Genomic DNA, 47056 nt, shown 5'->3' with positions numbered 1-47056 from the left:
TCTCTACTTAATTCTAATATTTTTTTGATGGGTCAATTTAGAGTATAATAGTGGGTCAAGTGACTTTATATTTTCCATGAGTCTTTTGTTGAGTTATAATCGGGTGTTCAAAGATCATAATGTTAATTTGAGCGTGGGGATGAACGTGCAGGATTCTAAAAGTGAGTATGAGTCAACAAAATATATAGGATTCCCTTCTTCTGATTTGAATAAACCTCAGTATGCGAATAAATTATCTAGTAATATACCCACTTTTTCTGATAACCACACGAGGTTATTCGGGGTGTTTATGATGGGGAATTATTCGTATAAGAATATTTATTTGGTAGATGTTTCCGTTCGAACGGATGGATCGTCCGAGTTTGGTAGTGACCGGCGTTTTGCAACTTTTTATTCTGCCGGATTGGGAGTTAACATGCATAATTATAGATTTTTAGTGGATAACCGTGTTTTTTCTCAGTTACGAATTCGAGGGACATGGGGAGAGACTGGTAAAGTGAATTATCCTCCTTTTGCTGCTCGTCACACGTATACGGTGCAGGCGGGAGCTTGGCATACGACCGGGATGGGAGCTACATTGACTTATATGGGGAATGAGAATTTGTCGTGGGAGAAAACGTCAACGTTGAATTTAGGGTTGGATTTGACTCTTTTTAAACGTTATACACTTAATTTGTCGTGGTATGATAAGGTTACAAATGATTTGATCACGGATGTTGCTATTGTGCCGTCTTCGGGTTTTACGAGTTATAAAGATAATATGGGTAAAGTGAGAAACCGGGGTGTTGAGGTTAACCTAAACGTGAATGCGATTCAAAAGCAGGATTGGGGATTGAACGTGTTTTTCCGTGCATCTCATAACAAAAATCGAATAATGGAGATTTCTGATGCGTTGAAAGAATATAATCAGAAGGTGGATGATTATTATTCGAAGTATCCTAATTATAATAAACCGTTGTTGAAATACACGGAAGGGGCTTCATTGACGTCAATCTATGCTGTTCGGTCGTTGGGTATATCTCCGGCGAACGGGCAAGAAGTATTTCTTGATGCAAATGGAAATGTTACCTATGATTGGAATACGACGAATCAGGTTGTAGTGGGTAATACGGAGCCTAAGTTGCAAGGATCTTTTGGATTCAATTTCCGTTGGAAGAGGTGGACATTGTTTACGGCAGCTTTGTTCGAGACAGGAGGTGATTTGTATAATTCAACTTTGGTGGATAACGTGGAGTGTGCCGATATATGGGGTAGTAACGTGGACAAAAGAGTGTACACGCAACGCTGGCTGGAGCCGGGGGATGTTGCCCCGTTGAAATCGATCAAGGATCGTTACCAGGTGACCCGTCCAACTTCCCGTTTTGTTCAAAGAAATCGTTTGGTGAATTGTAACTCTCTTTCTTTAGGATACGAGTTCGATCCTCATTTGGTTAGTCGAATTGGTTTTAGCCGGATGAAACTTCAGTTGAATATGAACGAGATTGCTTACACGTCCTCGGTAAAACGAGAAAGAGGGTTGTCTTACCCGTTTGCGAGAACATTTAATTTTACCTTGAATGTAACTTTTTAAAGGAATTTAGTTATGAAAAGAACATGGAATAAAATATGTGCAGGGATCATAGCTTGCGTCACGTGTTGGTCTTGTAATGATTGGTTGGACGTAGATTCCAGTACAACCGTGACACAGGAACAATTATACGGGAGCTATGAGGGGTTTCGGACAGCGATAAACGGGTTGTATTATTTGATTAGTCAGCAGGATTTGTACGGGCGTGATTTGACCTGGGGAGCAGCCAGCGTGTTGGGGCAAAATTATGACAATGATAATGTTAATTCTCGTTACTGGGATCTGGCAAGTTATACCTACGGTACTTCGAATGCGAATAAAATAACGGATCCGATATGGAAACGGGCGTTTAACGTGATTGCAAATTGTAATAATTTGATACAGCAGGTAGAAACGAAGGATACAACGTTTTTCCCTTACGGGAAAGTGGAACGGGATTTAGTGTTGGGGGAAGCTTTGGGGATGCGTGCGTTGATGCATTTTGAGATCATGAGGTTGTATGCTCCGGCACCCGTGCAGGATGACGGCAAGAGGTATATTCCTTACGTGACGAGTTATCCTCTTCATTTTCCAGAGAAAGAGACTGTTGATTACGTGATGGGAAGGATTATCGAGGATTTGGAATCAGCAAAGACGTGTTTGGCATATCATGATACGTTGTATAATGTGACAGCTGTTAAAAGTGTGGAAGCCAGGATTAAAGCGAATATGTCGACGGTAAGAGGCGGGTTGTTTTTTAACGGGCGTGCTACGCGAATGAATTATTTTGCCGCTTCGGCCTTGCTAGCCCGGGCATATTTATGGAAAGGGGATAAGGTGAACGCTTTGCGGTGTGCAAGTGATGTTTATGCTTACGGGCCAGATGGTTTGTCTGGAAAGAATTGGTTCTATTTCACGAAAGTGACTAATATGGGGGAAGCTAGTACTAAAAATGATGTGTATCGTAAGATGTATGAGGATATCTTGTTCACTGCGGTAAATCAAACCGAGTATGAGTTATTCGAGGCAGATCGGGGACCGGGTAGTTTTTATTATTTGAAAAACACGGATTTGTTGTTTGGAGAAGATAAGGATGATTGTAGGTTGAAAGTGTTGATTGGTAGTGATTATACTTCCTTGAGATGGCAAAGTCCGGATGCGTTAACTGATAAGGCTAAAGAGATAATTGCGTATCAAGGGCCTTTGGCTCCGGTGATTCGCTTGAGCGAGGTGTATCATATTATGTGTGAATGTTTGGCTGATACGGATTTGCCTCGTGCGGTATCGATTCTTCAAACTTTAAGAATGGCTCGTGAAGCGAAAATTCCTTTGAACGTGACGAGTAAAGACGAGTTCTTGGAAATCTTGTATAATGATATAATCCGGGAGACATTGTCGGAAGGTGGTAGTTTTTATATGCATAAGCGCCTAGGACGGGATATGTATAATGGGGAGGAAGATCCGATTGATATGACTGGTCATTGGGTTGTTCCCGTACCGGAGAGTGAAACTGATATTTAATGATAGAGTGTAGAGTTATGAATAAGATATATGTTATTTTCCTTGTTTTGGTGTTTTTCTCTTGTAGTGAAGAGAAGATTATGAGGTATAATGCACCGGAGAATTATATTCGCTTTACGAGTACCTACCAAGATTCGGTAAGAGTGTCGTTTGTTAATTACCCGACAGCAAGTTCGTTCGAGGTAAAGTTGCCGGTAGAGATTGCAGGTAACGTGCTCGCTTCGGCTTTGGATTACGAGGTGGTTGTGGATAAAGATATGAGTACCGGTATTGAGGGTACTCACTTTTCATTGGAACGAGTGACTTTCGGGGCTGGTGTTTTTTCTGACACTTTACGGATGAAATTAAATCGTACTGCAGATATGAAAAAGGATGAGTTCCGGATCGTTTTGCGTTTAAAAGATAATGGGAATTTCACGGTTATTCCTTCGGATAATGATTATGCCATCGTGCGAGTTAGTGATAAAATATCTCAACCGGATTGGTGGGATCGGGGTATCATAAATGATTATTTGGGTACGTATAGTGATGATAAATATACGTTATTTATTATCGTTACGAATCAAACGGACTTAAGTGAAACGTCACCAGCCGAGAAACGTGCTTACGCTTTGCAGTTTAAGTATTGGTTGGAAGATCAGGAAAAAGCTGGTGTGACAGAATATAATGGGATTAAATTGGCGGACATAACAGAGGTTCCGGTGAGAGGTTAATGTTTAATTGGAAAAGGTTATGAATAAAATTAGTTATATCAGTCTTGTGGCCGGAGTATTGATGCTGAATGGTTGTTACGAGGATAAAGGGCATTATGATTATACCCCCACGAATGGGATTACTTTTGAAGTGAATCCGCAAAATAAGACGTATTATTTGGGAGAGCGTTATTTTTATTCTCCAAAGGTGATATATGAGCAAGAGGGAGATTCCGTGAATTACAGTTATTGGTGGGAAATAATGAATAAAAAAGAAGGTGTTGCCGCTGTTGACACGGCCTGTGTCGGTTTCGATCTGGATTTTTATCCTAATGCGGAGAAGAGTGTTGGGGTGAGAATGTGTGCTATGGATTTGCGCACGAAGGTTGTGCATTCTTCCGATGAGGTGACGTTGACAGGACAGGCGGCTTTGAGTCAAGGCTGGTTGATTTTGAGTGAGAAAAGTGGAGAGTCAGCCTTGTCGTATATTCGGCCGGAAATGACGGATGATAAAAAGCGTTTCTATACGGAGTACCCGGATTTGTATAAAACACTTTACCCGAATGAGAGTTTGGGGAGTGGACCGAAACGATTGAGACAGATCATACATAATAATAGTACGGTTGTGGTCGTGATTCAAGAGAGTGGGGCATTGTATTTGAATGGGTCTTCTTATATCAAAGAGATGACTGTTGCCCAGGATTTCGTGGGGGATGTACCTGTCGGATTGAATGTGAAGGATTTCTTTTGGGGAAACGGGGTGGATTTTTTGTTGGATGAGAATGGAAATCTGTATTCTAGGGATTATTTTGATGATGGTAGAAAAGTCGATTTATTCACGACTCCTTTCACGGGTGTACGTATGCAGTTGGAAGGAGAGCGTTTGAATATTCGGGATATCATTTTTACCGGAAGACCCACGGCGGCTTTTTTTAATGCTTTTAATGATGCTGAAAATCGTCGGTTGTTGTGGTTTGGGAGCGGGTATAATACTTCTGCTATCAAGAAGTTTTATCCAATTCGTATGCTTGACGTGGACACGTTGATAAATTTGAATGATTACGGGGACTGGGATTTATTGTATATGTGTTCCGGACAAGAAGCATCGTGGAGTGATATACCCACTTTTGCACTTTTCAGGAAAGGAGATGTCGTGAAAGCTTTGAATATGCGAGTGGCTTATTTTGTTCCCACGGTAAACCCGCCTTTTTCTGCAATAGCTATGTCTAGCTGTGACCAATCGAATTTTGACGGGACGAAATATTTGAGTGAAGATTCTAAGTTTTATCGGTTAAGGCAACGTGCGTACTTTTTCTTTTCGAGTGGTAATACGATTTATTGGTATGATTTGTCAACCAAGAAAGCTTACAAGTTTGATGAGGTTGAAGGGGGAGATGTGATTGTGGATATCGAGACCAACTCGTCGGAAACAGAGTTAGGTGTTGTGACGGCTAATGGAATTTTCGCAACGTTTACGATAAAGAATGAACATCTTTTTGACCCCAAGCATTTGATTTATCAAAAAGATGGTTTCGGGCGAATTGTTGATCTTGAATTTAAATGGTCGAATTGGAATAAATATAATATGCCGAAAACCGATGAGTAAAAAGAGTTTGTCGGGGGAAACAAGTTTGATATTATAATCATGTAAATTTAATGTGTAATGTTTGGTAGAATGATTCAGTGATTGTAAAGGGGACTATGCGGTGCGAGTGAAATTTGAAATCACTGAATCTATTAAATCGAGAATTGATAAAGATCTATAAAAGACCTTTAGTGGAATGTATTGTGTAAATCTTATAACAAAAATGTATGGAACAATCTATTGTGAAGGTGGAGCATCTTTTTCACCGCTATTCGGTTCATTGGGCCGTTAAGGATATAAGTTTGGAAATAAATAAACATGGTATTTACGGGTTATTGGGGTCGAATGGTGCGGGAAAGTCGACCACGATGAATATTATGTGTGGGGTTTTGAAACAGACCGAGGGTGATGTGTTTATCCGAGGCATTGATACTCGTAAACATCCGGTGGAGGCTAAACGTCTAATCGGTTTTTTACCGCAAAAGGCCCCATTGCATATAGATCTTACGGTGGAGGAGTATTTGAAACATTGTGCTAATATGCGGGATATTCCGGGTAAACAGGTGGGAGAGGCGATAGATCAGGTCTTGGAACAATGTAATATAACACATTTTCGTAATCGGTTGATTCGTAATCTTTCCGGTGGTTATCAACAACGGGTCGGGATTGCTCAAGCTATTATTCACAACCCTGATTTTGTTGTGTTGGATGAGCCGACAAACGGGTTGGATCCGAATCAAATTGCTGAAGTTCGGAATTTAATTAAAAAGATAGCCGAGGAGCGTACAGTGATTCTTTCAACACATATATTGCCGGAGGTACAGGCTGTGTGTGATCATATTTTTATGATTGAAAACGGACAATTAATTTTCTCGGGAACGGTTCGGGATTTTGATAATTATATTATTCCGAATACGATATTTGTTTCTTTACGAGAAAATCCGGGGGAGGCTGAATTGAAGGAGTTGGAGGGTGTGCTTGACGTGAATTATCTAGGTGGAAGTTATTATCGATTGAAATATAATGATGCTATGGATGTGATAGACCGGGTGGTTGAAGCCAGTGTGCGTAAAGGTTGGCATTTAACAGAGATTCGTCAGGAAAAGAGTTCTTTGGATTCAATATTTGCAGAGTTGTCTAAAAAAAGTAAATAGTAAGTGATATGAAAAAGATATATAAGTTAGCATTGACGGAATTGCAAACGTTGTTTTATTCCCCGGTAGCTTGGTTAATTTTGGTTATTTTCTTGTTTCAAGTTGGAATGACTTATTGTTCTATTCTTGAACCGAAGGTGATGGGGCAGGAGTTAGGGCGTGTGCAAGGGAATTTGACGATGTCTATATTTTCAGGATTGAGAGGGTTATTCGAGTCAATTCAACGAAATTTGTATTTTTACGTTCCTTTGCTAACGATGGGGTTGATGAGTCGGGAATTTGGTAGTGGTTCTATAAAACTTCTGTATTCTTCCCCGATCACGAATACTCAAATTATTTTGGGTAAGTTTCTTGCCATGATGGTGTACGGGGTATGTATGATGGGGGGAGTTTTTATTGTGGTATTATATAGTGCATGTATCGTTCAGAATTTTGATATGCCGGTTGTTCTGGTGGGTATGTTGGGCGTCTATTTGTTATTTTGTACTTATGCGTCTATTGGTTTGTTTATGTCTAGTTTAACTTCCTATCAGGTCGTTGCGGCAATTGGAACGATTGCGATGTTTGCCGTGTTGGGATACGTTGGGAATTCTTGGCAGCATGTTGAATTTGTACGGGATTTGACTTATTGGTTGGCTATTAACGGACGTGCTAATCAATTTGCTAATGGGATGATCTGTTCTGAGGATATCGCGTATTTTGTTTTGGTTTCGGCCCTTTTTATCTCGTTGTCTGTCTTGCGTTTGAATGCTGTTCGGCAGAAAAGTACTTTGGCGATAAATTTGGGAAAATATATTGGGATTTGTGTGTTGGCTGTTATGCTCGGATATTTTACAACGTTGCCCGTGTTGAAATGGTATCATGATGCTACCCGAATGAAAGTAAATACATTAACTCAGAATAGTCAGGAAATCGTGAAAATGGCAGAAGGAGGAATGACAATTACTACGTTTTCGAATTTGATAGCCCCGTCGCGTAATGCGTATGCCTCGCCTGAAAATATAAATCGGGATAAAGAGCGTTTGTCTAAGTTCATTCGTTTTAAGCCTGAGATTAAATTGAAGTATGTTTATTATTATGATACGACCACGAATGTGGTGTTGGATCGTCATTTCCCGAATCATACTTTACGGGAAAAAATGGCAGAGGTGGCTGAAGTTTGGAAGTTGGATACCGCAAAGGTACGCCCTTATGAAGAGGTGGTTGTACAATACCCGGAATTGGCCGGGGAGGCCAAGAATTTTGTACGTTTGATCGAGCGGGAAAGTGGAGAAAAGACTTTTTTAAGGATATACGATGATATGATCGTGCATCCGGATGAAAAAGAGATAGCTGCAGCGATCAAGCGGATCGTGATGAAACTGCCCAAAGTGGGTTTTGTAACGGGACATGGGGAGCGTGATATTCACAAAGGAGGAGATCGTGATTATTTGCGTTTTTCTTACGATAAACCGGCTAGATATGCTTTGATTAATCAAGGTTTTGACGTGTGCGAAGTTCGTTTGGAACAGGATATCCCGGAAGAAATAAGTATTTTAGTTATAGCGGATGTCAAGACTGCTTATTCTCCAGAAGAATATGCCGTGTTAAGTCGATATATAGATCGTGGGGGAAATTTGTTGGTAGCAGGAGAGCCCCGGAGAGTTGAGGAGATGAATCCGATCGTGGAACCATTGGGTGTTCGTTTTCTGCCGGGCGTGTTGGTACGTCCGACAGAGGATTATCCGGCAGATTTGATATTAGGTAAAGCTACTCCGGCAACTGTTACGGATATCGCTTATGCTTTTACTTCTATGGTACGTTATGGAACGGTAGCTACAATGCCCTCTTGTTGTCCGATGGAATATACTGAGGATAAAGGGTTTCGGGTGATACCAATGTTAATGAGCGATTCTATAGGAGTTTGGAATGAGTTGGAAACAACAGATTTTTTGGATGATACAGTGCGATTGAATACTGCTATCGGGGAAATAGAAAAGTCGTGGCCGCTAGCTTTAGCTTTACAACGTCAGGTGGGTGATAAAGTACAAAAAATAGTGGTGTTGGGAGATGCTGACTGTTTGAGTAACGGGGAGGGAGGTCGAAATCGTCGAGAGGTTGTTGCCACGAATTATTTACTTGTGTCCGGTTCCTTTTACTGGTTGTCGGATGGTGAGGTACCTGTTGATACTCGTCGGGATCCGGCTCCAGATAGAAAGATTGAACTAGGAAAGGCGGGGATGCGTGTGACTACTTGGTTATTCTGGTGGGTGTTGCCGGGATTGTTGTTGATAACCGGAGTTATCGTGTGGGTAAGGAGACGAGGACGATAAATTTTTGGCAATTGTCTGATAAACAGATTGTGTTGCTCGGAAAGTTGGACATTTTTAATTCGAAACGAGGCGGTTTTTATCGTTGCGTTTCGAATTAGATTTAAGTATAGGTAAATTATTTTTATGTATTGTACCTCTTTTTTGCTTGTTTGTTGTTTTATATAGAGAGGGAGGATAAGGAATTTGTGTGTCGAATAAATGAAATCAATGTGTAAATGAATGAGTGATGAAATGAATCTATGTGTATTTTTGTTGTGTTTCGGGGCAATGTTGCCAAACAAAGAAGGGAGGAAAGAACCAGTAGATTATGTGAATCCTTTGATGGGGACGCAATCCACGTATGAGTTCTCTACAGGGAATACTTACCCGGCTATTGCTCGTCCGTGGGGTATGAATTTTTGGATGCCTCAGACGGGAAAAATGGGTGATGGGTGGGCTTACGTGTATACGGCAAACAAAATACGGGGATTTAAGCAAACACACCAACCTAGTCCGTGGATTAACGATTACGGGCAGTTTGCTTTGATGCCAGTTGTGGGAGCGCCGGAATTTGATCAAGATAAACGGGCGAGTTGGTTCTCGCACAAGGGAGAAGTTGCCAAGCCTTATTATTACAAAGTTTATTTGACCGAACATGATGTTGTTACTGAATTTACTACAACTGATCGAGCGGCTCTTTTCCGGTTTACTTTCCCAGAGAGCGAGCATTCGTATGTTGTTGTTGATGCGTTTGACCGGGGTTCATTTGTCAAGATTGTGGGTAACAATCGAATCGAGGGATATACGACTCGGAATAGCGGAGGGGTTCCGGGGAATTTCAAAAATTATTTCGTGATAGAGTTTGATAAGCCTTTTGAGTATCAACATACTTTTGCCGACGGGAAGTTGAGTGATGAGTTATACCAACAGGCGAATCATGCGGGAAGTGTGATCGGATTCCGCACGGAAAAAGGAGAAAAGGTACACGCTCGGGTGGCTTCTTCGTTTATCAGCTTGGAACAGGCGGAAAGAAATTTGAAAGAGTTGGAAAATGATGATTTCGATGTGTTAGTGGAAAAAGGTAGGACGGAATGGAATAAAGTGCTAGGGGCAATTCAAGTGGAGGGCGGTTCGCTGGATCAATATCGGGTATTTTATTCTTGTTTGTATCGTTCGGTGCTTTTCCCGCGTAAGTTTTACGAGTTTGATGCAGCGGGAAATATCGTGCATTATAGTCCGTATAATGGCAACGTGTTACCGGGATATATGTATACAGACACGGGGTTTTGGGATACCTTCCGTTGCTTGTTTCCTTTGTTGAATCTAGTTTATCCTTCCCGTAACAAGGAGATTCAGGAGGGGCTGATTAACACGTACAAGGAAAGCGGTTTTTTCCCAGAATGGGCGAGTCCGGGACACCGGGGGTGTATGGTCGGAAATAATTCGGCTTCCGTTTTGGCAGATGCTTACTTGAAGGGGATTCGAGTTGCCGATGTCAAGGCGCTGTATGAGGGGGTAGTACACGGGACTGAACACGTACATCCTAAAGTTTCCTCCACGGGACGTTTGGGACACGAATATTATAACAAATTGGGCTACGTTCCTTATAACGTGGGAATAAAGGAAAGTGCGGCTCGTACGTTGGAGTATGCTTATGATGATTGGTGTATTTATCGGTTGGCGAAAGCTTTGGGACGTCCGGAGGTTGAAGTCAATAAATATGCAAAACGGGCAATGAATTATAAATACTTGTTTGATCCGAAGACGAAGTTAATGCGGGGAAAGAATCAAAATGGGAGTTTTATGACCCCGTTTTCTCCTTTGAAGTGGGGGGATGCTTTTACGGAAGGAAATAGTTGGCACTATACATGGTCGGTGTTTCATGATCCGCAGGGGATAATTGATTTGATGGGGGGAAAGGAGGTTTTTGTTCGAATGTTGGATTCTGTTTTTACTATTCCTCCTTTGTTCGATGCGAGTTATTACGGGGGAGTGATTCATGAAATTAGGGAAATGACTGTGATGAATATGGGAAATTACGCTCACGGGAATCAGCCGATACAGCATATGATTTATTTGTATAATTATGCCGGACAGCCTTGGAAAGCGCAGTATTGGTTGCGGGAGGTGATGAACCGGATGTATACTCCCGGACCGGACGGGTATTGCGGTGACGAGGATAACGGGCAGACATCGGCATGGTACGTGTTCTCTGCAATGGGGTTCTATCCCGTGTGTCCGGGAACGGACCAATACGTGTTGGGGGCACCGCTTTTCCCAAAAGTAACGATTAAATTTGAGAACGGTAAAAAAATACAGATTGTTGCCTCGGGTAATGATGATAGGCACCGTTATATCGCATGGATGAAATGGAATAAGAAAGTATACACGAAGAATTATATTACTCATGCAGATTTGTTGAATGGCGGTCGAATTGAATTCCAAATGAGCGAGCGGCCGAATAAACTTCGGGGTATTGGAGATGAGGATGTGCCTTATTCATTTTCATTGAAAAGAGAGTAGAAGAGTGTCATGTTATATTTAGAGGCTTCGATGGTAAAATGGAAGCCTCTTTTCTTATCTTTGCTCTAAATTAAAAAGGAATATATGGAAAAAGCAAATTTAACTCTTTATACGGTAATCGGGGATTTCAGTCGTGTTGCCGAATCTATGCGTGTGCGTTTTCAGGACGTGACCAAGATGTTTACTCCCGAAGATGATCGCTGGATGATCTTGTTGCAGGATGATACGATGATCCGTTGCTCTATGATGGAGTCGGGAAGTCAAGCTGATCAAGTAGCTGAACACACGGAAGGTATGGCAAATTATTTTGCACGGGTAGACACTCCCTTGACTGCCATTAAAGAGGAGGTGATTCGTCAGATACAGTGTTTTAATTGTATCGTGGGGATCGAGTTCGAACTGGATGATAACCGAGACCGGACGAGTTACATCATTAACACGTTTTATGACGTGGCGGGAGATGTGAATGGCTTTTTGCTTTATCCGAGTATGAGTCTTTTTGATAGCAAAGGAAAGTTGCTTTTTTCCGTCAAGGGTGAGAGTGAATACGAGACATTCCGACCGGTGGCGAATTCCGACTTGTTAGAGGTGGGACGTCCGGAGGCGGGAGACGTGGATCAAGCCCGTCGGGAACGTTCTTTCGTACGTTTGAAAGAGGCGGGAGTGCCTTATATGGAACATTTACCTTGCGAGGTATTGGATTGTGAGGCGATGATAAGAAAGCCGGAAGAAATAGCTCGTCGTGCAGAAGCCTTGTTTGCCGTGGCCTTGTATTCAGAGGTGATGTTATCGGAAAACCCGGATCGGGAAGAGGCTTTAGGGTTTGTGGCCCGGGTTGACGAGGGGTATCATATCATGGATGAATTTACTCCGTTAGAAAGGGCTTATCTGGAAAATCCTTCTCCTGAACAATACGATTGTATCCAGTTTTTGTGGCGTTACGAGTGCTGTGCCGTGTTATTGTGGGCGTTGGGAATTGTCGAGTTGCCTTATCCTTCGGCTATTTGTGATGTTCCATATATCGCTCGCTTATTTTTTGATCACAAGGAGAACGGGACGGTGTTGGGGTTGGGTGAAATTCGGGATCGGCAGGAGATTTTGGACGAGGCAGATCTGACGTTGCGTTATGATTGGGCTTGCGTGGATGCCCGTGTAAAAGGCGAGGAGGCTCCGGCGTCCTTGGATGGTGGTGTTGTGATGGAACGGCATTATGCTTTTAATTGGTTGATTGGGGCAAGTGATGGGGCAGAATGGGATGAGATTCAGCCGACAACATGAATTAATATGTGAAATATATTTGAATTATTATCTATTTAAAAGGAACTTTGGCGATACCTCAAGAGTGTCGCCAAAGTTTTCTAATATCAGAGTTCGGATTATAAATTATAAGGAAATAAGGGAATCCAGTAACTCCGTTGTTCGAGGATCCGTAGGACGACTCATATCTGCTTCAATAATTTTCCCCTCCCGATCCAATAATATAAAGCGAGGGATACTGCGTACGACAAAAGATTCTATAAAAGAATTTCCTCTTCCTCCATATAATTGTATTCCTTGCAGTTGTTCTGTTTTCACGAGTTTTTCCCAAGCTTTTTTGTCTCGGTCTGTCGAGATACTGACGAAGGCAATATCTTTTCCTTCATATCTTTGTATAAGTTGTTCCAGATAGGGTTGTTCGGCACGGCATGGACGACACCAAGTTGCCCAAATGTCGATATAAACGTACTTCCCAGCTAGATCGGTTAAGTTGACCTCTTTTCCTTCAATATCCAGACAGTTAAATGTCGGAGAGGGTTGTCCTTTTACCAATTTTAGCCATTTCTGGCATAAATCGTCGAATTTCAGCTTTTTTCCCGATGCTTTAACATTATCGTGATAAAAATGAACAATCTCTTCCAAATGGTCAGTTCCATTTTTTTCCACATAACGAGTTGTTATTTTATCCATCAAGAAGTCCTTGATTATTTGATTTTTGACCTGTTTGTCTATATATTCCATTTGTTTTTTCAAGAACCTCCATTCATTCTGTTCTCGTAAGCCCTTTAAGCCGAAGGCTTGCACTAAATTTTGAAGAGCAGTTTGGTATTCGGGCATATCTATCAACTCTTCTTCTTCCGGAATCTGTTGGGATATATAGGTGTAAAATGCATCCGAGGCTTCATATTCCTGTTTTTGAAGTTGATATTTCTGATAAGAAGGATAACGAGGTAGATAAGCATATATCAGGTAATGAATTCTTTTCTTCTCTATAGCTGTGAAGGCAGAGTCGAAATGCATACTATCTAACATCTCCGATAATTTTGTTTCCCATGTTTTCAAACTTTGTATGATCCCAGCCTCATCCGTTTTATAATCGGGATAAAATTCACGTAAAGTTTTATTATTCAGGTATTCATTCTTGGGAGCTCCGCTTCCTGCGAATTTGACCTCCATTTCCCAGTTTTCAATTTTTAGAAAAATCTCAAGATTCTTGTTCGGTTCGATGTAAATAGGAACAGAAACCCCGTGATAACGGAAAATGGCATAATCAGCCTTTTGTTTAGGATCCAATGTTAAAGCGGCACCACAAGTTTTATCAAGATAGGCTGTATAAACAGAATCCCGGGTTATAACAGAAACTGCAGAATCATTTTCCATCAATCCTTTCACGTGCATACGTACATCGGTTACAGGTGCTTGATAGCACGCTGTAACCATTGTGAGTAATATGACATAAATATACCACTTGCTCATATCAATACGTATTCTGTTCTAATTCGGGGTTCAATTTCAGTTCTTCTGACGGAATAAGGAAAACAATCCGACGGGAAGAGAGAGGATCAATTTCATTGTACTGATGACCGATATAATCCGGATAAACAGTTGTTACCTCCTCCCGTGACAGCTTTATTCCATTACGCGTGTAGTCATAGAATACTTGCGCTTCAAATGCTAATTCTCGACGTCTTTCCATAAAAATGGAATCTTTCAGTTGTTGCCCCCCAATTCCACTTAATGTGGTTAAGCCCGAGCGTTCTCGAATTTGGTTGAGGTCTATCAAGGCTTTTCCATCTTCTCCTAATTTAGCATAAGCCTCGGCTCGGTTCAAAATGACTTCTCCTGTACGAATGAAAATTGTCGGACATTCAAAGTCCACGAATCCAGGAAATAATTCAAATTCCCCTCCATCATATTTTGTTGTGGTATATCTTCCTTGATGTCGGATAGAAGGGGTAGTAAAGTATTTCCATCGGAGATCTTTCTCTTTATCCATAATTTTCTCGTAATCTTTGGAGATAACTGCCGGACAGGGAAATTCCTCTTTAGAGTCGGTAAATCCTGACCATGAATAATAGGAATGAAGATAACTGGGACTGTCTGAGGGAAAGTTTGCAGGATTGAATGCAAAAAGTACTTCCGGGTTAGTTTTCGGATCTTTCAAGTATAAATCCTTATATTCCTCTCCCTTGAGAATGTCTATTACGTCATTCTGAATTTCAAATACTTTATCTGCGTAAGTAATAGCCAGCTTGTTATACTCTTCATTCGGAGTGTTGGGCAGGCCTCCCATGTAAAGGTATACCCGGGAAAGCATTCCATAAGCGGCAGCTCGGTTTGCAAATGATCGATCTATTTTTTCATCTGGTAAGTATGATGCAGCTTTTTTGAAATCTTGAATAATACGTTCATAACAATCTTTTACACTACTTCTGGGTAACAATCGGCCGCTTCCAGTCGTGTCCAAAGGTATGCCCGGATTTTTTTCAGGCTCGTTCCAATATGGTAGTCCGAAAGCATTGACCGCGTGGAAAAAGAGCAGACCACGAATAAAGTAATTTTCACCTTTTAATTGTTGCAGTTCATCTAGGCGGGACTGTTCGGTCGGTTCGGTTTCTAACAATTTTATGGCTTCGATATTTTTAGATGCTCCTATAACAATCTGGTTCATTTTAATCCACATTGGCCAGGCAAAAGACTGTTCTTTTTGATCACTGTATAAATAAAAATGTGCATCCGGAGCTCCCAAGGCAATATCCGAAGTACCTTCAAACGGTTCTGCGAAGACGACATTGTTTCCTCTAAATTCTCCTAGGGTATGATAAACGACTTCATAAATATAGTCGAAATTAAAGCCTCCGACTTTCCCATAAAATAAGGCATACAAACCGGATGTTGCATTTACTACATTCTCAAATTTTTTCAGATAGGTAGAGGCATCCGACATATTGTGAGGTCGCATTTCATCTAGACGGGCATCACAACCTAAGAAAATCAGAATCCAAATGAAGCTAATATATCTTTTCATAATCAGTTATTTAACCATTAAAAAGTAAAATTCAAACCAAAGGCATAACGACGGGGAGCTGGCCAGTCTCCCAGGTTCTCCGGATCAGCTCCGATAAAATTACGAGAAGTGATCACGCCGACATTATCACAGGTAAAACTTAATGACAAGTGCTGAATCCGTATTTGGCGTAACCATTTCTCCGGAAAATTGTAAGACAAGCGGATCTTAGAAAATCGAACATGTCCGGAATTGATGTATCCAAAAGAAGTTGTGCCATAAAGATTTTGTGTATACGAAGGATCACTATTGACCATAGGGATATCTGCATCATCTCCAGGTTTTTGCCATATTTTTAATCCCGATGGTATTTTGTACATATTGTTATACAGCCAAGCAGTTCCGTCCGTGTAACTTGTTTTGAGAGAACTATATGCTTTATAACCAAAACTATAAGTCATGTGTAGGTAAAGTTCAAAGTTTTTGTATTGGAACGTGTTGGTAAATCCTCCGTAATAGGGAGCCCGTTTTAATCCAATGTTCTGATAACTTAGTTCTCCGTTTCCAGAAGTTGCGCTGGTCAAGGTGTTTACGTACTCGATTGTACCATCCTCGTTTACCCGTTCGTAAATTGGTTTCCCGGTTTCTTTATCCACGCCGTTCACCTTCACTTTTTTCAACATATCGATATTGTCGCCTTCATAAAAAGTACGGCCTTCTCCGTCTACAAAATATCCATCATATAATTTTGTCAATTCATTCTTGTTGTGACTGAAGGTGAAAGTGGTATACCAGTTGAAAGTAGGTGATTTTAGAGTATGAGTGTTTAAAGTCAGTTCCACACCTTGATTTAACATTTCTCCTACATTTTTGTATTGGGCTCCTACTCCGATTGCAGCAGCGGTTGCAACACTCATGATTAAGTCACTATTGCGGCGTCTGTAGTAATCAGCATTTAAACGAATTCGGTCATTTAAAAATCCCATATCCACTCCTAGGTTAAAAGTATAGGCGGTTTCCCAGGTTAATTGGTCGTTCCCCAACTGATTGATCACGGCAGGATAAGAAGAGGGGTATAAGGGATGTTCACGGTAATAATCTTCGTAATCTTTCCCGATAGCATATAGAGTGTAGTTCAAGTAATCTATACCGGCTTCTTTACCTGAAGTTCCGTAACTTAAGCGTAATTTAAGGAAAGATAAAGCCTTTTGTTTTTGCATAAATTTCTCCGAGGATACTAGCCAAGCACCACTTATAGAATAGAACTTCCCGTAACGGTTATCCTTTCCGAAATTGGTAGAGGCATCTGTACGGAAAGATACCGAAGCCATATATTTGCCTTTATAGTTATAATTGGCCTCAGCAAAGAGAGAAAAACTTCCCGATTCACTCTCACTTCCGTCCGGCACGTAAGAGGATTGAATCTTTTTTCCAACTTTTGAGAATCCTCCTACATTTCTTTCACCAACAACACTTTGGTCATACATGGATAGATTTGAACTACGGGAGTGGCGTTCGTAATACTCTTGTCCTAGAAGTCCCGATATGTTATGGTCATTAAAACGATATTCCATCCGGAGAATGTTAGAAGTTAGGAAACTATCGTCTCGGGCATCACTGATATCCAAAATTCCGTTACTGAAGTTATTGTTGCTGTAATTTCCGGAATAGGTTCTACTATCCTGATAATTATTGGTATTGGAATAAATCCGTGTATAGGTATTTACGGAAGTGAAACTCATCCAACTAAAAGGATGTAACGTTCCGCTAAAAGAGCCCATTAGGTTGTCATTGTGGCTGATACTGCTGTTATATTGATTATCCATTAGGGGATTCACGAGGTCAACATTATACATGGCAAACCTTCTCCATTGTGGGATGCTCTTTTTTAGCTTGCCATCTTCGTCGTAAGGAGAAAGCCAGGGATGGTAGTCTTCAAAAGAACCGCTATTAGGACTTTCATACTTGGAGAATGTTCCGCTCAGATTGATTCCTAGGGTTAAGAATGGAGTAACATCATAATCCATACGTAATTTTAAAAAATTGCGAGTCAGGTAATTATCGATTTTTGTTCCCTTTTCATCAAAATAATTATAGGATAAATAGTAACTAGCTCGTTCGCTTCCCCCAGAAATATTGACACCTATACTTTTGGTAATCCCGTGTTGATATTGTAGATCTCGCCAATCGGTTGTATGGGAAAGATCAAAATTCTGGGATAAAGAGCTTAGCGTGTCTCGGATAAATCCATCTCGATCGGGATATTTAGCTTGTAAACTATTATTCCCATTCCACCAGTTCGTTAGGCTCATTTTACCGTAATCAAGTAGCTCCTCTGAAGTCATATATCGTAATCCTCCGAAGTTCTGAACGCTGAGACCAAATTTCATATCTACAGAAGTTGTTTGTCTACTTTTCTGACCTTTTTTCGTGGTAATCACGATTACACCCATGGCAGCGCGTGATCCGTAAATTGCAGAAGATGCTGCGTCTTTTAATACCGTTATTTCTTCTATGTCATTGGCTGCTACGACCCCGTTGATGTTGGTAAAATCAGTAACGATCCCATCAATCACGATCAAAGGATACTGTTTACTATCATATAACGTACCGACACCTCTTAATAGTAAAGAGTTGTTTCGTGCCGGGTTTCCGTCACTACCTGAAATTTGTAAGCCCGTCGTGTGTCCTTTCAAGGCTGACAAGATATCTCCATTAACCATGTTTTGGGCAACTTCTTTTCCATGAAACTGTTGTGCGGCCCCGGTCAATTCATTTACTTTTCGGACAGAATAACCAGTTACAACTACTTCATCCATTTCTGTGATATCTTCTTCCATTGTCACGTTAATTTCAATTTGCCCCTTATAAGGGATTTCTTGAGTTTTCATCCCGACAAGTGAAAATACTAAGGTTTGGTTACCTTGTGGGATTTGGAGGCTATACGAACCATTCACATCAGTTGCAACCCCTAACGTGGTTCCTTTGAGTAAAACGGTAGTTCCGGGTAGAGGAGTGCCCGACTGATCTAGCACAACTCCCTTTACTGTTCTATCTTTCTTTGCCTCTGTTTGGGGAATAGATTTTAATACAATCAATATCCGCTGATCTTTGTACTCAAAATCATAATTACTGTTCTTGAAAAGAATCCGCAATGCTTCTTCTACCGGGACCCCGGAAACATCCAAAGAAAATTTCTGATTTTTATCAATCACGCCCTCTTGATAACCGAAGGAAATATTTGTTTGTTCATTCATTAACAACAGGATTTCATCTAAAGATACATCCCGGACATGAATAGTTACCACTTTATTTTCAATAGAGAGGCTTAAGATCGGCTGAGCCGGATCGATTGCAGCCGTTGTCTGAATCGGCAGTAAAATTACCGCCAAAAGGAAATAAATACACCAAGCATTTTTTGCTACATACTTTTTTTTCATAATTTTGTATAGCATTTGGTAATACAAATTAAGTTCAACTTATTCACACATTACTGAATCACTGCTTTCCGACAGATACTGACGCCAATCTGATTCTGCGGGAAAGTCTGAAAAGGGCATCCCTGGGATGCTCTTTTATTTACTACTCTGTTTTATATTCCATATCTCCGGTTTTAGTTATTTTTATGTTTGTAATTTTTGTGATAAATTTGAGGATGTCCTCTAATGAATTATCCTTGTTCGTAATTAAAGTCAGTTTCATATCTTTTACGTCTACTTGGATGTCTATCTGTACTCCGTACCATATTGACACTTCTGATAAAATCCGTTCTAGAGTTTGCCCTTTAAAAACAAACATATTTTCCATCCACATGATGTAATCCTTGGGATTAATCTCTTTCACTTGAGTCTTTCCGGTCTCTGGCTGACAAACGACTATTTGTGAAGGCTTAATTCTGATTTCTTCTTGGTTTTCTGCTTTAAATCCGATACTTCCTTTGACTAATACGACTTCAAGGTCACTGTTAGCTCTGGAACGTATATTAAATTGAGTTCCGTAGACGGTTACATTATTCTTTCCCAGTCGTACTAAAAAAGGTTTATCTGATTTTGCCACTTTAAAAAATGCTTCTCCAATTAGTTCAACCTCCCGTTTATCTCCTGTAAAACTTACTGGATATCGGAGTATACTCCCCGCATTTAGTATAACCTCTGATTGGTCACTAAGTTTTAGTGTGTAGGTATATTGTTTAGGAACAATTAGTTTGTTGTAGCGAAGAGTTCCGGATTGGCTCGTTACTGTATATTTTAGGGAATTTCCTTGCGATTTTTTAATTTCATAATCTTGGCTAACGATTGCTTGGGCATCATCTGCTAAAATCAAGGAACTGTCGTTCTCTAAAATCAAAGTTGGTTGGGTATATTGTTCTGTTATCGTCTGGCTATACCAATCATCATATTTTTCCACTTGTCGTTCAGATTGCGTCCAAAAGATAATGGCTATAATGGCAGCTACTGAAGCTGCGATATGATACCATATTCTGAATCTTTTTTGTTTCGGTTTTTCTTTTCTCATTTGTGCTAATAATAAAGCCAGATTTTCTTCTTTATTTTCTTGAGCCAAACGATTATAATATTCCCGGTGAATTTCAGAGGAAGTCAAACGATCAATTAATTCTCCAGAAAGATGATTCTCCTTTAAAAAAGTGTCGACCTCCTTATTTTCTTCCAAACTCAGATTATTATTATAGGTTGATAATAACTCATTCGTGAGATGATGAGCCCGATGATAATAATCTTCAAATTCCTTATCTTCCAATTTCATAGAATGTTCATTTTTTACCGATTTAATTTCCCTTCTCCGGGATGTTTAAATACTCGAAGAACTCTGAACTTGTTACTTCGGGATATTTATAAAGGAAACGCGTGACACGAAAAAATTTACTTCAAAATCGGATATTTTTTTTCTAAAAAAGAAAATATATAGAAAATATAGCTGATTTTTAGTTGTTTGTGATGTGCAAATTCTTTTGTTTTTTTGCTATAATATATTCGTTTTTTCTATGCTAATAGGGATAAATAAGATAAAGAAACTATAACAACTTCTTTTTGTATTTGCAAGTTTCTGATTTTATGAATTAATTTGCTATTTAAAACAAGGTTCCCGTACTAATGAGGTGAGTATTTTTATCGGCAATATATTTAACAAGGATGATGATACCGGAAAAAGAGGAAACTATTTTGCTAAAAAATTTTAACCGTAGGATAGAGAAAGATTTCGGAAAAGTCTATTCTCTGTTCTATAATGATTTGTTTTATTTTACAGCAAAATTATATCAGCATACAGAAGTGGAACCCCGTGATGCCATTCACGATGTTTTTTTAAATTTGTGGCAATCACCTTCACTAAAATTTGAACGTTTAACCGATATAAAGGCTTATTTATATGTTTCTTTACGGAACCATTTTAAAAGTTATATCAGACATCATCAATGTGTCGAAAAGTATAAAGCTGGCCAGTTGTTGGATAAAGATTCATTTGAAGTAGATATTATTGAAAGTGAAACTCTTTCGACTTTTCATTATATCTTGGGATTATTGCCTGAAGAGAGTGCTGAGATTCTAAAACTATTTTTCGATGGTTGGAAAGTGGAGGAAATTGCTCAAAAATTAGGTAAAAATAAACAGACAATCTATAATAAAAAGTCGGAGGCTATCGCTTATCTTAAAAATAAACTTTCTAAAGATTCATTACTCCTTTTATTTATCTTGGTCAATTCCGAGCGGTTACAAAGGGAAAAATGGGGACAGAAAGATCTCTAATTGGGAGATTCTTGCTTTAGAAAATGAGTTATCCCTTTTTCTCCGGTAGGTATTTCCAAAAGCGGGCAGGGAGATTTTGACGATGTAGTTTAGGATTCAGGCGTTCTTTTATAGTAATTGCCTTGAAATAGGTCTGCCAGAGTTTTTGAAAAAGTTTTTCGTCTTGATCCATGATACTTTCGTCGAGGAATCCGCTTTGAAGATGTCCTTCTTTTTGTTCAAAGTGTACTTCGGTGATGGTTGACAGGTCGTGATAATAACCGTATTCCCGCTTGAGGTCATAGAGCAGCCATTTTTGATCGGCAAAACGATCCTGAAGATAGGGAATCACGAGCGAGATTACGTTATATAGCGGTTTCAAGGCGGCAAAATAGGTGCCGTCGGCAGCTTTCTGAAAGCGCAGGAATTGCATGACCCGTAACCGTTCGTTGTTTACCTTTTTCCAGACTTTGGAAAGTTCCAGCACATCGGGATCCCCGAAATTGAGTTCGATGGAACGGGGTGCGTCGATGGCTTTGTGAATGTAACGGAATAGTACGAGGTCAATCTCCGGGAGTTCGGATAGCCAGCAGGTTGTAAGACTGGTAAGGGCCGAGGCGGATAGTTTCTTTTGAAGTCCTTTCCATACCCGGTTACTTCTTTCCTCATCCGTAACGACTGTGATGATTTCATCATAAAATAAAGGAGACGTTTCTTCTGCTGCTAGCAAAACATCGGGAAATCTTTTGATGCTATAAGCGTCAAAAATCGCTGTTAACAGTCCTTCAAAGGTTTTGTCGTACCGGAATATGAGCATATTAATTTTAGATTTATGATTTTAGATTTACGATTTCAAGTGCCATGAAGTCGAATTAATTCAATTAATAAATGAACGGGATGATCAATTGTCCATCGTCAATGCGGGTAACTTTTCTTTGTGTTAGAATACGCCTTACGTTTTCGGGTTTTATTTCGTTAATGGTTCGGGTCGGTAGTTCATTACACGTGATAAAATACTGGGCTTTTTTGAGAACGACACCGATTTGTTTCAAATGTGATGTCCCCAAGCGGGAATAGCGGCGGGCCGTGAGAATCATCTTGGCAGACTTCACCCCAAGTCCGGGGACACGTAATAACATTTCGTAATCCGCCCGGTTGATGTCCACGGGGAATGCCTCCGGGTGACGAAGAGCCCAGGCCAGTTTCGGGTCGATCTCTAGGTCTAGATCAGGATAGGAGTCATCCACGATTTCATCTACTTTGAAATTGTAAAATCGGAGTAACCAATCGGCTTGATACAATCGGTTTTCTCTTACAAGAGGTGGTTGCTTCAAGGCCGGCAGACGGTTGTCGTACCCGTTGACGGGGACGAATCCCGAATAATATACTCTTTTCATGCTTGGACGTTTGTAGAGTGCAGAGGTTAGGTGTAGAATGTCCTTATCCGAATCGGAAGTTGCTCCCACGATCATCTGTGTGCTTTGTCCCGCGGGGACAAAGCGGGGGGCATGGCGGTATTTCTTTCGTTCCTCGGCGTTTTGTAACATACCTTGTTGGATATAACGCATGGGGGTGAATACACTTTGAAAATCTTTTTCCGGGGCAAGAAGTTGCAGGCTTTGTTCGTTGGGGATTTCGATGTTTACACTCATACGATCCGCGTATAAACCAGCCTCGTTTACCAGTTCTTGGCTGGCCCCGGGAATACTTTTCAAATGGATGTATCCGTTAAAGCGGTACACTTGCCGCAAGTCTTTTACCACTTTCACCAAACGTTCCATCGTGTAGTCTGGATTGCGTACTACTCCTGAACTGAGGAAGAGTCCCTCGATGTAATTCCGGCGATAGAATTCTATCGTTAGGTTCACGAGTTCCGAGACGGAGAACGTGGCTCTCGGTAAGTCATTGCTCCTGCGATTGATGCAATAGGCACAATCGTAGATACAGTTGTTCGTGAGCATAATTTTCAGTAGAGAGATACAGCGTCCGTCTTCCGCAAAACTATGACATATACCCCATCCTTCAGCGCTTCCGATTTGCCCTTTTTTGTGAGAACGAGAGGTCCCGCTAGATGCACAGGATACATCATATTTCGCTGATTCAGCGAGTATTTTTAGTTTATCGAGTACTCTTTCATCCATTGTGAACCGGGGTTATGTCTTCTTCACAAAGATAAGAATAAAAAACAGAAGGTAGTGTGTTTTACTCCTATATCGAAAGGGATTTTCAAGGGGAATTCCGGTATGTCTCGTAGGTAGGTCAACGATAGGTTAACGAAAGGTTAACGAAAGGTTAACGAAAGGTCAACGATGTGGCGGGTTGATCTGCTTTTGATTTTTTCTTGAAATTTAGTTTATGTACTAGTGAGAGTACGACGAGACACCGTGGAGAATAATACGAGATACTATAGATTCAATGAGGGGGCTCAAAAGTTTTTGACACTCCCTCATTGGTTGCTATTTTTGTTAGGCTAACGTGATATTTTTATCCAGGTAAACGTCCTGGATAGCATTTAGTAATTCTACACCTTGGTTTATCGGTTTCTGGAAGGCTTTCCGTCCGCTGATAAGTCCCATTCCGCCGGCTCGTTTGTTGATTACGGCTGTTATGACAGCTTCTTTTAAATCGGACGCTCCTTTAGATTCACCCCCGGAGTTGATCAGGCCAATGCGTCCCATGTAGCTGTTGGTCACTTGGTAGCGGCAGAGGTCTATCGGGTGGGAGGACGTAAGTTCGGTATAAACTTTTTCATTCGTTTTTCCGAATTTAAGTTCGGTAAATCCCCCGTTAACCGTCGGGAGCTTTTGTTTTACGATGTCAGCTTGGATCGTTGCCCCTAGGTGATTGGCCTGTCCTGTCAAATCTGCTGCCGAGTGGTAATCTACTCCGTCTTTTTTGAAACTTCCGTTACGAAGGTAACACCAGAGGATGGTTGCCATACCTAGTTCATGTGCATGGGAAAATGCCTCTGATACTTCTAGTATTTGTCTGCGACTTTCCGGTGAGCCGAAGTAAATTGTGGCACCTACCGCGGCGGCTCCCATATTCCATGCCTCTTCCACCGTACCGTATAGTGTTTGGTCGTATTGAGTCGGGTAGGTTAGTAGTTCATTATGATTGATTTTCACTATGAACGGGATTTTGTGAGCGTATTTACGAGCCACGGCTCCGAGTACTCCGAATGTTGATGCCACGGCGTTACACCCGCCCTCGATAGCAAGTTTTATGATGTTTTCCGGATCAAAATAGAGAGGATTTGGGGCGAAAGACGCTCCTGCCGTGTGTTCAACTCCTTGATCCACGGGGAGAATGGACACGTAGCCGGTATTTGCTAAACGGCCGTGACTCAGGATGCTTTGCAGATTGTTCAGAGTACGGGTATTTCTATCGGATGACATCCAAATTTCATCAATAGTATTGGGTGACGGGATGTGAAGTAACGATTTATCAATGGTTTTACAGGTGTGGTTCAATAGGAAATCACTTTGATCTCCTAGGATTTCGATTATTTTGTTTGTACTCATATTAATTGATATTATATTATTTAGTTTCATACGTGAATAATTAGATTTTTGTTGTCTAAATGAGAAAAATTGTTTATTTTTACATTTATTATAACAATAATTGTGACTGCTGTGAGAATATGCTGTATGATTTGGTGTTTTTTATGCGTGATTTCTTTGTCGGCCGAGGCTCAGAAGGGGAAATATTTTGAAAAAAATGTTCGTTTCCCGGAGAAGGTTACACTGGAGGAGAAAGTGGAGATGGCAGCAAGACTGGTCCCGACAAAGCAACAATTAGCCTGGCAGCAGTTGGAATTGACAGCTTTCATCCATTTTGGAATAAACACGTTTACCGGGAAAGAACAAGGTGACGGCAAGGAGTTTCCGGTGATGTTCAATCCGGTAGCGCTGGATGCGGAGCAGTGGGTGAAGGCGTTAAAGGCGGGAGGCCTCAAGTCCGTCGTGCTGACCGCCAAACATCATGATGGTTTTTGTTTGTGGCCGACAAAAACGACTCGTCATGCTATCACGGCCTCTCCGTGGAAAAACGGGAAAGGCGATGTAGTTCGGGAATTGAAAAAAGCGTGTGACCGGAACGGGATGAGATTCGGAATTTATTTATCCCTTTTGGATCGGAACATTTCTTATTACGGGGACTCTCCCCGGTACAACGAGTTTTTCGTGAAACAACTGACGGAATTATTGACCGAGTACGGGAAAATAGATGAAATTTGGTTGGATGGGACTAGTGAGATAGGCATTGACGGGAAAAGACAGGAATATGACTGGGAATTGATATTGAAAACGATTCATAAGTTACAGCCTAACGCGGTTACGGCTTTTTATGGTGATGATATTCGTTGGATCGGGAATGAAAGTGCGAGAGGGCGTGGGGCCGAATGGAGTTCCGTTGCGTTGGTCCCGGGGTGTTATCCGGATGCGAAAAAGCGTAATGAAGAGATGCGTTTAAGCGTGTTTTCCCGGGATCTTGGGGGAAAAGAGATTATTGATCGTGCGACGGAATTGTTCTGGTATCCTTCGGAGGTGTCGGTCTCTATTCGTCCTAGCTGGTTTTATCACGAGAGGGAAGATTTGAAAGTGAAATCTTTGTCGGAATTGGTGAGGGTTTATTTCCAGTCCGTGGGATGTAATTCTTCTTTATTGCTGAATGTGTCACCAGATAAGCGGGGTGTGCTTTGCGAGACCGATGTCACTCGGTTAAAAGAATTCGGAGAGTATCTGGAAAAGATGTATGCGAAAGATTTTGTTTCCCGGTGGGCTCGGGCGTGGACAGCCCGGCAGGGGGAAAGTAAAGAATATACCTTGGGGAAGGGATGTACGATAAACACGATCTTGTTGCAGGAAGATATTAGCCGGGGACAGCGGGTGGAGTCGTTTACCGTGGAAGGGTTGGTGAATGGTACTTGGCAGGTGTTGGGAAAAGGGGGTACGATTGGTTATAAACGTTTGTTGCATATCCCGGATGTTGCCGTGGAGACTATTCGTGTCACGATTAATGACTGTCGTAAAGAGGCAAACATATCACGGGTGGGAGCGTTTCTGGCTCCTAAAATATAAACTTTTCTTTTTATTTTTCGTTTTAGCCATAGAGACTAAAAACAATATAAAATACAGGATCTATGGCTAAAAAAGTTGCAGAACAGTTGGTTGATATGCTGGTTGAGGCCGGTGTGAAAAGAATTTATGCCGTCACGGGCGATAGTTTGAATGAGATAAATGATGCCGTAAGGAAAAATGGTAAGATTCAGTGGGTTCACGTGCGCCACGAGGAAGTCGGAGCCTATGCGGCTGGGGCGGAGGCTCAATTACACGGGCAATTGGCTTGTTGTGCCGGAAGTAGTGGTCCGGGACACGTTCATTTGATTAACGGGCTATATGATGCGCATCGTTCGGGTGTCCCGGTGTTAGCGATTGCCTCCACGATGGCCACGAGTGAATTCGGGACTCGTTATTTTCAGGAAACGGACACGATGAAGTTGTTCGAAGATTGTAGTTATTATAACCAGGTGGCGACCACGCCCTGCCAGATGCCTCGTATGTTGCAGGCTGCCATGCAAGCGGCAATTTCCGGTTCGGGAGTAGCCGTGATCGGGGTTCCCGGGGACGTGACGGCTCGTGGGGCAGAGGAGATATTTTCTGCCGTTAAGACATTTCCGACACATCCTTCCATACGTCCCTCGGATGAAGAATTGGATGCGTTGGCTGATTTATTGAATGGGAAGGAGAAGATAACTTTGTTTTGTGGGATCGGGGCCAAGGATGCCCACGCCGAAGTGGTGGAATTGTCCGGGTTGCTGAATTCTCCCGTGGCATATTCTTTTAAGAGTAAGATGGAGATACAATATGATAATCCTAACGAGGTGGGAATGACCGGTTTGCTAGGGATGCCTTCCGGGTATGACAGTATGCACGAGGCGGAAGTGCTGGTGATGTTGGGAACAGATTTCCCGTATGCAGCCTTTATGCCGGAAAACAACACGATCGTGCAGGTGGATATTAAGCCGGAACGTTTAGGACGACGGGCCAAGGTGGCTATGGGGCTATGTGGGGATGTGAAGAGTACGTTACAGGCATTGTTGCCTCGTATCAAGCAAAAACAGACAGATGATTTTTTGCAGAAACAATTGAAAGGGTATGAACGGGTGAAGGAGAACTTGAATGCTTACGTGGAGGAGAAAGGACAAACAGATAAAATTCATCCGGAGTACGTGATGTCCGTCGTGGATCAATTGGCGTCGAAGGATGCGATTTTCACGGTTGATACGGGGATGACGTGTGTATGGGGAGCGCGCTATCTGCACGGGACGGGAGAGAGAAGAATGTTAGGCTCTTTTAATCATGGTTCAATGGCAAATGCTGTTCCGCAAGCGATCGGGGCCTCGCTGGCCTTTCCGGAGCGGCAAGTTTGGGCTTTGTGTGGGGATGGGGGAATCTCTATGCTACTGGGGGATCTTTCGACAATCGTACAGTATAAATTACCCGTAAAAATTGTCGTGTTCAATAATCGTTCTTTGGGAATGGTGAAGTTGGAAATGGAGGTTGCCGGGTTACCGGATTGGCAGACGGATATGGACAATCCAGACTTTGCGCTTGTGGCAAAAGCGATGGGAATGGAGGGATTCACGGTGAACGATCCGGAGAAGGTACAAGCCGTGCTGGAACAGGCGATGAATATTGACGGGCCGGTACTTGTAAACGTGATGACAGATCCGAATGCTTTGGCCATGCCGCCTAAAGTGGAGTGGAGCCAGATGATGGGGTTTGCCCAATCCATGTATAAATTGATGATAAACGGACGGACGCGGGAGATACTGGATACGATCAGTTCTAATTTTAGACATATGAAGGAGGTTTTATAAATGAGAAAGATCGTATCTTTGTGACGGAAATTAAAAGTAATTATATGATAGATTTTAAACCGATCAGAATAGAGGATAAAGAGTTGATAACGACCTATTTTTTGGCATGTGGGAACCGGGATTGCAATCTTTCGTTTGTGAACTTGTACACGTGGCAGTTCTTGACCAATAGTCATTACGCTGTGGTTGATGACTGTCTCGTGGTGCGTTTTACATTGGATGAGGAAAGTGTCGTGTACACGATGCCCGTGGGAACCGGGGATGTGAAGAATGTGATCGAGTTGTTGAAACAGCAAGCCAAGACCGAAGGACACGTTTTACGTGTACATGGAGTTTTTCCGGAGTTGGAGGAATGGTTCAACCGGGAGTTCCCGGGAAGTTTTGATTATCGGTTGGATCGGGATTATTTTGATTATATTTATTCCCGTCAAGAGCTGGCTGAATTGAAAGGTAAAAATTTTCAGCCTAAGCGGAATCACGTGAATAAGTTCAAACGCACCTATAATTACAAGTACACGCCATTAACAGTAGATTTGATCCCGCATTGTTTGGAACTAGAGGAAAAATGGTGTGAAGAGCATGATTGTGAGGAAGAGGAGAGTTTGATAAATGAGCGAAAAGCATTGAATATTGCGTTGCGAAATTTTGATGCTCTTGGTTTGGTTGGAGGAGCGCTCTGGGTGGATGATGAAATCGTCGGGTTCACGTATGGCGCCCCGGTAAATCATGATACCTTTGCCGTTCATATCGAGAAGGCTGATAGTCATATTGACGGTTCGTATAATATTTTGAATCAGGAGTTCGCACGGCATATCCCGGAACAATATGTTTATCTGAATCGGGAGGAAGATTTGGGAATTCCGGGATTGAGAAAGGCGAAACTATCTTATCGTCCGGTGATATTATTGGAGAAAGGGTATGCCGAATTAATTGAAAGTTGAAAATGAGAAAATCTCTCATTTCAAAGGTTGTTTAATTTAAATACGTGTATGATGAAACGGGAAGTCATGGAGTTATGGAGGGTGTGTTTTGATGATACGGAAGAGTTCATTCAATTCTATTTTGACAAAAAATACAAGGAGGAGAATGCTCTGGTGTATTGGGATGAACAAGGTGCGGCTATTGCTGCTTTACAAACTCCTCTTTACCCTATGACTTTTGGCGTGACACAAATTGTAACAGGGTATATTTCGGGGGCTTGTACTCATCCATTGGCCCGGGCCCGGGGCGTGATGACGAAGTTACTGCGGGAGGCTTTCTACGTGATGAGAGGAAGAAAGATTCCCGTGAGTACCCTGATTCCGGCCAGTGAATGGTTGTATGATTATTACGGAAAGATGGGGTATGCGACTGTTTTTGATTATACTCTGGAACATTACACGATTTTGGATAAACCGGTTGCGGATCATTTTCGGGTGGAAGCTATTCGGGAGGTGGGGTTGTTAACGGATGACTTGTTTAATTATTTTCAGTCAATGATGCGTTTACGTCCTTGTTGCGTGCAGCATGAACGGGAAGATTTTGAGGTGATCGTGGAAAGTTTGCGAATGGATGGAGGGGCGTTGATTGTCGTGTATAGCGATAAAAATATTGTTGGGATGGCTTTTGCCGAACCGAGAGGAAATCATGCTTTGGTACTGGATGGAATGTATGACTCCGAGGATGTCAAACGGGTGGCTTTGTGGGGAGTGATGAAATATCTGGATGCGGCGGAGATATATTGCCGTGTACTTCCTGCCGGAAAAGCGGATGAGCACCGGGGAATGGCACGTGTGTTGGACGTGGAACAAATGCTCCGTTTGTATGCCGTGAATAATCCGGAGCAGGATCTCGTGCTGAAAGTAACGGATGACTGGATTCCGGAAAACACGGGAATATACGTAATCGGGAAAGGAGATTGTGTTTGTGATAATGCAAAGCAGGTGGAGGCGGAGTTGTCCGTGCAGGAACTGACGCAATTGCTTTTAGGCTACTACCCGGAACATTTTCCCGAGTTGGAGCCTTATTTCAAAAAATGTAGTCCTTTCATAAGCTTGATGCTGGACTAGAATGGTCTTGATTTGTGCTTTGGAGGGGATTTAGTTTCCAAGAAATCCTCAATCTCTTTGGTGGAAAGTTTTTTCACGTTCGTGATGATGATGTTTTCGCTTAAAAAGTTCCCGTAAGTGTTACACTCGTCTATAATCGAATTGAAAATCTCTTTTAGGTTAGCCTCGATTGGTAACAGAAGGGTGAACGTGATGTATTTCTCGAATTGTTCGATTTGTTCGATCTCTCCTTGGCTTTTGCTAATGACCAATTCTGTCTCTTTTTGGGCAATATCCCACTGGAAAGGTTGTAGCGTGACCCCCTCATTGGCAACATAAACACAAAAATAACGTAACAGCGTGTCGTGACCGCCTAGGCCGGTGGACACGAACACGGTCGATTCGTCCAGCAGGTTGGATTGAATCAGCATCCGGGATTGTTGCAAGGCTATGGTTGCCCACGGTTTGATCGGGGTATCTTGTTTTTGGAACGATTCAATGCTTCGGTATATAGAAATGTCATCGACCATGGACAATAGGATTAACAAAGTTTTTTTCTTTTCGGCATCAACGGCCTCGTCAAATAGATCTTGGACGTGTACTATCGCGTCTTCTCTCAACGCTTTGAAGTCACCACCTTTGATGAGATGCTCCAAAAGATCCATGTACTGATGTTGTACTTCTACATCAATTTCTTCTTCTAGGATATTTAAGCGCGAACCCGCCCGTGATAGCAATTGATTCACGCTTTTCCATTTTTGCTCGTCCTGGTTTTCTATATCTTCTGTTTTCATGTTACAAAAGTAAACTATTTGTTGGTTATACGGAGTAAAAAAGAAAAGATTCGTTGTTTTTCTCTATAAATTTCGGAAGACACTTAGGCTGGAAAGTCTTTTATTAATAAATTTTATAATTATTAATGATGAAATTCTCGTTATTATTCTGTGTTTATTTAGAAAAAATAAAAATAAAGTTTTTACATTCGCGATACTAATTACAAGATGTTTATATGTTACTGTCAGAACTGAAAACCGGAGAAAGTGCCGTTATTACCAAGGTGAAAGGATATGGGGCCTTTCGGAAACGATTAAACGAGATGGGATTCGTGAGGGGAAAAGTGGTGAAGGCCGTGAAGAACGCCCCTTTGAATGATCCGATTGAATATGCAATTATGGGTTATGAAATCTCTTTAAGGAGGCAAGAAGCAGCGTTTATTGAAATCGTATCTCTTGAGGAGGCTACTAATATTGTCGGGGTGTCAGGGAGCGCCCGTGATGCGGAAGAAGCTTTCGCCAAGCACTGGGAAGGTCGAGATAAACATATACATGTTGCTTTTGTCGGTAACCCCAATGCGGGGAAAACAACACTGTTCAACTACATGAGTGGTTCTCAGGAACACGTGGGAAATTACGGTGGGGTTACGGTGGATGCGAAGAGTGCCACGTTTCGATTTGAAGGTTACGAGTTTAACGTGGTCGATTTACCGGGAACGTATTCTATTTCTGCTTACTCGAATGAAGAAAAGTATGTGCGGGAATATATTATGAATAACGCACCCGATGTGGTGATTAACGTGGTAGATGCGTCTAACTTGGAACGTAATCTCTATTTGTCCACGCAGTTGATTGACATGGACGTGAAGGGCGTGATCGCTTTGAATATGTATGATGAGCTGGAACGTTCCGGGGCAACTTTCAATTATCAGGAGATGGGACAGATGATCGGGATGCCGATGATGCCTACTGTCGGGTCAAAGGGGAAAGGAATTAAGGAGTTGTTACGGGAAGTTATCGAGGTGTACGAGGGAAGAAGTGAAACGGTACGCCATATCCATATAAACTACGGGAAAGAGATTGAGGACAGCATCGTGGCCATTCGAGCCGAGTTGAAAGATGAAAAAGATTTGATCTGTAATATGTCTCCCCGTTTCCTGTCTCTGATGTTATTGGAAGGGGATAAGGACGTGTTGGAATTCGTACAACGGGATCATTCACGGGAGAAATTATTGAAGGTCGTAAAAGAGGGAGTTGAACGGATTGAAACAACCTATGGAGAGAAAGTCGAGTCGGTTGTTACCGATACGAAGTACGGTTTTATTTCCGGGGCGTTAAAAGAAACGTACAAGGAAAGTCCCGTGAATCGAAGACGTAAAACGGAGTATATTGATGCTATTGTCACGCATAAATTGTTCGGATTCCCGATCTTCTTGTTATTCCTGTTCGTGACATTTTTTGCCACGTTTAGTTTGGGAAGTTATCCGATGGAATGGATTGAGACCGGAGTCGGGGCTTTAGGTGAATTTGTCGATAACCAGATGAGTGCGGGACCTTTAAAGGATTTATTAGTGGATGGTATCATTGGTGGTGTGGGGAGCGTGATCGTGTTTTTACCGAATATATTGATATTGTTCCTGTTTATTTCTTTCATGGAAGACACGGGGTACATGGCTCGTGCGGCATTTATCATGGATAAGTTGATGCATAAACTTGGCTTGCACGGGAAAAGTTTTATTCCGATGATCATGGGATTCGGGTGTAACGTGCCGGCGATCATGTCAACGCGTATGCTGGAGAACCGGAGTGACCGGATATTAACTATACTGATCAATCCTTTCATGTCTTGCAGTGCCCGCCTTCCGGTATACATCCTGTTGGTCGGGGCATTTTTCAAAGATTATGCGGCGTTAGTTCTTTTTGGAATATACTTGTTTGGAATTCTAGCTGCTATCGTGATGGCTAAGTTGTTTAAACGGGTACTTTTCCATAAACAGGAAGTGCCGTTCGTGATGGAGTTGCCCCCGTATCGAATGCCAACCTTGAGAACGACCGTACGGCATATGTGGAGTAAAGGCGAGCAATACCTGAAAAAAATGGGAGGTATTATTATGTTTGCCTCCATATTGATTTGGGCGTTGGGCTATTTTCCCGTGGACAAAGAGCTGGAGGCTCAGTATGATGAAAAGAAGGCCGAGGTAACAAGGGCTTACGAGGCAACGATCGCTTCCGGGATCGGAAACGTGGATATGTTGAAGGAAGAACAGGAAGCGAAATTAGAGAACTTGCATCGACAAGAGGTAAGTGAACGTCAGGAAAATTCTTATATCAGTCGATTAGGGCGAACGATGGAGCCTATTTGGACACCGCTAGGTTTTGACTGGAAAGCTGGCGTTAGCTTGTTGACCGGGGTTGCGGCAAAAGAAGTCGTGGTTAGCACGATGGCCGTTCTGTACCAGGGGGAAGAGGTTATGGAGGAAGATGACGGGTCGAATGCGACGTTGGAAATGCGTTTGCGGGAACATGGGTTTACTCCGGTTACTGCCATTATATTTGTGATCTTCGTGTTACTTTATTCCCCTTGTTTTGCGGCTTTGATTGCTATCGGTAAAGAGATTGGAATGAAGTGGGCGTTTTTCGTGATGGGATACACGACGGTACTGGCTTGGGGCGTATGTTTCGTGATAAAACAGGTATTGGACTTGATTATTTAGGACGAGTCCCCGGTATCATGAATTATTAATCTAAAATTAGAGAATAGAAATGCAACTAATATTGACGTATATAATTGTGGCGATAGCACTTGTTTTTGCGGGAAGAGGTGCTTATCGTTTGTTTCGGAATGCAAAGAAGGGGAAAGGATGCAGTTGTAATTGCGGTTGCGGGGGAAAAGGAACGAATAAAAAAAGCTGCTTGTAAAAGCAGCTTTTTTTATATTAATGCTTGTGTCTGCGCTCGTCAGAAACAGTCAATTTTTTTCTTCCTTTAGCTCTTCTTCTAGCTAGAACTGCTCTACCGTTAGCGGTAGACATTCTTTCTCTGAAACCATGTTTGTTTCTTCTCTTTCTGTTGGATGGTTGAAATGTACGTTTCATTGCAATATTTCTTATGTTATTATTTTCTCACTTCGGACTGCAAAAGTAGGTATTTTTTTTATTGTGCCAAAGATTTTTGCAAAATTATCTCGATTCAAATGGTGTTTTATTCTAATTATTCGAATGATTTCTAAATTAATGGCGTATGTTTTAATTAAATGGTGGTTTCAGACAACAAAGTTAATATATCCCCGTATATTTCTTCAAGTAGATACGAAAAAAAGAGCTCTAATATTTGTTTTACTGAAATAGATGATTAACTTTAAGCCAATTATACGAAGAGACCTATGAGACAGTTAAAAATTAGCAAACAAATCACTGGCAGGGATTCGTTCTCGATAGAGAAATACTTGCAGGAGATTGGGAAAATCGACGTGTTGACGCCGGATGAGGAGGTTGCTTTAGCCAAGAAAATCCGATCGGGAGACCGAGCGGCACGGGAGTTATTGGTGAAGAGTAACCTACGTTTCGTGGTTTCCGTGGCCAAGCAATACCAGAATAACGGTTTGAGTTTGGGGGATTTGATCAACGAGGGCAATCTGGGATTAATAAAAGCTGCTGAGTGCTTTGACGAAACGAAAGGATTCAAGTTTATTTCTTATGCCGTATGGTGGATTCGGCAATCGATTTTACAGGCAATCGCAGAAAATTCGCGTTTAGTTCGGTTACCATTGAACAAAATTAGTAGTATTAACAAAGTGAATAAGTTCTTTTTCCGCTTGGAACAAGAGTTTCAACGGGAACCCACGGCAGAAGAAATCGCCTTGAAAATGGATGTTCCCGCGAAGGAGGTTAAAGATAGCTTGCGGATTGCCAATCGTCCGTTATCCATGGATGCGCCTTTGTCGGCAGACGAGGATTCCTCCAACTTGTATGACGTGATGATTACCGGGGATAATGCCATATCGGATGCCGAACGGGAGATGAATGCCGATTCATTGCGGACGGAAATTGATCGTTATTTGACGATTCTGGATGAACGCGATGCCTTAATCTTACGGATGTATTACGGCTTGGGTGGTTATACAGCCATGTCGTTGGAAGAAATTGGCGATCGGGTAGGTCTGACAAGCGAACGAGTACGCCAAATTAAATCCAAGGCTATCAAGAGACTGAAAAACTCGTGCCGTAGTAAACGGTTGAAGACGTATTTATAAGAGGTAGGTAAATTTTCCTTTTTTAGAAAGTTCTTTACTCCACAAATTTCATGTTTAATTTATGGAGGGATAGGGGGTGTTTGAGAAATTTAGACTTTCTATCTTTTCTTCTGATGATACATTTCATGTAAAATTTTTTGTGTTAGAGGGAATTGTGAGATGGGTAGTATTCTTTTAGATTGTTTGTATCTGTATTTTATGTACTTACAGTCTGCAACTAAAATATGCTTATAAAGTTAGTTTTTTCAACTAAATTGCTATATTTGTTCCCCGTTTTAGCGGGGGTGTTTTGAGTGATCGGAAACGTTTGAGGAACGGGTCTTTTCAGTCATAAATATTTGGCTCCCAGGAGCGTTAGAAGGAGAGGGGAATTATTATTATGAACACATTAATAAACGAGAACCTTATGGGGAACTATGAATTAAACAAAAATCTGGCACAAATGCTAAAAGGTGGGGTTATTATGGATGTAACCAATGTTGAACAGGCAAAGATCGCTGAAGCTGCCGGGGCATGTGCTGTAATGGCATTGGAAAGAGTGCCGTCTGATATTCGTAAAGATGGTGGCGTGGCTAGAATGTCTGATCCTCAGATGATCAAGGCTATAAAGAATGCCGTGTCTATTCCTGTAATGGCAAAAGTGAGAATTGGTCACTTCGTGGAAGCACAAATTTTGGAGGCCATTGGCATTGATTATATTGACGAAAGTGAAGTTTTAACGCCGGCAGATGATTTGTATCATGTTGACAAGACTGCGTTTAAAGTACCGTTCGTTTGCGGATGCCGTAATTTGGGTGAGGCTTTAAGACGTATTGGTGAAGGTGCTTCTATGATTCGTACGAAAGGAGAAGCCGGAACCGGAAACGTGGTAGAGGCTGTAAGACATATGCGTCAGTTGAACAATGATATTCATCAGGTACAAGTGGCTCCGGTAGAGGCTTTGATGACGATTGCCAAAGAGATGGGAGCCCCTTATGATTTAGTAAAATTCGTGCATGAGAATGGTAAATTGCCGGTAGTAAACTTTGCAGCCGGTGGTATTGCTACCCCGGCTGATGCAGCTTTAATGATGCAGTTGGGTTGCGAGGGAGTATTTGTGGGTTCTGGAATCTTCAAGTCAGGTGATCCTGCCAAGAGAGCGAGAGCTATTGTTTTAGCTACGACTTATTATAACGATCCGGTTAAATTGGCTGAATTGTCAGAGAACTTGGGAGAGGCTATGTCCGGATTGGAAATTAGCAAATTGGAAAATAAATACGCTGAAAGAGGCTGGTAAGAATAGTTTATAAAGTTCATAAGGTTTGTAAGGTTCATAAGGTAACTTGCTTTATAGATTTTATGAACTTTATGAACCTTATATTTTTTGTCATGAAGAAGATTGGAATTTTAGGTTTTCAAGGGGCGATTATTGAACATGAACGCCAGATTAAGGCTATTGGTCATGAACCCGTGATCGTGAAATACCCGGAGCAGTTGGAAGAGATTGATGGAATCATTCTACCAGGAGGGGAGAGTACCACTATGGGAAAGATTCTTAATCGGACCGGACTTATGGAGCCTTTACGCGGGAAAATCCAGAGTGGACTGCCGGTATGGGGAACTTGTGCGGGAATGATCTTGCTGGCCAAAGAACTCGTGAACGATTCAGTGACTCATTTAGGCGTGATGGATATTGCCGTTCGGCGTAATGCTTACGGGAGCCAGATCGACAGTTTTGCCACGAAAAAAGTGATCCCGGCGGTAGATTCGAAAGAAATTGAGTTGGTATTTATTCGAGCCCCTTATATCACGAGCGTGAAGGATGGGGTAAAAATTCTGTGTGAGCTTGATGGGCATATCGTTGCAGCGGAAGAAAAGAATATGTTGGTAACATCTTTCCATCCGGAACTTACAGATAATACGGCATTCTTGAAATACTTTGTATCTAAGATTTAAAAAGGCTGTTTTTAAAACAGCCTTTTTTCTTATAGATTTGCATTTAATTCTTCTATGCTGAGAGTTGCTGTCCCGATTTTCTGAACAACAATTCCGGCTGCCACGTTTGCGATGCGCATGGCTTCCGTGATTTCCTGACCTTGGGTTAAGGCTAGTGAAAGGGCCGCTACAACCGTGTCTCCGGCTCCACTTACATCAAATACTTCTTGAGAATGTGTGGGGAGATGCAAAATATTTTGATCGGAAATCAAGCTCATCCCTTGTTCGCTCCGGGTGACAAGTAATGCTGATAAACCGTAGTGATGAACGATTTCCAAGGCTGCCACGGCAATATCCTGGTCGTTATTTTTCACCGGGTGGCCAATGATGTCACCTAATTCTTTTACATTAGGAGTAATCAAGTCGGCCCCTGCATATTTCTTCCAGTTTTGCCCTTTCGGGTCCACGATAACACGGGTTCCATGTGATTTTGCCGTTTTTATCAAAAACGAACATAATTCTTCCGAGATCATGCCTTTTCCATAATCAGAAATAACAAGGGTAGGGAACTCTTGGAAGAGTGAGGCAAGATGGGTTTGAAAATCTTCTCTTGCTTTTTCAGAAAGTTCCAAATGTTGCTCGTAGTCTATACGGACAATCTGTTGCCTTCCACCAATGATGCGCGCTTTCGTGATCGTGGGTTGCTCGGTTTTGACAAAATCGGTTTTGATCCCTTTCCGGTGAGCCATGCGTTCAATCTCTTTCCCGAAAAAGTCATAGCCGATAGCCCCGCATAACGTGGCCTGCCCACCAAGACTTGTGATGTTGTTGGCCACGTTCGAGGCTCCACCTAAACGGGATTCCTCGGTTACGATGTTTACTATCGGAACTGGAGCTTCCGGGGAAATACGTTCCACCTTTCCAAAATAGTATTTGTCAAGCATCACGTCCCCGACGATCAATATCTTGCAACTATTAAAGTTTAAATCCATCTATTCATTTTAGATTTTAGATTTATGATTTTAGATTCCCTCCAACAAAACTACGCTTTTTCTTTTCGTAAATCGTAATTCATAAATCATAAATTGATTGCTTTTATTCTTCTCCGCCACCGAACATCATCAAGTAGGCTTTAATGAACTCATTGATCTCTCCGTCCATAACTGCCTGCACGTTTGATGTCTGGTAGTTGGTACGATGATCTTTCACCCGGCGGTCATCGAATACATAACTGCGGATTTGTGACCCCCACTCGATCTTTTTTTTCGTTCCTTCCACTTTATCCCGTTCTTCCTGCCGCTTTTGTAATTCCAGTTCGTACAATTGGGCTTTCAATAAACGCATGGCGTTTTCTCGGTTTTGCAACTGTGAACGTGATTCCGTGTTCTCGATCATGATTCCGGTAGGAGCGTGGCGTAACCGGACTCCGGTTTCTACCTTGTTCACGTTCTGACCACCTGCGCCACCACTTCGGAAGGTGTCCCAACTGATGTCTGCAGGATTGATCGTGATCTCGATCGTGTCATCCACGGCGGGATAAACGAACACGGATGCAAAAGATGTCATTCGTTTATTGGCCGCGTTATATGGCGATAAACGAACCAATCGGTGAACACCGTTTTCTGATTTCAGATACCCGTAAGCGTAGTCTCCCTCGAATTCGAGAGTAGCTGATTTGATACCGGCCTCTTCACCTTCCTGGTAATCCACGTGTTTTACCTTGTAACCGTTTAATTCTCCCCAGCGGATGTACATCCGGTACAGCATACTGGCCCAGTCCATACTTTCCGTACCTCCGGCGCCGGAATTGATTTTCATGATGGCCCCGAAGTGATCTTCTTCCCGGCGCAGCATGTTACGCATCTCGATGTCTTCCAGCACTCGTATGGTCTCCTGGTATTGGGCGTCCACTTCTTCCTCGGTTGCTTCTCCCTCTTTGGCGAAATCGAAAAGTACCTGTAAATCTCCCACGGCTGAGGTTACCTGTTCGTAACCCTCGATCCAAGATTTCAATTCCCGGACTTTCTTCATCAAGGCCTCCGCTTCCTTGGGATTATCCCATAGGGACGGGTTTTGTGTTCTTAACTCTTCTTCAGCGAGTTGTATCTTCTTGCCATCGATGTCAAAGATACCTCCTCAATGCTTCACCTCGCTCTGCCAATTCTTTGATATGGTCTATTGTGATCATTGTGTATTAAGTTTATAAATAAAATTCGTCCCTCCATACGAAGGGACGAATGATTCGTATATGTTATCTCACTTGTCTTGATTAGCCATCGGGAAATTTTTGTTTACCCGCTTGCTGGTTACAGGGCGTCCGCTTAACGTGCTTTCCACCATGTCCTGAATTTCTTGGGCAAAGGCATTTTCCCCGTTTCTTCTGGCCATGTCGACGAGCATTTGTAACGCCTGCATACTTCTTCTCTCGTCATTTTCCAATGCTTTTCTGCGATTCTGAGAAAGTGATCCGATATATCTCAACATTTGAGCGTTGTCAAGAGCCAGTGCCCATGCCAGATCATTCCCCTTCTCTTTTTCGCCGGCAGCATAGTAGATCGAGATGTAATTTAACAAGAAGAAGTCAGCCGGAACTTGATATAACGGAATTTCTTCCAGAGATTTATCCAGCACTCTGACAGCCTCTTGAATTTTGCTTGAATCTGTGATTTCATTGATAATCGTGTCCCCGATAACCCGTGTTTCCGTGGCGGCCTCTTGCATTAATTGTTCTGCCAAACGCAAGAAGGAGTTCCGGTATTTCATCACGGCGATGGTGTTATCATGGAAATGATCGATATTTACTTTCGGGTCCTTGATGTTGCCCCAGACAAATTTATTCATCAGGTTGTCATACAGGATCTCCGTGTTGATACGTCCGAAATCATAATAAGCCTCGTTGTTTTCCGACTTAATAGGTACAACCCGGTAAGCAGCTCCTTCTAGTTGGAAATACTTATCGAAGCCCATGTAACTGTCTTGTCCCATACCTACTCCGAAGTATACCGGACGTTCCCAGTTGTTGGTAGCTAATATATCCAGTACCATTAATTGTGATTTATTCAAAGAGCTACCTTTTAATTGAATTTCTACTCTGTCTACAATTAATGCGGAATCTTTAGGTTGTACGGTTCCATTTGCCAAAACCTTTTCCTTATCCACCGGTATGTACAAGCTGCGTGTCGGGATGAAGTCCACGGCGCCTCCTTGGTAACGGTTGGATTTGGTTTCCGGTCTGTCGCTGGCAACAAATTCCATGACTTCCTTCATGCTGAAAGGTTGTTGTATTCGTTCTTCAATCGTGACAAAATCCCGTACCCCGGCATGGTATTGGTCTTTCGTGAACGAAATGGGCACCCCGTCACTTTCGTAGGCTTTCCGTTTCATCTGGTCAATGTACCAGTCTCCGGCAAGCAAACTTAGGTTCACGATACGTACATCTCGGCGGAAACCTTCCACTTCCTGTGCGTACCATAGAGGGAACGTATCATTATCCCCGTAAGTGAACAGGATGGCATTGGGGGCACACGAACTTAGATAGTTCTTGGCATGAGCAATGGTGGCGTAACGTCCGCTACGATCATGATCATCCCAGTTTTGTGCTGCCATATTTACCGGAACGGCGAACAGGCAAACAGCGGTGACGATAATAGCTGCGTTGCGGGAATCCATCTTCTTCTGAAGTAAATCCCACAGGTAGAGAACCCCGAAACCGATCCAGATGGCAAAGGCATAGAACGATCCGGCATAGGCATAGTCACGTTCCCGCGGTTGATACGGATATTGGTTCAGATAAAGCACGATGGCAATACCCGTGAAGAAGAAGAGTAGCATAACCACCCAGAAATCTTTTTTCCCTTGTTTTCCCCGTTGATATTGATAGAACATACCCAGCAGCCCGAGGATAAAGGGAAGCATGTAATATTTATTGTTTGCCTTGTCATGTTTCAACGTGTCCGGCATCACGCTCTGATCACCGACCAGAATATTATCTATAAAAGGAATACCCGAGATCCAGTTACCATAACGGAAATCTCCATGTCCTTGAATATCATTCTGACGCCCGGAGAAGTTCCACATGAAGTACCTGAAATACATGTGCCCGAGTTGGTAACGGAACATGAAACTTAGGTTTTGTCCGAAACTTGGTTTCTGAACAGGTTGTCCGTCTACCATGTACACGGGGCCTTTGGATTGTCCCACCCACTCATAATATACCTGTGGTTCACGAGCTTGGCTATACATACGCGGGAGGATTGTGCAGAAACGAGGATCATATTTTACTTCTTTTTTATGATCCACAATATCATATTTACCCGTTTTTTCGTTTTGGTAATAAATAGGTCCGGCATCCTCTACGCCAATAACCGGGGCATTGAAGTAAGGACCGTAAACCAATGGTTCTTGGCCGTATTGATCACGACTGATATAAGAAAGCAGTGCGAATACGTTGTCCGGGCTATTTTCGTCAATCGGGGGATTACTTACGGAACGGATAACGATCATCGCGTAGCAGGAGTACCCGATAAGCATGACCACGAAACAGGTTAAGATCGTGTTCACTACCGTATGGTTGTGTTTTAACGTGTACCGGATTCCGAAAGTCAGTCCGGCGATTAAGAGTAATGCGTAGATGACAACACCCGTGTTGAAAGGCATTCCAAAGCCATTCACGAACAGCAATTCAAACCAGCCTGCAACGATAATCACGCCCGGGATAATACCCCACATGATCACGCCCAGTATGACGATAGAAAGGGCCGCTGATTTGATAATACCCCACTTGGTGGTTTCATATTTTTTGAAATAATATATGAATACAATGGCAGGAATTACGAGCAAGTTCAACAAGTGAACGCCGATGGACAGTCCGACCATGTAGGCGATAAAGATTAACCAACGATTGGCGTAAGGTTGAAAAGCAACATTTTCCCATTTCAAAATTGCCCAGAACACGACGGCCGTGAACAAAGATGACATAGCATACACTTCACCCTCGACGGCTGAAAACCAAAACGTGTCTGTAAACGTGTAGGTTAATGCCCCGATAAGTCCGGCTCCCATGATCCCGCACAGTTGTCCCATGGAACATTCTTCCCCTTCTTTTAGCACGACTTTTTTAGCCAGATGCGTGATCGTCCAGAACAGGAACAAGATCGTGAACCCGGAACATAGAGCAGACATGATGTTGATCATGTAGGATTGTGTTTCGGGACTTGGTGCGAATATGGCGAATAGTCTCGAGATAATCATGAATAGAGGCGCTCCGGGAGGGTGTCCTACTTGCAGTCCGACTGAAGTTGTAATAAACTCACCACAGTCCCAAAGGCTGGCTGTTGGTTCGACCGTAAGAATGTAAGTAATACTGGCCACCACGAACGCCACCCATCCGGTGACATTATTGATCAACCTGTAGCTTAATGTTGGGTGATTTTTAATGTTGCACATGCTTCTCCTTAGTTTGAATTTATATTTCTTATTAATATTCAAGGCTATAACAAAAATGTCATTTTTCGACAGCACGAAAATAGCAATTTTCTTTTAATTTTTCTGCATTTTCTTTTGGTGAAATAAAAAAATGCTCTACATTTGCAGCGTCAAAATAACAACAGCGGTTGTTGAAGCGACATGAAGATTGTCCCATTGTGTAATGGTAGCACAGCAGATTTTGGTTCTGTCAGTCAAGGTTCGAATCCTTGTGGGACAACAAACATGAAGAGGGGCCTTGCAGCAGGGAAGTTGCAAGGTTTTTTCTTCTCGATCTTTGAAATCATGCCCAGGTGGTGGAATCGGTAGACACGCTAGTTTCAGGGACTAGTGGCCGTACGGCTGTGCAGGTTCGAGTCCTGTTCTGGGTACAAGTACCCCTCTTAATCGTATGATTTTGAGGGGTATTTTTTTTGTTGTACATTTTTAGGGAACAATTGTGGTAAACCTAAACCATGTAAATTGGCATGATTTTGCATCCCTTTCTGCTTGAAAAACGTTACATTTGCTTTCATAATAAATAGCTATTTATGAAGAAGTCAATCGCTTTCCTGCCTAAGAAAAATCGGGAAGATCTGAAATACCTCGTTGAGTTAATTCTGGATAAGATTCCGGTGTGCGAAATGATCATTCTTTATGGGAGTTATGCTCGCGGTACTTACGTGAGTTATGATGAGCGCGAAGAATTTGGTATACCTACTTCTTTTAAAAGTGATTATGATATATTGGTCATTAATAGTGCATGGGGCTATGAAAAAATTGAAAATAAGTTGGTAAGCGTTCGCAATATTTACGACAAACGGGGGGATCATCGTTATCGGGTTCCCGTGCAGTTTATTCATGATAGCATAAAGAAAGTAAATGAAGATTTGAAATACAGTCGTTATTTTTATACTGAATTAAAGCGTGATGGGATAATGCTTTATAATAGTGGGAATAATAAACTGGCGAGACGGAAACCATTGAATTTTGGGGAAATAAAGAAACAAGGGGAAGAATATTTTAGAGAAAAATTCGCTAAAGCCAGACTTTTTATAGAGCAAGCTGTTTTTATGTATGATAAGGAAGAATATGTCATGTCTTCTTTTAATTTGCATCAAGCTTGTGAAAATTTGTTCAGCGCAATTTTGTTGACATTTACCCTGAAAAACGATAAGGAGCATAATTTAGAAGAGCTTTTTAAGGTTTCACGCGGATATGCTCCCGAACTGATTCGAGTTTTTCCTATTGGGAATGAAGAAGAAGAACGATTATTTAAAATACTTGTGTGTTCTTACATTGAAGCTCGTTATAATCCGGAATTTAAAGTAAGCCGGGAAGATGTTGAAGACTTGATGGTGAAGGTTGAAAAGTTTGGAATGGTTACAAAGGATGTGTGTGAACGGAGAATAAAGGAGTATGAAGGGTTGGCAAAGACAGAAAAGAAAAGGAGATAAGAATTGTGTAATTTAGAGGAGAAGTAATGGTCGTCTTATTGAGAATGGGGGGAGAAACTACCTTTTTTTCGAAGTTGATTCGGGGCTTGCTCGTGGTTCATACAATCCGGATTACATGAGCCACGAGTAAGCTCTGTTTGACGAACGAGTGAGGGGTATTTTCTCGATTACTCTACGGTTAAGTTACGGTTATTTTTTGACTGTGTTACGAACCCACCATCCCTTCGTTCGAATCCTTTTAGATGCAAAAAGAGAGTCAACTTTTGTATGCTAACTCTCTTGTTCTTACTCTTTTTTTGCGGAGAGACAGGGTTATGAACCTACTCCCCAATATCCTTGAAATTCAATTTCTTATCATCATGTCGAAGCCTTAGGGGGTACAACTTAGGTTACAAAAACTATATTTTTCTGTCACCTTTTGGCTGTTCGTTGTCTGCCTAAAACTACGGTTCAAAGATACGGCTTTCTTTTGAAATACGCAAATCATTGAAAATAAATCTTCTGCAGTTAGTGCAAGGTGCAAGCTATATATATAGATATATACTTGCACCTTGCACTAAATTTTTGAAGAAAATAATAGGGCTGTTTGCTTAATCCAGATTTCTTTCATACATTTGCATACCATATAGTATGGTATTATAAAAACGATAATATGAAGAAAGTAGAGAAAAAACAATGGTTTGTTATTGGGCTTCAAATTATAGAAAACAATGGGGTTGCAAAAATCACAATAGACAACTTATGTAATCTCTTAGAAATTACAAAAGGAGCGTTTTATCATCATTTCAAAAATATAGACGGGTATATAGATGCTCTTATGGCTTTTTGGGTAAAAGAGAATACACTTGCATTTATCGAAGAAGTAGAAAAATTAGGGAGTTCAAAAGAAAAGTTACATACCTTATCGAAAATGTCTGCTTCCTCTGAATACAAATGCGAGGGACGGATTAGAGGGTGGAGTTATACAAATGATATTGTACAGCAATATGTCGCACAAGTAGATAAATTGAGATTAGACTATTTGACAAAGTTAATCCAAGATTGCGGATATGATGTAGAGTATGCGCATAAAATAGCTACTATCCAATATTCCTTATTGATTGGATTGCAACATATCTGTTCTGAAATCCCTGCTTGTGATTTCAATGAACTTCAAAATATACTGATTGAAAAATTTGAAACAAAATAATAAAGGTAAACCATGAAACAGAAAAATAGCTTGATTATCAAATATCTCCCAGCAGATTACAAAGATTGTTTTTGGGAAAAAATTACAAATAAGCCAAATGTGTCTGTACAAGAACTGTTTGATTTAATGTTCATCCAATACCCAAAATGGGTATCATGGTTATTGAAGTTACGTGATTTTATTGTAAAACCATTAGGCATAAAAGCAAGTAAATCGTTCAAGGAGTTAATCATAGAACAAAATAGTCACGAAATCATCTTAGGGACAAAAGATAAGCACTTGACATTCTATGTATCTATATCCTGTTTTGAAGTAAACCGAAACGAACAAATTGCAAGTATAACTACACTTGTAAAATACAATAATATTTTAGGTAAAGTGTATTTTATTGCAATATGGATATTCCACAAATTTATAGTTTATCGACTATTAAAAAGAGCCATTAGAAAATGTGACAAATTGAATTCAAAAAGAGTATATTAAAAGATAGCTATTTATGGTAACTTCTTTCATAACCCATTAAGTAACTTTGCTCCCGATAATCAAGATAATGATGCAAACAGATACAGAAACCAAATATTGCCAAACTTGCGGAATTCCCTTAGATATTGACTATAATAATCTTGGGACAAATATAAGCATGGAGTATTGTGACTATTGCTTAAAGCACGGTGTCAAGGGTTATGATTTTTCAATGGACTATCTGATTTACCTTTGGGGGCTTTTCCCCGAAGAATATTATAAGGAAGTAGGCATATCCTATACTTCATCGGAAATTAGAGATATAATGTCAAGACGGCTTCCCGAAATCAAACGGTGGAAACAGAAAATAAATACGGCACATGTACTGTATGAGTTGGTTGTGAGAATACAAGAATATATTAACCGACATTTGTTCGATGAGCTTAGTTTAGATACTCTGTCGCAAACGGCGGGTATTTCTAAATACCATTTTCGGCGTGTTTTCAAAACTGTGTGTGGTGAGAATATCGGGCTTTACATCCAACGGTTACGATTGGAATATATCGCTTTCAAGTTAATATCAACCGATATAAGCGTTACAGAACTACTATACCAAATCAACTATCAAAACAAACACACGCTTTCGAGAGCATTCAAGAGTTATTTTAATTGTACGATACCTGAATTTCGTAAACTTCACTTGAATGCCTGCTCCGAAGGAAAGCACCCGGTACAAATCGTTCCTCGTATTGAGAAAGTTCTGCCCATTCGTATTGCCTGTTTGAAGTTGGAATGGACGGAGCATATAAGCCATGACTTTTCGGTATTATGGAAACAGATATTACACCTTTCTGAAAGCTGCGATTTGCAGTCAAATAATTGCCAATATATAAGTCTGACTTTGGATTGTCCGCTAATTTCCTCGGAAAAACAAAGTCGTTTCATGGTTGGAATAACCGTTCCGGCATCATTCTGTGTTCCAAATGGTTTCTTTACTTATGAAACAGAAGCTGGCGAATATGCCGTATTTCCGTTCAAGGGACTATATCACGAATTGAACCGAGTGTATCGTTACATATACCTCGATTGGTTGCCGTCAAGCGGATATACATTAAGAGAGCCATTCACTTTTGAAACCTATCTCAATACCCCGAAAAAAACTCCAGTTTCAGAATTGAGAACGGATATTTATATTCCTATTGTGCGAAAAAACAAATGAATAACTTAAATTTGAAAATCGAGTGGAAAATCCGCACTAATTTGGCCCTTCTTTTCCAATAGAACTTGGTCCTTGAAATCCACTCGAAATTGACCCGGTT

General features: G+C 41.6%; 35 protein-coding genes and 2 tRNA genes. 24 read left to right on the top strand and 13 right to left on the bottom strand.

All coding sequences use genetic code 11. The features are described from left to right. Nucleotides 1-76: 76 nt before the first annotated feature. The 8 genes from I2I33_RS18240 to I2I33_RS18205 all read left to right on the top strand — a co-directional run bounded on the left by I2I33_RS18240 (nt 77) and on the right by I2I33_RS18205 (nt 12590). Entirely contained in the window at nt 77-1570 is a 1494-nt protein-coding gene (locus I2I33_RS18240) for a TonB-dependent receptor domain-containing protein (RefSeq protein ID WP_195666864.1), read from the top strand. 12 nt (nt 1571-1582) lie between these two features. After that, nucleotides 1583-3067 (top strand): RagB/SusD family nutrient uptake outer membrane protein, encoded by a 1485-nt coding sequence (locus tag I2I33_RS18235; protein WP_087421248.1) that lies wholly within the window; start codon nt 1583-1585, stop codon nt 3065-3067. A 17-nt stretch (nt 3068-3084) separates the two neighbouring features. Next, nucleotides 3085-3780, top strand: coding sequence for a DUF4843 domain-containing protein (locus tag I2I33_RS18230; RefSeq protein WP_162613789.1), 696 nt, complete (start codon nt 3085-3087; stop codon nt 3778-3780). Nucleotides 3781-3799: 19 nt separating this feature from the next. Next, on the top strand, nt 3800-5365 hold the full coding sequence (locus tag I2I33_RS18225; protein ID WP_087421250.1) for a PKD-like family lipoprotein: 1566 nt from the start codon (nt 3800-3802) through the stop codon (nt 5363-5365). 206 nt (nt 5366-5571) lie between these two features. Continuing rightward, nucleotides 5572-6498: an ABC transporter ATP-binding protein gene (locus tag I2I33_RS18220; RefSeq protein ID WP_087421251.1), complete on the top strand. Its 927-nt coding sequence runs from the start codon at nt 5572-5574 to the stop codon at nt 6496-6498. Nucleotides 6499-6506: 8 nt separating this feature from the next. Then, the gene (locus tag I2I33_RS18215) at nt 6507-8810 is read left to right on the top strand and encodes a Gldg family protein (RefSeq protein ID WP_087421252.1); all 2304 of its coding nucleotides are present in this window, start codon (nt 6507-6509) and stop codon (nt 8808-8810) included. A 267-nt stretch (nt 8811-9077) separates the two neighbouring features. Further along, nucleotides 9078-11312 carry a GH92 family glycosyl hydrolase gene (locus tag I2I33_RS18210; RefSeq protein ID WP_229128372.1) on the top strand — a complete coding sequence of 745 codons (2235 nt, stop codon included), beginning with the start codon at nt 9078-9080 and terminating at the stop codon, nt 11310-11312. An 84-nt stretch (nt 11313-11396) separates the two neighbouring features. Further along, nucleotides 11397-12590: a DUF4272 domain-containing protein gene (locus tag I2I33_RS18205; protein WP_087421253.1), complete on the top strand. Its 1194-nt coding sequence runs from the start codon at nt 11397-11399 to the stop codon at nt 12588-12590. Between the two features lie 105 nt (nt 12591-12695). On the opposite strand, the gene I2I33_RS18200 is transcribed toward I2I33_RS18205, so the two are convergent. From I2I33_RS18200 to I2I33_RS18185, 4 genes are all read right to left on the bottom strand, one after another. Continuing rightward, nucleotides 12696-14045 carry a TlpA family protein disulfide reductase gene (locus I2I33_RS18200; RefSeq protein ID WP_087421254.1) on the bottom strand — a complete coding sequence of 450 codons (1350 nt, stop codon included), beginning with the start codon at nt 14043-14045 and terminating at the stop codon, nt 12696-12698. Nucleotide 14046: 1 nt separating this feature from the next. Next, the gene (locus I2I33_RS18195) at nt 14047-15597 is read right to left on the bottom strand and encodes a RagB/SusD family nutrient uptake outer membrane protein (protein ID WP_140402590.1); all 1551 of its coding nucleotides are present in this window, start codon (nt 15595-15597) and stop codon (nt 14047-14049) included. A gap of 17 nt (nt 15598-15614) precedes the next feature. Further along, on the bottom strand, nt 15615-19016 hold the full coding sequence (locus I2I33_RS18190; protein WP_162613790.1) for a SusC/RagA family TonB-linked outer membrane protein: 3402 nt from the start codon (nt 19014-19016) through the stop codon (nt 15615-15617). 142 nt (nt 19017-19158) lie between these two features. Beyond that, nucleotides 19159-20340 carry a FecR family protein gene (locus tag I2I33_RS18185; RefSeq protein WP_087421256.1) on the bottom strand — a complete coding sequence of 394 codons (1182 nt, stop codon included), beginning with the start codon at nt 20338-20340 and terminating at the stop codon, nt 19159-19161. Between the two features lie 386 nt (nt 20341-20726). On the opposite strand from I2I33_RS18185, the gene I2I33_RS18180 reads away from it, so the two are divergent. Beyond that, nucleotides 20727-21338, top strand: a complete 612-nt coding sequence (locus tag I2I33_RS18180) for an RNA polymerase sigma factor (protein WP_087421257.1) — start codon at nt 20727-20729, stop codon at nt 21336-21338. A 28-nt stretch (nt 21339-21366) separates the two neighbouring features. On the opposite strand, the gene I2I33_RS18175 is transcribed toward I2I33_RS18180, so the two are convergent. The 3 genes from I2I33_RS18175 to I2I33_RS18165 all read right to left on the bottom strand — a co-directional run bounded on the left by I2I33_RS18175 (nt 21367) and on the right by I2I33_RS18165 (nt 24841). Continuing rightward, complete coding sequence (locus tag I2I33_RS18175; protein WP_087421258.1) at nt 21367-22134, bottom strand: TIGR03915 family putative DNA repair protein; 768 nt, start codon at nt 22132-22134, stop codon at nt 21367-21369. Nucleotides 22135-22198: 64 nt separating this feature from the next. Beyond that, nucleotides 22199-23458: a putative DNA modification/repair radical SAM protein gene (locus I2I33_RS18170; RefSeq protein ID WP_087421259.1), complete on the bottom strand. Its 1260-nt coding sequence runs from the start codon at nt 23456-23458 to the stop codon at nt 22199-22201. 324 nt (nt 23459-23782) lie between these two features. Next, nucleotides 23783-24841, bottom strand: a complete 1059-nt coding sequence (locus I2I33_RS18165) for a class I fructose-bisphosphate aldolase (protein ID WP_087421260.1) — start codon at nt 24839-24841, stop codon at nt 23783-23785. Between the two features lie 126 nt (nt 24842-24967). Between I2I33_RS18165 and I2I33_RS18160 the strand changes: the two genes are divergently transcribed. The 4 genes from I2I33_RS18160 to eis all read left to right on the top strand — a co-directional run bounded on the left by I2I33_RS18160 (nt 24968) and on the right by eis (nt 30248). Then, nucleotides 24968-26398: an alpha-L-fucosidase gene (locus tag I2I33_RS18160; RefSeq protein ID WP_087421261.1), complete on the top strand. Its 1431-nt coding sequence runs from the start codon at nt 24968-24970 to the stop codon at nt 26396-26398. 62 nt (nt 26399-26460) lie between these two features. Then, a complete protein-coding gene (locus tag I2I33_RS18155; RefSeq protein ID WP_087421262.1) occupies nt 26461-28200 on the top strand; it encodes a thiamine pyrophosphate-dependent enzyme in 1740 nt (579 codons plus the stop codon). A gap of 44 nt (nt 28201-28244) precedes the next feature. Then, entirely contained in the window at nt 28245-29141 is an 897-nt protein-coding gene (locus I2I33_RS18150) for a DUF2156 domain-containing protein (RefSeq protein ID WP_087421263.1), read from the top strand. Nucleotides 29142-29189: 48 nt separating this feature from the next. After that, the gene (gene eis / locus I2I33_RS18145; RefSeq protein WP_087421264.1) at nt 29190-30248 is read left to right on the top strand and encodes an enhanced intracellular survival protein Eis; all 1059 of its coding nucleotides are present in this window, start codon (nt 29190-29192) and stop codon (nt 30246-30248) included. Here the strand turns inward: eis and I2I33_RS18140 are convergent. Next, on the bottom strand, nt 30245-31021 hold the full coding sequence (locus I2I33_RS18140; protein WP_087421265.1) for a hypothetical protein: 777 nt from the start codon (nt 31019-31021) through the stop codon (nt 30245-30247). The genes eis and I2I33_RS18140 overlap by 4 nt on opposite strands. Nucleotides 31022-31236: 215 nt before the next feature. Here I2I33_RS18140 and feoB point away from each other — a divergent pair, with 215 nt between their 5' ends. Beyond that, nucleotides 31237-33714, top strand: a complete 2478-nt coding sequence (gene feoB / locus I2I33_RS18135) for a ferrous iron transport protein B (protein ID WP_087421266.1) — start codon at nt 31237-31239, stop codon at nt 33712-33714. A 49-nt stretch (nt 33715-33763) separates the two neighbouring features. Further along, nucleotides 33764-33919 carry a FeoB-associated Cys-rich membrane protein gene (locus I2I33_RS18130; RefSeq protein ID WP_087421267.1) on the top strand — a complete coding sequence of 52 codons (156 nt, stop codon included), beginning with the start codon at nt 33764-33766 and terminating at the stop codon, nt 33917-33919. A 17-nt stretch (nt 33920-33936) separates the two neighbouring features. Here I2I33_RS18130 and rpmH read toward each other — a convergent pair whose 3' ends face one another. After that, entirely contained in the window at nt 33937-34095 is a 159-nt protein-coding gene (rpmH, locus tag I2I33_RS18125) for a 50S ribosomal protein L34 (RefSeq protein ID WP_071595963.1), read from the bottom strand. Between the two features lie 287 nt (nt 34096-34382). Between rpmH and I2I33_RS18120 the strand changes: the two genes are divergently transcribed. From I2I33_RS18120 to pdxT, 3 genes are all read left to right on the top strand, one after another. Further along, entirely contained in the window at nt 34383-35252 is an 870-nt protein-coding gene (locus tag I2I33_RS18120) for an RNA polymerase sigma factor RpoD/SigA (protein ID WP_087421268.1), read from the top strand. A gap of 406 nt (nt 35253-35658) precedes the next feature. Further along, nucleotides 35659-36528 carry a pyridoxal 5'-phosphate synthase lyase subunit PdxS gene (gene pdxS / locus I2I33_RS18115; RefSeq protein WP_027201445.1) on the top strand — a complete coding sequence of 290 codons (870 nt, stop codon included), beginning with the start codon at nt 35659-35661 and terminating at the stop codon, nt 36526-36528. Between the two features lie 92 nt (nt 36529-36620). Then, nucleotides 36621-37187, top strand: a complete 567-nt coding sequence (gene pdxT, locus I2I33_RS18110) for a pyridoxal 5'-phosphate synthase glutaminase subunit PdxT (protein WP_164719626.1) — start codon at nt 36621-36623, stop codon at nt 37185-37187. 29 nt (nt 37188-37216) lie between these two features. Here the strand turns inward: pdxT and rfaE1 are convergent, their stop codons facing one another. From rfaE1 to I2I33_RS18095, 3 genes are all read right to left on the bottom strand, one after another. Continuing rightward, complete coding sequence (gene rfaE1 / locus I2I33_RS18105) at nt 37217-38158, bottom strand: D-glycero-beta-D-manno-heptose-7-phosphate kinase (RefSeq protein WP_087421270.1); 942 nt, start codon at nt 38156-38158, stop codon at nt 37217-37219. A 103-nt stretch (nt 38159-38261) separates the two neighbouring features. After that, nucleotides 38262-39354 (bottom strand): peptide chain release factor 2 gene (gene prfB / locus I2I33_RS18100; RefSeq protein ID WP_118304733.1). Its coding sequence is split into 2 segments (ribosomal slippage): nt 38262-39290 and nt 39292-39354, totalling 1092 coding nucleotides; the frame shifts between segments, so codons are not numbered across the junction. A 68-nt stretch (nt 39355-39422) separates the two neighbouring features. Beyond that, on the bottom strand, nt 39423-42611 hold the full coding sequence (locus I2I33_RS18095; protein WP_087421271.1) for a DUF2723 domain-containing protein: 3189 nt from the start codon (nt 42609-42611) through the stop codon (nt 39423-39425). A 188-nt stretch (nt 42612-42799) separates the two neighbouring features. On the opposite strand from I2I33_RS18095, the gene I2I33_RS18090 reads away from it, so the two are divergent. Next, nucleotides 42800-42870: transfer RNA gene (locus tag I2I33_RS18090), tRNA-Gln, on the top strand. A gap of 67 nt (nt 42871-42937) precedes the next feature. Continuing rightward, nucleotides 42938-43021 (top strand) — tRNA-Leu (locus tag I2I33_RS18085). Between the two features lie 12 nt (nt 43022-43033). Here I2I33_RS18085 and I2I33_RS20450 read toward each other — a convergent pair. Beyond that, nucleotides 43034-43165: a hypothetical protein gene (locus I2I33_RS20450; protein WP_255378866.1), complete on the bottom strand. Its 132-nt coding sequence runs from the start codon at nt 43163-43165 to the stop codon at nt 43034-43036. 15 nt (nt 43166-43180) lie between these two features. Here I2I33_RS20450 and I2I33_RS18080 point away from each other — a divergent pair, with 15 nt between their 5' ends. The 4 genes from I2I33_RS18080 (at nt 43181) to I2I33_RS18065 (ending at nt 46956) form a co-directional block, all read left to right on the top strand. Further along, nucleotides 43181-44086 carry a HEPN domain-containing protein gene (locus I2I33_RS18080; protein ID WP_087421272.1) on the top strand — a complete coding sequence of 302 codons (906 nt, stop codon included), beginning with the start codon at nt 43181-43183 and terminating at the stop codon, nt 44084-44086. Nucleotides 44087-44738: 652 nt separating this feature from the next. Further along, nucleotides 44739-45275, top strand: a complete 537-nt coding sequence (locus I2I33_RS18075) for a TetR/AcrR family transcriptional regulator (RefSeq protein WP_087421273.1) — start codon at nt 44739-44741, stop codon at nt 45273-45275. Between the two features lie 12 nt (nt 45276-45287). After that, nucleotides 45288-45758, top strand: coding sequence for a DUF2867 domain-containing protein (locus I2I33_RS18070; protein WP_087421274.1), 471 nt, complete (start codon nt 45288-45290; stop codon nt 45756-45758). A 70-nt stretch (nt 45759-45828) separates the two neighbouring features. Then, complete coding sequence (locus I2I33_RS18065; RefSeq protein WP_087421331.1) at nt 45829-46956, top strand: GyrI-like domain-containing protein; 1128 nt, start codon at nt 45829-45831, stop codon at nt 46954-46956. Nucleotides 46957-47056: the final 100 nt, after the last annotated feature.

This window comes from Butyricimonas sp. BSD2780061689_150309_C8 (assembly GCF_015560935.1).
Classification (GTDB): Bacteria; Bacteroidota; Bacteroidia; order Bacteroidales; family Marinifilaceae; genus Butyricimonas; species Butyricimonas paravirosa.
Note: the sequence above shows the minus strand (reverse complement) of the source record. Positions and strands in the feature narration are given on the sequence as shown.

Bases quoted from the DNA above. Each gene is read 5' to 3' on its own strand.
- I2I33_RS18240 (WP_195666864.1), top strand. From the start codon at position 77: ATGAGTCTTTTGTTGAGTTATAATCGGGTGTTCAAAGATCATAATGTT.
- I2I33_RS18235 (WP_087421248.1), top strand. From the start codon at position 1,583: ATGAAAAGAACATGGAATAAAATATGTGCAGGGATCATAGCTTGCGTC.
- I2I33_RS18230 (WP_162613789.1), top strand. From the start codon at position 3,085: ATGAATAAGATATATGTTATTTTCCTTGTTTTGGTGTTTTTCTCTTGT.
- I2I33_RS18225 (WP_087421250.1), top strand. From the start codon at position 3,800: ATGAATAAAATTAGTTATATCAGTCTTGTGGCCGGAGTATTGATGCTG.
- I2I33_RS18220 (WP_087421251.1), top strand. From the start codon at position 5,572: ATGGAACAATCTATTGTGAAGGTGGAGCATCTTTTTCACCGCTATTCG.
- I2I33_RS18215 (WP_087421252.1), top strand. From the start codon at position 6,507: ATGAAAAAGATATATAAGTTAGCATTGACGGAATTGCAAACGTTGTTT.
- I2I33_RS18210 (WP_229128372.1), top strand. From the start codon at position 9,078: ATGTTGCCAAACAAAGAAGGGAGGAAAGAACCAGTAGATTATGTGAAT.
- I2I33_RS18205 (WP_087421253.1), top strand. From the start codon at position 11,397: ATGGAAAAAGCAAATTTAACTCTTTATACGGTAATCGGGGATTTCAGT.
- I2I33_RS18200 (WP_087421254.1), bottom strand. From the start codon at position 14,045: ATGAGCAAGTGGTATATTTATGTCATATTACTCACAATGGTTACAGCG.
- I2I33_RS18195 (WP_140402590.1), bottom strand. From the start codon at position 15,597: ATGAAAAGATATATTAGCTTCATTTGGATTCTGATTTTCTTAGGTTGT.
- I2I33_RS18190 (WP_162613790.1), bottom strand. From the start codon at position 19,016: ATGAAAAAAAAGTATGTAGCAAAAAATGCTTGGTGTATTTATTTCCTT.
- I2I33_RS18185 (WP_087421256.1), bottom strand. From the start codon at position 20,340: ATGAAATTGGAAGATAAGGAATTTGAAGATTATTATCATCGGGCTCAT.
- I2I33_RS18180 (WP_087421257.1), top strand. From the start codon at position 20,727: ATGATGATACCGGAAAAAGAGGAAACTATTTTGCTAAAAAATTTTAAC.
- I2I33_RS18175 (WP_087421258.1), bottom strand. From the start codon at position 22,134: ATGCTCATATTCCGGTACGACAAAACCTTTGAAGGACTGTTAACAGCG.
- I2I33_RS18170 (WP_087421259.1), bottom strand. From the start codon at position 23,458: ATGGATGAAAGAGTACTCGATAAACTAAAAATACTCGCTGAATCAGCG.
- I2I33_RS18165 (WP_087421260.1), bottom strand. From the start codon at position 24,841: ATGAGTACAAACAAAATAATCGAAATCCTAGGAGATCAAAGTGATTTC.
- I2I33_RS18160 (WP_087421261.1), top strand. From the start codon at position 24,968: ATGATTTGGTGTTTTTTATGCGTGATTTCTTTGTCGGCCGAGGCTCAG.
- I2I33_RS18155 (WP_087421262.1), top strand. From the start codon at position 26,461: ATGGCTAAAAAAGTTGCAGAACAGTTGGTTGATATGCTGGTTGAGGCC.
- I2I33_RS18150 (WP_087421263.1), top strand. From the start codon at position 28,245: ATGATAGATTTTAAACCGATCAGAATAGAGGATAAAGAGTTGATAACG.
- eis (WP_087421264.1), top strand. From the start codon at position 29,190: ATGATGAAACGGGAAGTCATGGAGTTATGGAGGGTGTGTTTTGATGAT.
- I2I33_RS18140 (WP_087421265.1), bottom strand. From the start codon at position 31,021: ATGAAAACAGAAGATATAGAAAACCAGGACGAGCAAAAATGGAAAAGC.
- feoB (WP_087421266.1), top strand. From the start codon at position 31,237: ATGTTACTGTCAGAACTGAAAACCGGAGAAAGTGCCGTTATTACCAAG.
- I2I33_RS18130 (WP_087421267.1), top strand. From the start codon at position 33,764: ATGCAACTAATATTGACGTATATAATTGTGGCGATAGCACTTGTTTTT.
- rpmH (WP_071595963.1), bottom strand. From the start codon at position 34,095: ATGAAACGTACATTTCAACCATCCAACAGAAAGAGAAGAAACAAACAT.
- I2I33_RS18120 (WP_087421268.1), top strand. From the start codon at position 34,383: ATGAGACAGTTAAAAATTAGCAAACAAATCACTGGCAGGGATTCGTTC.
- pdxS (WP_027201445.1), top strand. From the start codon at position 35,659: ATGGGGAACTATGAATTAAACAAAAATCTGGCACAAATGCTAAAAGGT.
- pdxT (WP_164719626.1), top strand. From the start codon at position 36,621: ATGAAGAAGATTGGAATTTTAGGTTTTCAAGGGGCGATTATTGAACAT.
- rfaE1 (WP_087421270.1), bottom strand. From the start codon at position 38,158: ATGGATTTAAACTTTAATAGTTGCAAGATATTGATCGTCGGGGACGTG.
- I2I33_RS18095 (WP_087421271.1), bottom strand. From the start codon at position 42,611: ATGTGCAACATTAAAAATCACCCAACATTAAGCTACAGGTTGATCAAT.
- I2I33_RS20450 (WP_255378866.1), bottom strand. From the start codon at position 43,165: ATGAAAGCAAATGTAACGTTTTTCAAGCAGAAAGGGATGCAAAATCAT.
- I2I33_RS18080 (WP_087421272.1), top strand. From the start codon at position 43,181: ATGAAGAAGTCAATCGCTTTCCTGCCTAAGAAAAATCGGGAAGATCTG.
- I2I33_RS18075 (WP_087421273.1), top strand. From the start codon at position 44,739: ATGAAGAAAGTAGAGAAAAAACAATGGTTTGTTATTGGGCTTCAAATT.
- I2I33_RS18070 (WP_087421274.1), top strand. From the start codon at position 45,288: ATGAAACAGAAAAATAGCTTGATTATCAAATATCTCCCAGCAGATTAC.
- I2I33_RS18065 (WP_087421331.1), top strand. From the start codon at position 45,829: ATGCAAACAGATACAGAAACCAAATATTGCCAAACTTGCGGAATTCCC.